Source organism: Vibrio sp. 10N.239.311.G01, from assembly GCF_041465805.1.
GTDB classification, from domain to species: domain Bacteria; phylum Pseudomonadota; class Gammaproteobacteria; order Enterobacterales; family Vibrionaceae; genus Vibrio; species Vibrio crassostreae_C.
In genome coordinates this window covers 57,672-101,218 of record NZ_JBFSRM010000021.1, presented here as the reverse complement: position 1 = coordinate 101,218, position 43,547 = coordinate 57,672, and the positions used below count along the sequence as shown (strand labels likewise).

Genomic DNA, 43,547 nt, shown 5'->3' with positions numbered 1-43,547 from the left:
ATATTCATCAACGAGTGCCCACACAGATTGATAGGTTTAAATTGTTAAAGAGCTTTACTTGTTGAGCCTTCCTTTTAGTAAGGAGCCTCTCGAAGTGGACGGCCATTCTAGCGGATTAGATTCCAGTGTCAAACACTTTTTCCAGCTAATTTTTCAAAGCATCTTAAATGCTTATCACCGTCTTGTTACTCAGTTCAAACCGCTTGGTTATCCTTGGCAACGGAGGCGCATTATAGAGAGAATAATCCTTTGTACAAGGCTAAAAACGAAAAAAAGCCGCCACCGGCGACCGTTCGAACACTATTCACACAAAGCGTTTAAAATAGGTACGATTAAGCCTTAATTTCGGCCAATCGTACCTACCGTTCTTACTTCAACTATTGGTGAGCAATAATGCGGTCGTTGTTTACTAATAGCTGCACTTTCTTATCTGGATTAATTTTTCCTGCCAGTATCGCTTTCGCTAACGGGTTCTCGACACTTTGTTGAATCGCTCTTTTCAAAGGTCGTGCACCATATACTGGATCAAAACCAACTTGAGAAATTAACTTGAGTGCTTTATCCGAAACTTCAAGCTCATAACCATTGTCTTCCATTCTCTTCTTAAGGTGCTCAAGCTGAATAGCGGCTATCGACTGAATGTGCTCTTGACCCAATGGATGGAACACCACGCTTTCATCAACTCGGTTCAAAAACTCAGGACGGAAATGTTTACCTACCACTTCCATCACTTCATTCTTTATTCCTTGGTAGTCGAGCGTATTGAAGTTCTCTTGAATTCTCGAAGAGCCAAGGTTGGATGTCATGATCACTACCGTGTTTCTAAAATCGACTGTACGACCTTGTCCATCAGTTAAGCGTCCATCATCAAGCACCTGCAATAAGATATTGAAAACATCAGGATGCGCTTTCTCTACTTCATCTAGCAAAATCACTGAATAAGGCTTGCGACGCACTGCTTCTGTTAAGTAACCACCTTCTTCATATCCAACGTAACCCGGAGGAGCACCAACCAAACGAGCAACAGAGTGTTTCTCCATAAACTCAGACATGTCGATACGCACCATTGCATCGTCACTATCAAACATGAAGTTCGCGAGTGTTTTACACAACTCCGTTTTACCAACGCCAGTTGGACCAAGGAATAAGAAAGATCCAATCGGCTTGTTTGGATCAGATAAACCTGCACGGCTACGACGAATCGCATTCGATACCACTTCGACTGCTTCCGCTTGGCCAATAACTCGCTTATGTAGAACACCTTCCATTTTAAGAAGCTTCTCTTTCTCGGCTTCTAGCATTTTAGAAACAGGTATGCCTGTTTGCTTCGATAGCACGTCTGCAATTTCTGCATCAGTGACCTTATTACGCAGCAGCGTCATTTCTTGCATTTCAGCTTGAGTCGCAAGATCTAACTGCTTCTCTAATTCTGGGATTCGACCGTATTGCAATTCAGACATTCGGTTAAGATCACCAGCACGTCTCGCAAAATCCATATCCATACGAGCTTGTTCTAGCTCTGACTTGATGTGTTGCGTGCCAGAAAGCGCGGCTTTCTCTGCATTCCACACTTCTTCAAGCTCTGCGAAATCTCGTTCTTTGTCAGAAAGCTCTTCTTGTAATGTTCGAAGGCGTTTTTCACTGGCTTCATCATTTTCATTGGTAAGAGCTTGCTGCTCGATCTTCAATTGAATGATTTTACGCTCGAGCTTATCTAGCGACTCAGGTTTTGAGTCGATCTGCATACGGATACTCGAAGCCGCTTCATCAATCAGATCAATCGCTTTATCCGGCAGTTGACGATCAGAAACGTATCGATGAGATAGTGTTGCTGCAGCCACGATTGCTGGGTCGGTAATTTCTACATGATGATGAAGTTCATAGCGCTCTTTCAAACCACGAAGAATCGCCACCGTGTCTTCAACCGTTGGTTCATCGACAAGCACTTTTTGGAAGCGGCGCTCTAACGCTGGATCTTTCTCTATGTATTGACGGTATTCATCAAGAGTCGTTGCGCCAACACAGTGGAGTTCACCACGAGCCAACGCTGGTTTTAGCATGTTACCGGCATCCATAGAGCCTTCACCTTTACCAGCGCCGACCATAGTATGAATTTCATCGATGAAGAGAATGATATTGCCCTCTTCTTTAGACAATTCATTGAGGACTGACTTCAAACGCTCTTCAAACTCACCACGATATTTAGCGCCAGCTACCAAAGCACCCATGTCTAATGAAAGTACGCGTCGGCCTCTTAAACCTTCTGGCACTTCATTGTTAATAATGCGCTGAGCCAAACCTTCAACGATAGCTGTCTTACCAACACCAGGTTCACCGATAATGACTGGGTTGTTCTTAGTACGACGCTGAAGTACTTGGATAGTACGGCGGATTTCGTCATCTCGGCCAATTACCGGATCCAGCTTGCCTTGCTCCGCTCTTTCAGTCAGATCGATGGTGAACTTCTCTAACGCTTGGCGTCGGTCTTCGGCATTTGGGTCATCAACTTTTTGACCGCCACGAACCTGCTCGATAGCTTGAGATAATTTTTGCTCAGTAAGACCTAGCTCTTTAAGCAGGTTACCTAAAGGGCCTTTATCTTCAATTGCGGCAAGTAGGAAGACTTCCGAAGAAATGTATGTGTCTTGACGCTTTTGTGCGACCTTGTCACATAGGTTGAACAAAGTACCCATTGCATTCGACAGTTGAACATCACCACCGATACCACTTACTTTCGGTACACGGTCTAATATTTCGCTTAGCTTTGAACGCAATTGAACCACATCAATATTCAGCATGGTGAGCAATGGACGAATTGCACTACCATCTTGATTAAGCAAAGACACCATTAGGTGCACAGGCTCTATATATTGGTGATCACGACCTAATGCGAGCGACTGAGCATCAGATATCGCAATTTGGAATTTACTAGTGAATCGATCGAGACGCATGCCAACCTTCCTACTCTTAGATATGTTTATCTTATGGTTAGAAGATGGATACGGTAACGCGGATTTTCAAGGGATAAGAATGAAGAATAGAGCTGTTATAAAAATATAAATGAGCTGGATGACTGGTTGCACTAGTTAAAGGTTACTCTAACCAAATAAAAGTAGCTTGGCGTCCAGTAATACCATCACGACGATAAGAATAGAACGCATCGGCATCAGCGAAGGTACATAGATTAGAGTCTGTCACAGAAGTTACACCAACTTTGTTCAGTCGTTGCGTTGCAAGCTGAGACATATTCGCTAGCCATTTGCCTGGTTCAGCTTTGGCTTCAAATGCGAGCTTAGCTTGAGAGTCAAAACTAACGAAAGCTTCCAACACATCATCGCCTACTTCAAAAGCTTGTTTGCCTATTGCAGGACCAAGCCAAGCAATGATCTTATTCTCTGAACCTAAGTTTGAAAACTTTGCGACGGCATTTTCAAGAATGCCACCAGCAAGACCACGCCAACCAGCATGAACTGCAGCAACTTGAGTGCCTTTGGTATCAGTAAGGATTACAGGTAAGCAATCGGCTGTCATCGCAGAACAAACAACATCTTTAGCTGTGGTAAATGCACCGTCAGCATCAAGAATATCTGCCGTAGGGTGTAAAACCGTAACGACATCTGTTGAGTGAGTTTGATGTAGCCATACCGGAGCGGCAGGCATATTAGCGTGTTGCTTGAGCCAGGCTCTGTTGTTTTCAACAAGCGAAGCATCATCCCCAACATGCGTACCTAGGTTTAATCCTTGATACGCACCAGTAGAAAAACCATCAAAACGTGTCGAAGCAAATGCTTTCACGTTTTTTGGTGCATTCCAGTTAGGGATGATCATCGACATGATTAAATGTCGTCTTCCAAGTTTTCGCGCGCATCAACACGTAACGCTTCAGCCATCACGACCATGTCATTTGGCACAGGAGCGTGGAACTCAACTTCTTCACCTGTAATTGGGTGAACAAATTTAAGCATAACAGCGTGCAGTGCTTGGCGATCAAAAGAACGAATCATTGTTGTTAGTTCTTCAGATGCACCTTTTGGAATACGAGCACGACCACCGTATGCAACGTCACCTAGCAGCGGATGCTGAAGGTATGACATGTGAACACGAATTTGGTGAGTACGACCCGTTTCTAGGCGTAGACGAATACGAGTATGCTCGCGGAAGTGCTCAGCAACACGGTAGTGAGTTACCGCTGGCTTTCCTAATTCATTTACATCCATCAAGGTACGCTTAGTTGCATGACGGCTAATGCCTTTCTCTACCACACCACCAGCGGTCATTTTGCCAATTGCAATTGCTTCATATTCACGAGTAATACGACGCTTAGCAAGAGCACGCACAAGACGAGTTTGAGCTGGAACCGTTTTAGCCACAACCATAAGACCTGTTGTGTCTTTATCAAGACGGTGCACAATACCTGCACGAGGCACTTCTGCAATCTGTGGGTAATGGAAAAGCAATGCGTTTAGTATGGTTCCATCCGGTGTGCCTGCGCCTGGGTGTACAACCAGATCGCGAGGCTTATTGATAACCAATAAGTCATCATCTTCGTAGACAATGTTTAGAGGAATATCTTGTGCTTCCCAGCGCTCTTCATCTGCAAGTTCAGCTTGCAAGATGATCTCTTCACCGCCCAAAACCTTAACGCGCGGCTTTGTAATAACTTCGCCATCCACTTGGATTTTGCCGTCAAGAAGCCACTCTTTAATGCGAGAGCGAGAAAAATCGGTAAATAGTTCAGCGACAGCTTGGTCTAAACGTTGACCTAACTGGCTGCTTTTTACTGTGTCTGTTAATGTGATCTGCTGAGCCATATCGAACTTTTTTAAAAACCGTGAGACTAATACCCATTAGTATGGATAAAATAGAATAATTGCATCATTGTATCTGTTACTGGTTAGAAAGTAACGGAAGCTTACGAAATATTTAATTCAAGGAATCGACGCCTGACATGAAACACCTTACTTTATCGGGTCTATTAGCCGTATCACTCTTGGTTGGTTGTTCAAGTAGTGAAGAGATAGTGCCAGATGTACCACCATCGGTTCTCTACTCTGACGCTCAAGAATCACTGCAGAGCGGTAGCTGGCTTTCAGCAATAGAAAAGCTAGAAGCCCTAGACTCACGTTACCCATTCGGCGCCTATTCTGAGCAAGTACAGCTCGATCTGATTTACGCTTACTACAAAAATGATGACTTGGCACTTGGCCTCGCTACCATTTCACGTTTCCTACGTTTGAACCCAACGCATGAGAAACAAGACTGGGTTCTTTACATGCGCGGCTTAACGCACATGGCGCAAGACCGAAACTTCATGCACGATATTTTTAATATCGACCGTAGTGACCGAGATCCTGAACCAGTGAAACTTGCGTTTGCTGACTTCAAGCGACTACTCGAACGTTTCCCTAGTAGCCCTTATGCTGAAGATGCACAAAAACGCATGTTCGCACTTAAGAACCGCCTAGCAGAGTATGACTTAGCCACCGCTGATTTCTACCTACGCCGCGAAGCTTGGATTGCTGCGATCAACAGAACGCAAGAGCTGCAAAAAACTTACCCAGACACCATTGCTGCGCGTAAGTCTTTAGATATCCAGCTAAAAGCTTATCAACAACTCGGCCTAGATGACGCTGTGTTAAGAACAGAAAAGTTGATTGAGTTAAACCCACTACCTTAATCAAACCTCTTACATCTCAATCCTAAAAGCGCGCTAATTTACTAGCGCGCTTTTTTTCATCTACATATCGCAAACTTGATGGATCGCATAATACACGGTATCTTCAAAAGATAACTTTTAACAAAACATCAACATGGAGTGTAGATGTGAGTAGGTTGTTATTATTTATCTGGATATCGCTATTTAGCCACTTATCCTATGCATTAGAACTGTCTCCATTAAGCAATAAGCCTTACATGGGTGACTTGGATGTGCTCAAAACCAAAGGAACGGTTAGAGTGCTAGTGTCTGCCGATCTTGGTTTCTATTACATCGAGGATGGCAAGCCAAAAGGCATCGTGGCAGAAATGCTCTACCACTTTGAGAAAAGCCTTCGTAAGAAACATCCCTATCTCAATGTTCAAATCATCCCCGTGCAACGAGATGATCTACTTCCCTCTTTAGAGTCTGGCTATGGTGATGTCGCTGTCGCTAACCTAACGATCACCGATAAACGATTACGAACCATCGATTTTTCGGATCCGATGATTAAAGATGGTAAAGAACTCATTATCACAGGGAAAAAGGCCGAACCTATCACCGAAATCAAGCAATTGAGTGGCAAAGAGGTGTGGATACGAGCAAGCTCGAGTTACTTCGAGAGTGTACAAAGAGTTAATAAGGAGCTTAACGAGCTAGGTTTACCACCACTGCATGTCCACTTTATCGAGGAGTCATTACAAGACTACGAGCTGATAGAACTGGTTAACCAAGGTTATATACAAGGCACAATTCTGGATAACCATAAAGCCAAGATCTGGATCGATGTAATGGAAAACATTCAAGTCCATAACGACTTACCTTTACGAGAAAATGGTCGTATTGCTTGGGCTTTAAGAAAAGACAGCCCTCAACTGAAGAAAGAGATAAACAAATACGTCAAGACCGCACGAACAGGCACCCTGCTTGGGAATGTCATCTACCAGAAATACATCGACAATACTCGCTGGTTAGGCCGAGCACTCAACCCCAATAAAGTAGACCGAGTAGCTAAACTCTCAGATGTCTTTGAAAAGTATTCGAGCAAGTATGAATTTGATCCTTTAATGATGTCAGCTCAAGGTTTCCAAGAATCAGGACTGGATCAGAGCCGGATTTCTCATCGCGGGGCTATTGGTGTGATGCAGGTATTACCGAGTACCGCCAAAGATAAAAACGTCAACATCAAGAACATCCATAAGGTGGATAACAACATCCATGCGGGTGTGAAGTATATGCGCTTTATCAAAGACCGATATTTTGACGACCCGGCAATATCACCCGACAATCAAATCTACTTTACCTTGGCTTCTTACAACGCTGGTCCTGCTAAGATCAGAAAGATGAGGAGCATTGCCAAGCAGAAAGGTTACAACCCAAACATCTGGTTTAAAAACGTAGAAATCATCACTCGCAAATACGTGAGTAAAGAACCCGTAACCTATGTTGCCAACATCAATCGTTACTTCGTAATCTATAAACAATTACAAGCTATCAATGCTATCCGAGAGGACGGCACAGCGAGATTACTGAACACTAACGACTAGGATCGCCTCCATCCCAGAGCTGGGGAGCCAAAGGTATTAGGTAAAGCTAAAAAACACAAAAGCCGCATAAGAATACTTATGCGGCTTTTGTTTATCTAATTCTGAAGAAGCTTATGTAGCGACCTATATTACAAGACCTATATCACAAAACACTATTGAGTAAATTTCAATCAAGCACTTTCCATAGGCTGTAGGACGCCCCTAAAAACTGATTTAATTTTTAGCGAAGCCTTGCCTCCAAGTTATCGTTTTTCATAAGGATAACAAGCATTTTTCGCCAAAAAGATACTAAGACTTGCGTAAGATCACATTTGATTTTAATGCTTATCCCACCCAACCAAAACAAGATCTAGATCACATTCTTTATTCCTAAAAGTCGTAATCTGAAGTTAACCCATGAGGGATACAACAGAGGAAAACTTCTATGAAAATGAACATCACTGGTAAAAACATCGACATTACCTCTGCAATCCGTGATCACATAGAAAGCAAATTTAAAAAGCTAGATAAATGGCAAGTAGACATCATTGGCTGCCAAGCGAGCTTTAGCGAAGAACCAAACAAGAAGAAGAAATTTGAAGCGGTATTAACCGTACCAAAAGGCCAACTTGTTGCTTCATCAATCCATGACGACCTCTACGTAGCGATCAACGAAGTAGAACAAAAACTAGAGCGTCAACTCAACAAGCTACGCCATAAACCAGAAGCGCGCCGCGCTGAAAAGCCTGAAATCGAAGAGCTAGAAGCTGAAGTAGAATAAGGAAAGAGAACAGATTAAAAAATAGCGCCTCAGGGCGCTATTTTTTTGCTTGACGCTCGTAGCTCGCTTGCTTATTGTGTTTAAACATTCATAAAACAATCACTTTTTATGCACACTCAATCTTTGTTTATTTTTGACTTCTTTTTTCTTCCGTAAATCGGAGGCTAAGTCGTTTTAGAAAAACAAGTCAAAAACGAACAAGAAGCCTCCCACACTAGGGAGGCTTTTTTATAAGGACACATTTATGACTGACCGCTCAATTTCACTGGATGATATCCGCCTTCGTCTTAATGATTTAGACGACGAACTCCTGAAGTTACTTTCAGAGCGTCGCAAGCTAAGTATCGAAGTCGCTAAAAGCAAAGTAGAGACATCAAAACCAGTTCGTGATGCAGTACGAGAACAACAACTATTAGTTAAGCTGATCAACAACGGCAAAGATAAATACGAACTTGATGCGCAGTACATTACCAAGCTGTTTCACACCATCATCGAAGATTCCGTTTTACTACAACAGTCATACTTACAAAACCTAGCGAACCCGCAAAGCCGTAAACCATTGGCTCGCGTTGCATTCTTAGGTTCTAAGGGATCGTATTCTCACCTTGCGAGCCGCGAATACTTCAGCCGCAAGAATATGGAATTGATTGAGCTGAACTGTAATCACTTCAAAGAAGTCGCATCAACAGTAGAGTCTGGCCATGCCGACTACGGTGTCCTGCCGATTGAGAACACCAGTTCAGGGTCAATTAACGAGGTCTACGACCTGTTACAGCATACGACTCTATACATTGTTGGCGAACTTTCTCAACCGATTGAGCACTGCCTTGTTGCTAAAAGTGATATCCGTTTAGAAGACATCAAAACACTCTACTCGCACCCACAACCTCATCAACAATGCAGTGAGTTCTTGAGCCGCCTTAAGGGTGTCAACCTTGAGTCTTGCGCAAGCACCGCTGATGCAATGAAAAAAGTTAAAGAATTGGGTGGTAATGACGTAGCTGCTATTGGTAATGCATCGAGCGGTAAGCTTTATGGACTACAGCCAATCCAGAGCAATATTGCAAACCAAACAGAGAACCACACTCGTTTCATCGTTGTGGCGCGTAAGCCTGTTGAAGTATCGACTCAAATACCAGCGAAAACAACGCTCATCATGTCGACATCTCAAGAGGCGGGTTCTTTGGTAGAAACACTACTGATCCTGCAACGCTTAGGCATCAACATGACTAAGCTAGAATCTCGTCCTATCATGGGTAACCCTTGGGAAGAGATGTTCTATGTCGATTTAGAGGCGCATCTGGATTCAGATAATATGCAACAAGCGATAACGGAACTAACAGCCATTACTCGCCACCTTAAGGTGTTGGGTTGCTACCCAAGTGAGAACATCAAAGCGACTCAAGTTAAGTTGTCATAGCTGAAAGTGAGTATCAGCTTTTAGCTAACATAAGTATTTGGCCTACAGCAGGCCAAATACTTAAATCACCCTCTAGTCGAGTACTATTCTCGCTAAGAAAACTCACCCTAGCATGCCTGAAACACAATTCACTTGTTTCGCACATTCGGCACGCTTACTCTCTCCACTACTTGAGCCTTTCTAACAAAAACTCATTAGTGGCTTTTTTTATCAATAAAGACAAAACCTTACCCCCTTCACAGGAAATCATCGAACTACGTATAATTAATAGCGAGTAAGCATTAAGTAACATAAACTTATGCGCTTAATTTATAAATAGTGTTGTCATTAACTATGAAGCTAAGTACTAAAATCTTACTACTAATAGCCCCTGTGATACTGATCAGTACCGCGGCTTCTAGCTATATTATTTATTCGACGCAAAAAAGCAGTTTCATCAAACGCGAAGACAACGCACTTCAACTGAACATGGAAAAACTAGCCGGATACTTTCGCCAATCTCGTTCGTTCCTCAATAGCTACTCTTACACCTTGACCCAGAGTGATATGGTGAAGCGTTATTTTCTCACTGATCAAAATCTATCTCGCGATCTTGAACTGGTCAGTAATCTTCGAGAAGCCATTCATTTCCTGCAAGATGACGATGAAAGCTATACAGGTTTAGCGCTTCTTAATGGTGATCGAAAACTGCGTTATTACGCGGATAATAGCAATGACTCACGCACTCAGATTGACAGTAAGATATTGGAGTATGTTGACCTGCACTATCAAGACACCTTAGCAACATCGAGTACCAACTATATTCAAAACTCCCAAGGCGAAGGGATGTTGGTTCACTATGACAAGGTAGATAGAAAAGCGATTTTCCCAACCGTTAACAATCAACCCGACGATGTGTTCTTTGTTGTTGTCTCTGTCTCTCTCGACAAATTTAATGCGCTGAGAAAACAGATAGAGTTCGACTACCAAACCAGTTTATTCTTCACATCCATAGCGGTTTCTTTGGAAAATGATGTCACCCACTCAGTCAAGCTTGCTCCAGAACTGTACGCCACGGTCGATCCGGCGCAATTCCTATTAGAAAACAAGCTCGATTCAATTTGGAACAAGCTGAGTTTGTCGTTTGCCCTGTCTGCGTTTGTGACTGTCGCTCTTCTACTCATGCTTCTGTCTCGCACTGTGATTACTCCAATAACGCGGCTCGATCGACAGCTACAGCAAGTCGAAAAAAAACAACGTAAGAACATCGAACGCTTGGGCACTCGTGATGAGCTTGGCCGCCTATCACAGCGTTTTTATGACATGTACCAAGAGTTAGATAACACCTACCAACAGACCAAGCTCTTGGCCGAAAATGATCAGTTAACCCAAATAGCCAATAGGCATCAGTTTCAAACCTTCGTTCAGCAATCGTTGCCAAAACCGAGTTCGAATACCGAAACCTGGGTTCTCTATTTTGACTTGGACAACTTCAAGTTTGTGAACGACAAATACGGACATCAAATCGGCGACTCGATTCTGGTCTCTTTTGCTCAGCGTATTTCAGATATTTGTCGTCACTATAAAGAGGAGTTCGACGCTCATTGTATGCCAGCCCGACTTTCTGGAGACGAGTTCGTTGTCTACATTAACGCTCCTAGTCACCGAGGAAATGTCGCGCATCGATTCTCGAACGATTTGCTCACTCCACTGCAAAAAGGCTTTGTCACCGAATCAGGCAGCTTTCCGATCACGGTCAGTATTGGTATTGCGACCTACCCTAATGATGGCAACTCAATCGAGAAGCTTCTGTCCAACGCGGATACCGCGATGTACCAAGCCAAGCGTGCCGGTAAAAACCAATTTGCTGACTATTCACGGGATTTAGACAAAGCCATTCAGCGCCAAGCAGATATTGAACGTGCGCTTAGAGGTAAGAATTTTGATGATGAATTCAGGCTCGTTTACATGCCCTACATGGATTCCACCGGGACTGATGTTATTGGCGTTGAGGTGTTATTGCGTTGGAATTCAAAGCAACTTGGTTTGGTTCCACCAGATGAGTTCATTCCAATAGCCGAACAAACCGGGCTGTTTGAACATGTTGACCGCTGGGTAATACAGAATGCGTTTGCTTCATTCCATCGACTTCAGGCTCAATTTGATCACTCAATTCAATTGTCGATCAACCTATCTTCTGCTGGCATTGAAACCACTCATCTTGCGGGTTTCATTAAAGAACACGCGGAGTTAAATCGAATTCCACCAAGCCTAATCGATTTTGAAATCACTGAAACCTTTTACTCAAATTCAGAAGGTTTTCCATTGCTGAACGAACTGGCATGCATGGGTTATCGACTGGTGATTGATGACTTTGGTTCCGGTTACACCTCTATCACTCAACTGGTGCAGTATCCAACTCAGAAAATTAAATTGGATAAAGCGTTTTTGGATACCTTAATTGAAACCGATAACCAGAACATCGTAAAACCAGTTATCGGGTTGTGTCATGCTCAGGGGAAAAAGGTCACCGCCGAAGGGATTGAAACTCAAGACATGCACCAGTGGTTACAGGATGCACAGTGCGATATGCTGCAAGGCTATTACTTTGGTAAACCCATGCCACTAGAAGAGTTGAGTGACTGGTACCGACAACATCAACTCAATCTAATCGACAACAAAAAGAATCCGACACATGAAATCTGTAATCATCGCATCGCTGAACCCAGCTAAAATAAACGCCGTTAAAAGTGCGTTCTTATCTGCTTTTCCTGATACTGAATTTGATTTCAAAGGCATCAGCGTCCCTAGTGGTGTCGCCGATCAACCGATGAGCAATGATGAAACCTATCAAGGTGCCGTGAATCGAGTTCACAACGCAACTCAAGCTCAGCCTGATGCAGACTTCTATGTTGGTCTAGAAGCGGGAATAGAAACAAACGTCACCTTTGCCTGGATGGTGATCGAAACGAATGGCCAACGTGGCGAGTCTCGTTCAGCAAGTCTGATGCTGCCACCAGCCGTGCTTGAGAAACTAGAGCATGCAAACGAGTTAGGGGATGTGATGGATGAAGTGTTTGGTACCGACAATATCAAACAGAAAGGTGGTGCCATTGGCCTACTGACACATAACCAATTGTCACGCAGTTCGGTCTATCATCAAGCTTTAATTTTGGCTCTGATCCCATTTGTGAATCCTGAACACTTTCCTATTTAGTATTTGAGGCTTCCTTAAACTTCAAAAGATTCCAAGAACAATCTTCAGAAACAAAAAACGCTAACATCCAGTTAGCGTTTTTTATCGAATTCGTATTCATACTATCGCGTGATAGCTTAATTCCATTATTACTTTAGCAATAGGTCGGCGATCACGATTTTCTCTTGCTCAGATTTGGCCTTTAGCTCATTTGAGCCTCTGGTTATCGTCGCTACGCCTACGCCCAGCATTTGACTCACCTGTCGTTGAGACATATCGCCTTTCATCAGCTCACAGAAGATATTAATTCGAGCAACCAGAGCATCTCGCTCGTCTGGTGTCATCATCATAGTCAACAACAGCTCGTGCTGATCTTTTTCGACAGCCGTCTTTACCAAGTCCATCAGTTGTTGCCAATTATCATATTCAGGTTGTGATGCCATATCTCTACACTTACTTTTAAATTCTGACTTTAAAGAGTCGCTTAACGATTGAAAGCGTTTAACACTTTATACCGAAACACTTGATGCGATCCAATGTAAAAAGGCAGTAAGTGGAAATGGTTCGCACTCACTGCCTTTATTCTTACTCAGTTTCGGGCCAAATGCCGAAGGCTTAGTATTTCGTTTTTGCCTCATGGGGCGCTAAAAACGTCCCTTTCTCACCCAAGATATCTCGATAGTAGGTCTCAAACATCAAGATATTCTGAACGTAGCCACGTGTCTCTTTGAATGGGATCATTTCGATAAATGCAAAGGCATCGAGCTTTTCATCGCTGCGTGAACGCCACTGTTTCACACGGCTAGGTCCAGCATTATAAGCCGCAAACGCAAAGATACGGTTGTCATCATATTGAGCGAGTAAACCATCTAAGTAGTGACTGCCAATCTCAATGTTTTTGCCGACATCATAAAGATCATCGCTGCCCTGATACTTAATCTTATGTTTGTTCGCTGTGTATTGCGCCGTCTTGGGCATAATTTGCATAATGCCACGCGCGCCAACTGGAGAGCGAGCTTCTGAATCCATCGCACTCTCTTGTCTTGCTAAAGACATCAAAGTGATTGGATCGAGATCGTGCTTTTCAGCGTAGAAGTTAAACCACCACTTATGAGCAACAGGGAAGCGCAGCGCAATGTTATCCCACATCTTCGCAGAGATACTCGCTGTTACGGTAAAGTGATTCCAACGCTGTGTCGCAGCGTAAGCGGCAAGCATCTCTTTTTGCTCTTTATCTGCATTGGTCAGTAACCAGCGCCATTCACTTTTCGCTGCCGCAATTTTGTCTCGGTCAATCAGTTCACCAATACGCACCAAAGAGGTGTCGAATGGCTTCACTGTTTCAGCATTGTATTTAAGTGTCGATGTTGGATATTGAACTGGCTTACCTAACTGCTTAGCCGCAGCCACACTGTAGAAATTACGCTGACCCAAGATATCTGACAGTCGCTTATTGCCTTTGTCAGTATCGCCCGTCGCGATTTCAGCTCTGCCCTGCCAATATTGCCAACGAAGCGAAGCCTGATGTTTATCATCCAAGCGCGCTATCCACTCTTTCAAACCCGTCCAATCGGCATGTTGAATTGCTAAGCGAGCACGTCGTTCCAGCAGAACTTGCTTTGATGAACTCGCGAGCATTTTGTCGCGCCACACCATTAACTCTTCAGAGTCGGTGTTGATCAGACGAAACGTTAGGTAATCAGCGAGCTCTTGAGATTTCTCTTTCGAAAACTTCTGAGCCTTGATGACATCATCAAACACCTTTTGAGCACTGCTTGATGATTTCCTTGCTAGCTTCTCGAAAGCAAACTCGGTTTGAGCTTGGTAGAATTCATTCGCTGGATGTTTTTTAGCAAACGCGAGTACATTTTCAGGCTTGTTGTACAACGCCTTCATCTGCTTCGCTTGAGCAATTGACTCATCATGATCCAATTGCTTAATCAGATAGCTCATTAACTTACCGTTACGGCCCTCGAACGCTAGCAGCATTCTATCCAGAATCAGCTCATCAGTTCTTAGCCCAGCTTGATCCCAGCTTTTAAATAAAGGGTCACAAGCGTCATCAACACCACTACCACTCAACCAAAGTTGTTTAGCTCCTTTAAAGGCAAGCTCTTGGTTACCTTGCTCGTAATGCGCTCGATAATAAATACATTGGTATTTTTCACCGACAGGCTCTTTGGTTTGAAACTCAAGGATCGTCTTCCACTGTTTTTGAGAAGCCAATGAATCCAAATAAGGTGCGCGCATTCGATTGGAGAAAGGCAATGCCTTGTTCTCTTCAATGAAAGCATCGACCTCAGCAGGTGTGCGATCACCTAAGCCAATCAGAAAGGCCCGATAATCGGTGTAAGGTGTTAAAGGGTATGTTTGAATTTTGTTACGCAGCGCGGAGTAAGCTTTTAGATCACGGCTGTCTAAAACCTCTTGCGCTTTGTCATAAACGTCACGCTGCATTTCAAGCTCGGATGCATTGCTAGCCATAGCGACCGGAGCCAGTGAAACCGAAGACAAAATTGCCGATGCAGCCACAGCAATTTTCGTATTACCAATGCGGAAAAACATTCGCTCTTTCCTTAGTGCGTGTATGAATACGTGAAGTCTATTTACGCCCGACATCACATCAAATGTAAAGGATTTGAGTGTAAATATTATTAATATTTAACACTTCGCCTCAGAAGCCCATTAAATATAGTTTTAATGACCAATGTGACAATAATAGGTAAGGATTAGTTCAAGAGTGGCTTTTCTGCCCTAGGAGTAACATCTTTGAGGATATTGGTATAAAATAGCAGACAATTTTGAACAATAATTAGGATCGATCGGCAATGGCTGAATACGTATATACCATGTCTCGGGTGAGCAAAACTGTTCCACCTAAGCGTCAAATTCTTAAAGACATTTCTCTTAGCTTTTTTCCTGGCGCTAAAATCGGTGTTTTGGGTCTAAATGGTTCAGGTAAATCTACCCTACTACGTATCATGGCTGGTATTGATACTGATATTGATGGTGAAGCACGTGCACAACAAGGTCTTAAAGTAGGTTATCTACCGCAAGAACCTGTACTAGACGAATCAAAAACGGTTCGTGAAATCGTAGAAGAAGCGGTTTCTGACGTTGCTGACGCACTTAAGCGTATCGATGCAGTTTACGCAGCTTACGCAGAACCAGATGCAGATTTCGATGCACTTGCTAAAGAGCAAGGCGAACTAGAAGCACTGATTCAAGCAAAAGACGGTCACAACTTAGAGACAGCTCTAGAGCGTGCTGCTGATGCACTTCGTCTTCCAGAGTGGGATGCGAAAATTGAATTCCTATCAGGTGGTGAGCGTCGTCGTGTTGCTATCTGTCGTCTACTTCTTGAAAAGCCAGACATGCTGCTTCTTGATGAACCAACCAACCACTTGGATGCAGAATCAGTAGCATGGCTTGAGCACTTCCTTGTTGATTACAGTGGTACTGTTGTGGCGATTACCCACGACCGTTACTTCCTAGACAACGCAGCTGGCTGGATTCTAGAACTTGACCGTGGTGAAGGTATCCCATGGGAAGGTAACTACACGTCTTGGCTAGAGCAAAAAGACGAGCGTCTTAAGCAAGAAAAAGCGGGCGAAAGCGCACGTCAAAAGACAATCGAGAAAGAACTTGAATGGGTTCGTCAAAACCCTAAAGGCCGTCAAGCTAAGTCTAAAGCTCGTATGGCTCGTTTTGAAGAACTGACGACTGGCCAATACCAGAAGCGTAACGAAACTAACGAACTGTTCATCCCGCCAGGTGAGCGTCTAGGTGACAAAGTTCTTGAAGTGAACAACCTAACTAAATCGTTTGGTGATCGCGTTCTTATCGACGACTTATCGTTCAGCATGCCTAAGGGTGCAATCGTCGGTATCGTTGGTGCCAACGGTGCAGGTAAATCAACACTATTCAAGATGCTAAGCGGTGCAGAACAGCCAGATTCAGGTACAGTTGAACTAGGCGAAACCGTTAAGCTTGCTTCTGTTGATCAGTTCCGTGACAGCATGGACGACACTAAGACAGTATTCCAAGAGATCTCTGAAGGCGCTGATATCATTAAGATCAACAACTTCGAAATCCCTGCGCGTGCTTACTGTTCTCGTTTCAACTTTAAAGGCAACGACCAACAGAAGATCATCGGTGAGCTTTCTGGTGGTGAACGTAACCGTGTTCACTTAGCGAAACTGCTAAAAGCGGGCGGTAACGTACTGCTACTCGATGAGCCTACCAACGACCTTGACGTTGAAACGCTACGTGCTCTTGAAGAAGCACTGCTTGAATTCCCGGGCTGTGCAATGGTTATCTCGCATGACCGTTGGTTCCTTGACCGTATTGCGACCCATATCTTAGACTACCGTGATGAAGGTCAAGTTAACTTCTACGAAGGTAACTATACTGAGTACACTGAGTGGCTTAAGCAGACTCTAGGCGCACAAGCGGCAGAGCCGCACCGTATCAAGTACAAGCGTATAGCTAAGTAAATAAGCTTGTATTTTGAACAAAGGCCGCGATAATAGCGGCCTTTGATATATCTGGCTTACGTGTAATGCATCGATATAGAGAGATTACTTATGGTTGAAAGACGTCAATTTTCACGAGTTATTTATCAAGTCCCGACTGAGATCTCACAAGGACAAGTAAAGGTATCAGGCTCAGTGCAAGACTTATCACTCCATGGTTTACTCATTCAATGCAATGAATCAAAACAACTTAGCCATGATGTCCCTGTTCAAGTGAGCTTTAAACTCGAAAACAGTGATATCAATATTCAGTTAGAAGCAACGATAGTCTCTACCATCAATACCTCAATGCGTTTACGCATAGAGCATTTAGATATTGATAGTATCAGCCACCTTAAGCGCCTTGTTGAGCTTAATGTTGGTGACGATGACCTGCTTTATAGAGAGATTGAACACCTTACCGACTTAGGTAAGGAATAATATCTCCATTACCCTTTTTCTATTAGAAGCATTTAGTTAATACAGAACCATGTCTAAAAAAGTGTCCATTACTATTCCCTCTAGTCAGGGGGAACAGACGTTTTACTTCGGTCGAAAAGCCGTACTCTTATGCATGACAACCCTGCTCTCAGTACCGATGTTGATTGGTGGTGCAACCTACATGCACCTTGAGAGTAAAAACAAGCTAGCTGCACAAGCCGGTGATGCACAACAGTTAATTGAAACTCTGATTGTTGAAAAAGAGCAGACCGAGTTCTTATACGCGGAACAAGTTGAAACCAACCACAACCTATCTCAAACCTTAACTGAGAAAGAAGGTACGATTCAATTACTGGGTAAGCGTGTATTCGATGTGGAATCCGTTCTAGGCCTGGCTGATGAAGAGTTACACACCGATGAGGTTTCACTAGAAGACCGTATTGATGCTGCAGCCGTCGATTCCGCGGTAAGAGCTACCATGTTCCGCTTAATTCCTAATGATAGTCCGATGGCTTATCAACGCATCTCGTCTTCATACGGTCGCCGTACTAACCCAATTACAGGCAAACGCCACAACCATACTGGTATCGACCTTACTTGTAAGCGTGGTGAAGATATCTTAGCACCGGCAGATGGTGTGATTGAAACCGTACGCCCAAGCAAGAAAGGCTTTGGTAACTTTATCACCATGCGCCATTCATTTGGCTTCATGAGCTCTTACGCGCATCTGCAAAAATTCAAAGTTCGCAGCGGTCAGTTTGTCAGTAAAGGTGATGTGATTGCGAGCTGTGGTAACTCAGGTAACTCAACTGGGCCACATCTGCATTATGAAGTACGCTTCCTTGGTCGCTCATTGAACCCTCAATACTTGATGGATTGGACACCAGAAAACTTCAATTACGTGTTTGAGAAAGAGAAAAAGGTGAAATGGGGCCCACTCGTTCAGCTGATTGATAACGTGGTTCGCTTGCAGATCAACCTAACTAACGTGCCTTACATCAGTTCAACTATCGACACAGTATCCAGCGATGATAACCGAGTCTCGAACGAGAATAACAAAGAGCCTATCGTGACTAACTAGGTTTGTTCGTTTGGCCCATGATGATCCAAATGCATTTCGCCTACTATAGGCCAGATGCAATATCGGCATTCAACACAAACAAAAAGAGCGACCAAATGGTCGCTCTTTTTTATTTTTCAAACCACACTATTAACCGCGATGAATCGAGTCATGTGCTTGTTTTAACAGGCTTTGGCTCTCTTGTAAAAATTGTTGTGAGTAGTCACCAAACCAATCACTCACTTGGTTGAAGCTCTCAACAAACTTAGCCTTATCTTTGCCATCTAGAATTTCTAACGCTTCTCCGAAACAGCTATGGAAGCGTCGAATCATCTCAATATTCTCATCCGAAGAAAGAATGATATCGCCGTACAAGTTCGGGTCTTGAGCAAACAGACGACCAACCATCGCAATCTCAAGTCGGTAGATTGGCGAGCTTAGTTTCAGAAGTTGATCAATGTTCGGGTTCTCTTTACTCAGGTGCAAGCCGTAAGCAAAAGAGGTGAAGTGACGAAGTGCTTGAATCAAGGTCATGCCGTGATCGTGTTCAGCTGCATCCATCTGGCAAAGGCTCGCGCCCCAAATACCAAATTGATTCAGTAGCCATTGGTAACTTTCAGAACCACGACCATCACTGTAAACAATCACCTGCTTAGCAAGGCTAGGAACATCAGGGCCAAACATTGGGTGCAATCCAACTACTGGGCCTTGATGCATGTTCATCATTGCTTGTAGAGGTTTAGATTTAATTGACGTCAAATCACATAGAATACAATCGCTTGGTAGATTACCTAGCTTCGCAATCACACCTTCCGTTAGGTGAATTGGAACCGTAACAACCACAAGCCCAGCATTATCTAAGATTTCGTCGGCCTTATCCCAATCTTGGCTGCCAAGGATTTTTACTTCGTAGCCAGACAGTTTGAACATACGACCAAACAAGCCACCAAGTTGACCATTACCACCAACGATAACCACTGAACGTAACTCTGGGTTAAGACACTTAAAGCCAGAATCTTTCTCGCTGGCATAAGACTCACGCATAGTACGACGCAAAATATCTTCGATTAACTGTGGTGGAACCCCTATTTTCTCAGCTTCTTGACGACGAGATGCCAGCATCGCAGCTTCACGCTCTGGTACATAAATAGGTAAACCATGTTCACTTTTTACTTCGCCTACTTTCTCTACTAGAGCAAGGCGTTGAGCCAGTAAATCCAACATTTGTTTATCGACAGCATCGATTTGGTCGCGTAATTCGTTCAGTTCAACGGCCATTTTATTCCTTACTAATCTATAAGCCCGTGCCAATCTATAAGCCCACAATCATGCAGGTTCGCTAGCAACAGATCTTAAAATGCCTCATTAGATGAGGCACTTAAATTTAAACTCTGACTAACCTTTCAAGCGGTTCTCTAAGAACGGGACTAATTCCGTATGTGCATGTTTTAATAGTGCCTCAGTTGAATCCCAATTGATACACGCGTCGGTAATAGAAACGCCGTATTTCATCTCATTGAGAGGTATATCCGAAGATTGGTTTCCTTCGTTAATATGGCTTTCAATCATCAGGCCGATAATCGACTTGTTGCCTTCACGAATTTGGTGAATCACATCTTCTGCAACTAAAGGTTGGCGACGGAAATCTTTACGAGAGTTCGCGTGGCTACAGTCGACCATTAGCGCTGCCTCTAAACCAGATTTACCCAGCTCTTGCTCACATTCGTGTACCGATACTGAATCGTAGTTCGTCTGCTTACCGCCACGTAAAATCACGTGACCATTTGGGTTACCTTGCGTTGTTAGTAGTGCAACCTGACCTTCGCGGCTGATACCCATGAAACGGTGGCTAGAAGAAGCCGCCTGCATTGCGTTGATTGCAGTGCCTAGGTTGCCATCGGTGCCGTTTTTAAAACCGATTGGCATTGAAAGACCACTTGCCATCTCACGGTGAGTTTGAGATTCAGTCGTACGTGCGCCGATAGCTGCCCAGCTGAAGGTATCTGCTAGGTATTGCGGGCTGATTGGATCTAATGCTTCAGTCGCCAATGGAATTTCCATCTCAGCGAGTTCAACAAGTAGCTCACGACCAACATGCAGACCATGCTCAATATCGAAAGTGCCGTCTAGATGCGGGTCATTGATCAAACCTTTCCAACCTACAGTGGTACGAGGTTTCTCAAAGTAAACACGCATAACAATATACAGTTGATCGCTAAGTTGCTCAGATAAGGCTTTAAGGCGTTTCGCGTACTCTTTCGCAGCTTCAATGTCATGGATAGAACATGGGCCACATACAACAAGCATGCGATGATCTTTCTTATGAATGATGTTTGCGATAGTTTGACGAGACTCTTGAATGAAACGACGAGCATTATCACTCAAAGGCAGTTTTGCTTTTAACTCCTCAGGAGTAATCAGTACCTGTTCGTCGATGATATTGACATTGCTTAATTCACTTTTCTGCATAACTCAACCTGTATATTTATTTTTACACCCAACATTTCCGTTTGGGTTAACAATCTTTAAAAACACAATAACAGCTAAAAAAACGATTGCAAGTGTAAACAATAAAAAACATTAAGTGTAAATTTTATTTTACACATTAGATTTAACTCACTCTAAGAGATAAATAGGTTTAAACCACGGATCACACATACAAAAAAGGCGATATTTATCATATCGCCTTATCTAAAATTATAATGTGTTTATTTATCACTCACTGCCTAGCATTCGCTTAATCGTCTCTGAGGTCTCTTTCCACCTAGCATCCGAGTGAAGTGTCGACAAATCAAAGCTGTGTTTTTTAAGCAATGAGTTGGCTAAAGGCACCTCTTGAATCGCTAAGCGATCCAGAGCTTCAATTTGTGCATCTCGTTTATTACACATCAACACCATGTCACAACCTGCATTCAAGGCCGCTTTCGCTCTGTCGGCTGGTCCACCCATTATGGCAGCGCCTTCCATCGTTAAATCATCAGAGAACACCAAGCCTTTAAACCCAAGCTGCTGCTTCAATACTTTCTGCAGCCAATACTGTGAACCGCTCGCAGGTTGATCATCATAGTGAGAGAAAACCACGTGAGCTGGCATCATGGCATCCAATATTCCAGCTTCAATTTGCGCCTTGAAGATTGCCATGTCTGTTTCAAAGATGTCGTCTCTAGGGTCATATGGCGTCTCTAAGTGTGAGTCAGCAATCACGCCACCGTGTCCAGGGAAGTGCTTGCCTGTCGTCGCCATGCCAACCGACTTCATGCCTTTGATGAAAGCGCTGCTATGACGAACAATAGTATCAATATCTTCGCCAAACGCTCGGCTACTAATCGCTTTACAGTCATGGCCTTTGTCTAATACTGGCGCAAAGCTCAGATCGATATCGTGGGCAATCAATTCTGCCGCCATCAACCAACCCGCTTGTTCTGCTAACTGTTCGCCATTATTCTTAGTCGCGAATTCTTGAGCAGCTGGGATAATTGAAAAGCCATCGCGGAAGCGCTGAACTCGGCCACCTTCTTGATCGACACCAATCAAAATAGGACGTTTCGCTACCTTGCGAATTTCTTTGTTTAACGCCGATAACTGTTTGCTATCGTGGTAGTTTCGAGCAAATAAGATGAGACCACCAACAGTTGGGTGCTCTAAAATTTCTTTGTCTTCCGCAGTCAGTTCGTAGCCTGCAACATCAACCCACAACGGTCCCATATTTATCCCTTATTAAACCTAATTTCATAAACTTCCCGAGGTTATTCTCTTTAAATTTGCTTTACAATGTTTTTAAACCAATCTGTGGAAGACTTTAAGAATGCAGTGCAAGAGCTTAGGAATGGATCATAAAGAACTGTATATCGGCGTGATGTCAGGGACGAGTATGGACGGTGTTGATACGGCCTTAGTGTCGATTGAAGATACACGTATAATATTGCTTGCTCATGATGAGTTCCCAATGCCTGATGATCTCAAAGCGCGTCTACTTGAAGTCTGTATTGGTCAGAAAACCGATTTGATTGCCATTGGCGAACTCGACCACCAGCTTGGCCATCTGTTTGCTGATGCGGTTCTGCAACTTCTCGAAAAGTCAGGCACACCAGCACCTTCTGTAACTGCGATAGGTAATCATGGTCAAACAGTGTTCCACCAGCCAACAGGCGATTCGCCATTTACCATGCAGTTGGGTGATGCCAACATCATTGCCGCTAAAACACAGATTCAAACGGTTGCCGATTTTCGACGTAAAGACATGGCATTAGGCGGACAAGGTGCGCCATTAGTCCCCGCCTTCCACCATACGATTTTCCACCCGCAAGACAGCTCGGTTGTGGTGTTGAATATTGGTGGTATCTCGAATATTTCAGTGCTGCGCCCTAATCAGCCAACGCTTGGTTATGATACAGGTCCGGGCAATATGTTGATGGACGCTTGGGTTGATAAACACACGGGTGAGAAGTTTGACCGTGATGCGCAATTTGCGCTTAAAGGTCAACTCAATCAAGCTTTACTCGAACAGTTGTTAAATGAGTCTTATCTATCTCAAATGCCACCGAAAAGTACTGGTAGAGAACTATTCAACCTACCTTGGCTAGAGCAACAATTAACAGAATTTAAAGATCTTGCAGTAGAAGATGTTCAGCGCACGCTTTGTGAATACACCGCATTGACGATAGCCAATGAAGTGGAGACTTATCGCTTGGGTAACCAGCCTGCACTGTATGTGTGTGGCGGTGGTACAAGAAACCCATTGTTGATGAAGAGACTGTCTGAATTGCTTCCAAGTTGGGAGGTTGACTCAACCACCAGTAAAGGCGTGGATGCCGATTACATGGAAGCAATGGCCTTTGCGTGGCTTGCTCAGCGTCATGTTCATAAACTGCCAAGCAATTTACCAGAAGTGACTGGCGCAAGCAGAGCGGCCTCTCTAGGCGTTCTCTATCGAGCTGACTAAACAACTTTAGAACCATAATTTTAGAATCACCATTTAAGGATCATTATGAGTAACGACGCTCTCATATCAGCGCTCTCGCACCTCGTTTCGGAGGGGAGAAACCCTGACACTATGGATATTGATCTGCTCACCTCTCTCGAAGTGGTTGAAAAGATTAACCAACAAGACAAACAAGTCCCACTGGCGATTGAAGCGGAACTGCCACAGATCGCGAAAGCGGTCGATAAAATTGCTCATGCCTTTCAAAACGGTGGTCGACTGATTTATATGGGCGCAGGCACCAGTGGTCGATTGGGTGTTTTAGATGCATCAGAATGCCCTCCGACTTTCGGTGTTTCAGACAAAATGGTTATCGGCTTAATCGCTGGCGGACCAGAAGCGATTTTAAAAGCCAAAGAGGGAGCGGAAGATTCGCTGACTCTCGGTATTGAAGACCTGAAAGCCATTCAATTTACAGAAAATGATGTCGTGGTAGGTATTGCAGCGAGCGGGCGCACACCTTACGTGATTGGTGCACTCAATTATGCCAATCAGCTTGGCGCAGTAACGGTTGCATTGTCTTGTAACCCTGATTCTCCAATTGCTGAAATCGCTCAAATCGCAATTAGCCCGGTGGTTGGCCCAGAAGCATTGACTGGTTCAACACGACTCAAATCAGGTACAGCACAAAAGCTGGTGCTTAATATGCTGACCACAGCCAGCATGATTCGCATTGGTAAGAGCTACCAAAATCTGATGGTCGACGTAAAAGCGACCAATGAAAAGTTGGTTGCTCGCGCTGCTCGTATCGTTATCCAAGCAACGGAGTGCGACAAAGCACTGGCAGTGTCGACGCTTAAAGCGACTGATTACGATGTGAAGTTATCGATTTTGATGATTCTAACAGGACTAGATTTAGAATTGGCCAAGGCACAGCTTGATAAGCAAAACGGCTTTTTAAGAAAAGCTGTAGAGAATAACCAGTAACCTAGACTCTGCTGTTGAGTGTTACTCCGGCTACCGACAAAAAGACCAGTACACACGCGGTACTGGTCTTTTTTAGTTTTAATTTTTCATCGCTAGCTTGGGCTTAGTAGTCGTTTGAGAACTCGTCCCAGCCGCGTTGCCATTCCATACGGAAACGTTGAGCGTCTTCCGTACCAGAACACACGCCTTCATACACCTGACCAGATAAACCAATCTGATAAGCATGGTTCGGATTACAATATTCAGTCACACCTAGGTGATAACCTTCTGTGTAACCCGCTTGATCGACTGCGCCAAGCTCAGTCATCTCTGAATACGAACGCTGAGTGTGGCCTTTGATACCATCACGATAGCCAATCTCTTGCCAATTGCCTTCAGCTGCTAAATCTTGAACATTGGCGCTGCATCCTGCAAGGCTAAATGCCACGGCGAATAGTACGATTATTTTTTTCATTTCAATCCTTTATATTGTTACTTCACCACTTTCTGACGAAGCGCTGCCTTTGTGGTGATTCTCCGCTGAACGCCTATCGATGTCCACTTATTGTCTAATGTTCGCCACTTTAGGTTCATTCCGACCACTCAGAATCAATAGTCGCCGTTAAGCCAACTCAAACAACCTCTCTATAGAGCTAATAGGCCTCTCGATAGAAATATCGGCCACTCAGCACAGTGAACAAACCACTAAATCAGTTATAACACCGCTAAATTGGCTATTCGACCACTCACTCTCGTAGCGGAAGTTTCTTCTCATCGACTCCTTTAATATACACCCTGACTTAATTAATACATTCAGGGATAACAAATTATGATGTGGTTTCTTACCTGTGTCGCAGCACTCATTGGTGGCTACTTTATTTACGGTACCTTTATCGAGAAGATTTTCGGTATCAATGAAAAACGCCAAACACCTGCTCACACTAAGCAAGATGGCGTGGACTACGTTCCAATGTCGACACCAAAGGTTTACCTAGTTCAGCTGCTTAACATCGCAGGTGTAGGTCCAATCTTCGGCCCTATCATGGGTGCCCTTTATGGTCCAGCAGCAATGCTTTGGATCGTTCTAGGTTGTATCTTCGCAGGTGCAGTACACGACTACTTCTCAGGTATGTTATCTATCCGTAATGGCGGAGCTTCGGTTCCAACCATCACTGGACGTTACCTAGGCAATGGCGCAAAACACTTTATGAACATCTTTGCCATTGTTCTACTGCTTCTTGTTGGTGTGGTATTCGTATCTGCTCCAGCAGGTATGATCACTAACCTAGTGAACGACCAAACTGATTTCGCGATGTCTGCAACTACGATGGTTGTTATCATCTTTGCTTACTACATCATCGCAACGATTGTCCCTGTCGATAAAATCATTGGTCGCTTCTACCCACTGTTCGGTGCACTGCTTATCTTTATGTCTGTTGGCCTAATCACTGCGATTGGTCTATCTGACGAACACCAAATCATGGGGGGCTTTGAGATCAGCGACATGTTCACCAACATGAACCCGAATGACCTACCACTTTGGCCTGCTCTCTTCATCACTATCGCATGTGGTGCTATCTCTGGCTTCCACGCCACTCAGTCTCCTCTGATGGCGCGTTGTATGGAAAACGAGAAGAACGGTCGCTTCGTATTCTACGGCGCAATGATTGGTGAAGGCATCATCGCTCTAATCTGGTGTGCACTTGCTCTGTCTTTCTTCGGTTCGGTTGAGTCTCTGTCTGACGCAATTGCAAACGGCGGCCCAGGTAACGTAGTATACAGCGCTTCATTTGGTCTACTGGGTGTATTTGGCGGTATCCTTGCTTTCCTTGGCGTGGTTATCCTACCAATCACTTCTGGTGACACAGCGTTCCGTTCAAGCCGTCTTATCCTTGCTGAATACTTCAACATGGAACAGAAAACACTGCGTAACCGTCTACTAATGGCGTTACCACTGTTCGTTATCGGTGGCATCCTGACTCAAGTAGACTTCGGCATCATCTGGCGCTACTTCGGTTTTGCTAACCAATCAACAGCAGTCATGATGCTATGGACAGCTTCGGCTTACCTACTTCGTCACAATAAACTGCACTGGGTAACAACGGTTCCAGCTGTGTTCATGACATCTGTGTGTATCACATTCATCCTGAACAACAGCCAACTGGGCTTTGGTCTACCAATGCAGCTTTCAACCATCATCGGCGTGGTGAGTGCATTCGGAATTGCAGCTTACGTTATCAAAATTTCAAAAGGCAAAGGCGATATCGACCTTGCTGATGAAGAAGAAAAAGAAGCAAAAGGCGTCACCAAAACCGCCTAGTTCTTTCAGACTCTTGATAACAAGAGACACGTCTTCATAGAGAGACAAAAGAACAAGCCAAACACACTTCGCTTGCTCCCGTAATCACCCAGTGATTCGTGGAACCTAAGACTAAAGCCCGTCCTCTGTGATGGGCTTTACTGTATCTCAGTATTGGTACATCAACATTAGTACATCAATATTGGTATCTCCGCCTGACAAGCAATCGCAACTCGATATAACCAATGAAAACACAAGCAAAGCTACCGTTACTACGCAATGAGCTTTACACTTAACCAGCGTCTCAATAGGTGAAAATATGGAACTCATTCTCTCTCTGCTGCAACAAACCTGTGTCTACTTAGTGATTGCTTACATGCTAAGTAAAACTCCATTGATTCTCCCTTTGTTGAGCATCTCATCTCGCTTAAGCCATAAGATCAGCTGCTACGTTCTGTTTTCCCTGTTCTGCATTATGGGTACCTATTTCGGACTGCAGATCAATGATGCCATCGCCAACACGCGTGCGATGGGTGCGGTAATGGGAGGTCTGTTTGGCGGCCCTGTCGTTGGCTTTGCCGTCGGCTTTACTGGTGGAATTCACCGTTACTCATTAGGCGGCTTCACAGACTTGGCTTGTGCGATTTCAACCACAGCAGAAGGCTTGATTGGCGGCCTGTTACACGTTTATCTCGTGAGAAAGAACAAAGCCAGCCAACTGTTTAATCCGTTAGTGGTTTTCTCGGTAACCCTGTTTGCAGAGATCATTCAGATGCTGATTCTGCTGGCGGTCGCAAAACCCTTCGAACAATCCTATGCTCTGGTCTCCGATATTGCGGCGCCAATGATCATCGCTAACTCGGTCGGTGCAGCACTGTTCATGAGCATCATCCAAGACAGAAAAACCATCTTCGAAAAGTACTCGGCTACCTTCTCACGCCGCGCACTGACCATTGCCGAACGTTCGGTGGGTATTTTGCATGGTGGGTTCAATTCCGATAACGCACAAAAAATCGTACGTATCGTTTATGAAGAGACCAACGTAGGGGCGGTAGCGATTACCGACCGAGAGAAAATCCTCGCGTTCGTTGGTATTGGTGATGAACACCATATTCCGAACACCCCGATTTCATCGCAAAGCACGCTCACTTCGATGGAACAGAACGACATCATCTACCTTGATGGCAAAGAGAACCCATACCAATGCTCCTTGTCGCAGGATTGTAAATTGGGTTCTGCGTTGATTATTCCATTGCGCGCGGGTAACGAAGTGGTCGGCACCATCAAGCTCTATGAGCCAAAGCTGAAACTATTCTCAACTATCAATATGTCGATGGGTGAAGGTATCGCTCAACTATTATCGAGCCAGATCCTATTTAGCAACTACCAGCAGCAGCAAACGCTACTGACACAAGCAGAAATCAAACTGCTGCACGCTCAAGTGAACCCGCACTTCTTGTTCAATGCGCTTAATACTATCAGCGCAGTAACACGTCGTGACCCAGATAAAGCTCGAGAGTTGATTCAACACCTGTCTCACTTCTTTAGAAGCAACCTAAAGCAGAACATCAACACCGTGAAGCTCAAAGACGAACTGGCACACGTCAACGCTTACCTGACCATAGAGAAAGCACGCTTTACCGATCGACTAGAAGTGGAATGGGATATCGACCCGCAGTTATATGAATCTCAATTGCCGAGCTTTACCCTGCAACCGCTGGTAGAAAACGCCATCAAACATGGGATATCTAATATGTTGGAAGGCGGTAAAGTAAAGATCTCTAGCGAGGCTTTCGAGGGTGGGTTCAAGTTAACCGTTGAAGACAATGCAGGTAATTATCAGAAGCCATCTCAAGATCATGTAGGATTAGGGATGGAAATTGTTGATAAACGACTCACTAATTTCTTTGGACAAGATTCAGCACTAAAAATAGAATCTCAACCACAGCAATTTACTCGAATGAGCTTTATCATACCTATACTCAAATAATGGTATTTTCGGAGACGGATCGCTCCGAGTTGAAACATTTAGAAGCAGACATTTAAAAGATAAGCGTGAACCAAGCAGGGATAGAACCAAGATGAAGATTGTAGGATGTTAAAGGCACTAGTTATCGATGATGAGCTTTTTGCTCGCGAAGAGCTGATTGAGCTGCTGACCGAAACCGGAGAAGTGGAAATCATAGGCCAAGCGAGTAACGCGATCGAAGGACTGAAACAGATCAACCTACTCAAGCCTGATGTCGTGTATTTGGATATCCAAATGCCGCAGGTTACTGGGATTGAGCTGTTAAGCATGCTTGACCCAGATACCATGCCCTACGTGGTATTCGTCACCGCCTACGACCAATATGCGATTCAAGCCTTTGAAGATAACGCTTTTGATTACCTACTTAAGCCAGTCGAGCCTTGTCGATTAAACAAGAGCGTTTGTCGCCTGAATAAGGTCATCAAACAAAATCAGAAAGCACCAGAACAGAACATCTCAGCGATTGCTCCCTGTCACTTAGAGCAAATCCCATGTATTGGTCATAACCGCATTGTGATCATGGCAAGCCAAACGGTAGAGTGCGCCTATTCCGATATCAGTGGTGTGCATGTTCGTAGCTCATCGCAAACCGCAACCTCGCAACTAACGCTTAAGATCTTGGAAAAAAAGACCGAGTTGATCCGCTGTCATCGACAGTATTTGATCAACATAAAATCGATCCAAGAGATCAAACTGCTAGAAAATGGATTAGCAGAGATCATTACCCTGACTGGCTTTGAAGTCCCGGTGAGTCGTCGTTATTTAAAGACTTTAAAAGAGCAACTCGGTCTCCAGTAACGCGTTAGAATTAGACGCCTTGTTCCAAAGCACGATCAAAAAAGCCAACGTATCAACGTTGGCTTCCTGCTGTTTACAAATCAATAGTGTTTGCAAATCGATAGTGTTACGCATCGATCTTGTCACCAATCAATAGAGATTAGTCGACTTGCTTAATCTGTAGCTCTTTTGGTACTTCAAAGAACATGTTCTCTTCACGACCTTGAATCTCTTCAACGTCAGTCGCACCTAGCTCACGAATACGATCTAGAATTTGGTTTACCAGCTCTTCAGGAGCAGAAGCACCGGCTGTTACACCGATTTTCTTTTTCCCTTCAACCCACTCGGTTTGAATGTCTTCAGGACAGTCAGTTAGGTAGCCTGGTGTGCCTAGTTTCTCAGCTAGCTCTTTTAGACGAGTTGAATTCGATGAGTTCTTAGAACCAACCACTATCACCACATCAACGTCATTCGCCATCTCACGCACAGCGTCTTGACGGTTTTGAGTCGCGTAACAGATGTCGTCTTTACGAGGGCCTTGAATCTCAGGGAATACACGACGTAGCTCTTCGATTACATCAGCGGTTTCATCAACAGATAGCGTCGTTTGGCTCACGTAGTGCAGGTTAGTTGGATCGTTCACCATTAGGTTTTGCACGTCTTCTGGCTTCTCAACCAAGTACATACCACCCGTTTGGCTCGCGTATTGACCCATAGTACCTTCAACTTCAGGGTGACCTGCGTGACCAATCAGTACCACTTCCATATGTTTGCGGCTCGCACGAGCAACCTCCATATGTACTTTAGTTACCAAAGGACACGTTGCATCGAATACCGTTAGCTCGCGCTCTTTCGCTTCTTTACGAACCGCTTGAGACACGCCGTGAGCAGAGAAGATCACGATGTTATCGTCTGGCACTTCGCTAAGTTCTTCGACAAAAATAGCACCGCGTTGTTTTAGCCCCTCAACAACAAAGCGGTTGTGTACCACTTCATGACGAACGTAGATCGGTGGCTGGTACATTTCGAGTGCGCGCTCGACAATGCTGATCGCACGATCAACACCGGCACAAAAGCCACGAGGGTTAGCTAACATTATTTTCATTTCATTGCTCATCATTTACCGCGGTACTAAGGTTGTTTCTATAGAGTTCGCCGTCGCGAGGCTCGCATTCTACAGTGAAGCGCCTAGACAGTGAAGCTCTGGGTGACATCACAGCTGTAAGGTGATGTTAGTCGACAGCTAAGATATTGACGTCAAACGTAACATCTTGGCCTGCAAGTGGGTGATTAAAATCAACCGTCACTGAATCGCCAGCGATCTCAGTGATAATACCTGGGATTTCCATGCCGTCTGGACCAGAAAATGCCATGATAGTGCCCACTTCAACCTCAGAGTCGCCAACAAATTTAGCACGGTCCATGTGGTGGATATGATCTGGATTAGGCATACCAAACGCATCTTCCGCTTTCAGGTCGATAGACTTTTCAGTACCCGCTTCCAGCCCAAGTAAGCACGCTTCAAAGTTCTCGCTTAGGCTGCCATCGCCCATCACGAACTTCGCAGGTTTGCCCATATTTTCGGTGCTATCGGCAACTGAACCATCCTTCATCTTAATCGTAAAATGTAGGGTTACTGCTGAATCATTTTTAATTGCTGCCACGTTACTTTCCTTAGACTTCTTTATTATTTGAGGATGCATTTTGCTTTGCTTCCTTGTTGACTGAAGCATAAAAAAAAGCGCCACCGGAATCAACCGACAGCGCTTAGGGCTATTCTATTCTGTGAGTCATAGACTGACTTTGAAGCAAGCTATTTGCTTTCGTCTTTCTTACGGAAACCATCTAAGATGATCATCGCAGCACCGATACAGATTCCCATATCCGCTAAGTTAAATGCAGGCCAGTGGTAAGTGCCCCAGTAGAAGTCTAAGTAATCGACAACAAAGCCATGTACGACTCGGTCAAACACATTACCTACTGCACCACCAATGATGATCGCATAAGCAATGTTATTCCACTTCTCTGTTGCTGGTAGTTTGCTCATCCAGTACGTCAGCATACCTGTTACCGCAAATGCGATACCCGTAAATAACCAACGCTGCCAACCACTTTGATCACTCAAGAAGCTGAATGCAGCACCGTAGTTATGAACGTACAAAAAGTTAAAGAACGGCAAGACCTCAATACGGTTTGCCCAGCCATAACCCATGTTGTCCATGACAAAGAGTTTGATGCCAATGTCTGCAAGAAAAACCAGCAGAGCTAACCATAACCAACGTACACCAGATTGTTTTAACGAAACTTCACTCATTTCTATTCCTAGTATTTACGAAGCGATTCCTCATTCGCACACTCGGTTTGAGTCGCCATTAAGAATCAGCTTGGTTAAACACATTTCCTATAACTAAAAATAACCCCAGTTGATACTGGGGCTATGATTTTTACAAAAAGTTCAGTCTTTCTCTGAGTCGTTATGCGAACTTACGCACTTCGCCTTCACCATCAACGTTTGATACACAACGGCCACAGATCTTCTCGTGTCCTTCAATTGTGCCTACGTCTGGTGTGTGGTGCCAACAACGGTCACACTTCTCAGCTTCTGTTGCTGCAACTTCAACGAATAGACCAGCAACGTCTGTCGCTTGCGCTGCATCAGACTTCTCGCTCAGTGGCTTAACAACAGCTGCAGAGGTGATAAGTACGAAACGTAGCTCATCTTCTAGCTTGTTGATTTTAGCCGCTAGTGCATCGTCAGCGTATAGAGTAACTTCAGCTTGCAGTGCACCACCGATCGTTTTCTCTTTACGAGCATCTTCAAGAAGCTTGTTCACTGCGCCACGAACAGACTGGATTTCAGTCCAGAATTCGTTGCTTAGCTCTTCGCCTTCTGCAAGACCAAATAGACCTTCGAACCACTCACCTGTGAATACGAACGTGTCGCGCTGCTCTCCAGTTGGTAAAGAGCTTGGCATTTCGTTCCAAATTTCATCTGCAGTGAACGACATGATAGGTGCCATCCAACGAACTAGAGCTTCTACGATGTAGTAAAGCGCCGTTTGACAGCTACGTTGAGCATGGCTGCCCTGCTTCGCTGTGTACTGACGGTCTTTGATTACGTCTAGGTAGAAAGAACCCATTTCGATAGAACAGAACTGCATTAGACGTTGAGTCACACCGTGAGTGTTGTACTCGCCGTATGCTTTAACAATCTCTTCTTGTGCAGCTTGAGCACGGCCAACAGCCCAGCGATCAAGTGCAACCATCTCTTCAGCAGGAACTAGGTCAGTTTCAGGGTTGAAACCGTTCAAGTTCGCTAGGAAGAAACGAGCCGTGTTACGAATACGACGGTAAGCATCCGCTGAACGCTTCAGGATTTCATCAGAAACCGCAACTTCACCCGTGTAGTCTGTAGAAGCAACCCATAGACGCAGGATATCTGCACCTAGCTTGTTGGTTACGTCTTTAGGAGCAACAACGTTACCGATAGATTTAGACATCTTACGGCCGTTACCATCCACTACGAAACCGTGCGTTAGTACTTGCTTGTACGGTGCTTCGTCTTTCATCGCGATAGATGAAATTAGAGAAGACTGGAACCAGCCACGGTGTTGGTCTGAACCTTCAAGGTAAAGATCAGCACTGTGAGTGCGCTCTTCGTTCGGGAAGTTGTACTCTTCACGAGAATCAACAACAGAGAAGTGCGTAACACCTGAGTCGAACCATACGTCTAGCGTATCCATTACTTTTTCGTACTTATCAGCGTCTTCTGCGCCCATAAGTTCAGCAGCGTCTACATCCCACCAAGCTTGAATGCCTTTCTCTTCAACTAGCTTCGCAACTTTTTCAATAAGCGCTGGGCTTTCTGGGTGAAGTTCTGCTGTTTCTTTATGAACAAACAAAGCAATTGGCACACCCCAAGTACGTTGACGAGAGATACACCACTCAGGACGACCTTCAACCATGCCTTCGATACGGCTTTGACCCCATTCAGGCAACCACTCAACACTCTTGATTGACTCTAGTGCTTTAGCACGTAGGCCAGCTTGATCCATAGAGATGAACCATTGTGGTGTTGCGCGGAAGATGATTGGAGTTTTGTGTCTCCAACAGTGTGGGTAGCTGTGCTCGTAAGCGTGGTGATGCAGAAGTGCACCTTTCTCTTTTAGAACTTCTAAAACAGAGTCGTTCGCTTTGAATACGTGCTGACCAGCAAATAGCTCTGTATCTGGCAGGTAAACGCCGTTAGAACCAACTGGGTTAGCGATTTCTAGGTTGTACTTTTTACCAACCACGAAATCTTCTTGACCGTGACCAGGCGCAGTGTGAACCACACCAGTACCTGAATCTGTTGTTACGTGATCGCCAAGAACTGCAGGAACAGTAAAGTCGTAGAACGGGTGGTTGAACTGAGAAAGCTCAAGATCAGCACCTGTAGCAAAACCAAGGTTGTGGAAGTGCTCGATACCTGCACGATCCATTACGTCTTTTGCTAGTTCAGAAGCAACAACGATACGTTGAGCAGGCTGGTCGCCATTCGCTTCAACTTGGATAAGCACGTATTCAAGATCATCACGTAGACATACTGCGCGGTTAGCAGGCAGAGTCCATGGTGTTGTTGTCCAGATAACGATAGAAATTTCGCCTTGACCCGCATGACCTTCAGCTAGAGTAAATTTCTCTAGAAGCGCCGCTTCGTCAGCTGCTGTAAATTTCACATCGATAGATGGAGAAACTTTATCTTTGTATTCAACTTCAGCTTCAGCCAGAGCAGAACCACAATCAGTACACCAGTGAACGGGTTTGAAACCTTTAAGAAGGTGACCTTTGTCTGCGATTTTGCCAAGAGAACGAATGATGTTCGCTTCTGTGCCAAAATCCATAGTGCGATAAGGTTTGTCCCACTCGCCCATGATGCCAAGACGTTTGAAGCTCTCTTTCTGACCTTCAACTTGACCCGCAGCGTACTTTCGACACTCTTCGCGGAATTCAGCCGCCGAAATCTTCTGACCAGGCTTACCTTTCTTCTTCTCAACCATTAGCTCGATTGGAAGACCGTGACAGTCCCAACCAGGGATGTACGGTGCATCAAAACCAGAAAGGGTCTTAGATTTGATAATAATGTCTTTAAGAATCTTATTCAGCGCGTGGCCAATGTGAATATCGCCGTTCGCGTATGGAGGGCCATCATGCAGTACGAAAGATTTTTTACCTTTCTTTGCCTTACGGATTTCGCCGTAAAGATCTTCTTTGTACCAACGCTTCAGCATTTCTGGCTCACGATTTGCCAGATTGCCGCGCATTGGGAACCCTGTTTCTGGTAAGTTCAGGGTATCTTTATAATCACTCATCGATTCTTAATTCCGTTATATTGGGCGAAGTTAGACATTATGTTAATCGGTGGAATCATCCGATTAATTCTTTAGCTGAAGCAGCCACACCCTTGCGGCTTCAGCATCCAATTCTATTTGATTCTTTAGTGCGTCGAACGATTCAAATTTTATCTCGTCGCGCAGTTTGTGCAAAAGTCGTACTTCTAACTGTTTACCATATAAATTGGCTTTAAAGTCAAAAAAATGCACTTCCAATTGCTGCCTTACCCCATTAACTGTTGGTCGTTGTCCAATATTAGCAACGCCACCGACAGGAACACCGTCGATATCCAAAGCTTCAACAACATACACTCCCGATACAGGAGAAACACAACGCTTTAATGGAATATTAGCGGTAGGGAAACCGATAGTTCTCCCTAGTTTTCGACCATGGGACACTCGACCACTAATACTGTAATCACGTCCTAACATGGTAGCACTTGCAGCCAAGTCATCGACCGCTAATGCATTTCGTATCTCAGTACTGCTTACTCGTAATTGGTTTAAGCAATAGCTTTGGGTGCTGACCACCTCAAAACCGTACTTCTCGCCCGCCTCTTTGAGCATAGCGAAATTACCGGTACGACCTTTACCAAAGCAAAAATCGTCACCAACCACCAAGAACTTCACACCAAGCTTATCAACCAAAAGATCCTTAATGAATGCTTCCGCGGATAAACTTGCAAAATACTGATTAAAATTAACACACAATAAGCGACTGATATCTAGCTTACTCAGTTGCACGTATTTGTCTCGTAAACGAGTTAAACGTGCTGGCGCTCTATCTCGGGCAAACAGCTCCATAGGCTGCGGTTCAAACGTCATAACAACAGAAGGTAGCCCTAATGCTGCAGCTTGTTTAGAAACCTGACTCAAAACCTCTTGATGTCCTAAATGAACACCATCGAAGTTACCTATGGTTAATACACAGCCATGATGCTGCGCTTTAATATTGTGTATACCTCGGATCAGTTCCATTATGATCAGCTAAAACCTGTTATTTGCATCATTTATTGTGTGAAACCGACGGATTATATACTAATCAGTATTAATCTGTCGCTGCTTTTAAATGTTTTACTCGGATACCTAAAATCAGTACCGAAACAATATAAACAAAGCCACCAAGTCCAATCAAGCCAGTTAATGTCAGCGCTCTCTGGCTAAAGCTCCATTCAAGCCAATGTTGCATATTATCCAGCTGCCATAAAATAGCCGCTACCATCACCACACCTGAGATAATTAATTTGGCACTGAACAACAAGGTTGTCTTAGTTAATTGATACACACCCGCAAGGTGCAATCCTCGATATAACAAGGCCATATTCACAAAGGCAGACAGTGCCGTCGCAATCGCCAAACCCACATAGCCATAAAAATAAGCAAAGATCGCGTTAAACACCATATTGGTCACCATAGCGATAATGCCGTACTTAACCGGTGTTTTGGTATCTTGGCGAGAGTAATAGCCCGGAGCTAAAACTTTAATCAGCATGAAATTAAGCAAGCCTGATGCGTAAGCTACCAATGACATCGATGCTTGCTGTACATCGTGTGGAGAGAACTCACCACGCATAAATAGCACCATCAACATGGGTTTAGCTAAAACGATAAGACCTAACATCGCAGGAATACCAAGCAGCAACACCATGCGCACACCCCAATCCATGGTATGCGCGAACCCTTCCCCTTGAGCATCTACGTGTTTACGAGACAAAGCAGGAAGAATCACAGTCGCAATCGCGATACCGAATAAACCGAGAGGAAATTCAAGCAGTCGGTCTGAGTAGTACAACCAACTGATAGAGCCTGTTGCGAGGAAGCTGGCAATAAAGGTATCAAACAATAAGTTGATTTGGCTGACCGATACACCGAACAGAGCAGGGATCATTAATGTGCGGATCTTAACCACACCCGGGTCTCTCCATCCCCACTTCGGCTTAACCAACACACCCGCTTTGATCAAGAAAGGCATTTGGAAAAGGAATTGGACTAAGCCACCAAGAAACACACCAATAGCCAAACCAATTTCTGGTTGTTCTAAATTAGGTGAGATAAACCATGCAGCGCCTATGATCATCACGTTCAAGAACACAGGAGTAAAAGAAGAGACCGCAAATTTACCTAATGTATTAAGAATGGCACCAGATAAAGCGACGAAGGTGATAAACCATAAATAAGGAAAGGTAATCTTGAGCATAAAGCTCGCTAGCTCAAATTTGGGTGCTGATGGGCCATCATTTAGCCAGTCGATAAACCAACCCGCACCAAACATCGCGGTGATCACGCCAGAGCCCAATACCCCGATGACGGTGACAATAGAAACTAAAACCCCGAGCGTCCCCGACACCTTAGCAATTAAATCTCGTGTCTTATCTTTATCACCTGCGGCGTGATATTCCGTTAATACAGGAACAAACGCTTGAGAAAACGCACCTTCTGCAAAAAGTCGACGTAAGAAATTAGGAATTTTATTAGCGAAGAAAAATACGTCGGCACTCGCTCCTGCCCCCATCAAATTTGCTACTACTACATCACGTACTAGCCCCAATACACGGGAAACAAAAGTCATTGCGCTGACAATCAGGCCTGACTTTAATAGTCGTTTACTCACAGAAACCTCTGACACTGGTTGATTACTTTCAAGCGAGGATAAATACTATCCTGTCCTAAGAAGCATATTTATTAGCATTGGTCTAAAAATGCTGTTAGAATCCCCGCCATCTTAACCGCGATGACCTTTCCATACCAAAGTTTGTTTGGCTACGATTGGTTTTTGCACAAATCATTTGACAATTAAGCGCTAATGAGGGATAGTCCTCGCCCTTAAATTGTCACCGAACTAAGTTTTTGGGAGTTAGACCCTTGGCAAACAGTAAATCTGCTAAGAAGCGCGCTATCCAAGCTGAGAAACGTCGCCAGCACAATGCTAGCCGTCGTTCTATGATGCGCACTTACATGAAAAAGACTATCGCAGCTATCGCAGCTGGTGATAAAGAAGCTGCAACTGCTGCTCTTGTAGAAGTTACACCACTTCTTGACCGTATGGCGACTAAAGGCCTTATTCATAAGAATAAAGCTGCACGTCATAAGTCTCGTTTCGCTGCTGCAATCAAAGCTCTTTAATAGAAATTTGATTACAACGCAAAACGAAAAAAACCGGCCTAGGCCGGTTTTTTTATATCTAAATTTTGAGTAACGCTTTTATTTTACGTGCTAACAGCCGTTTTTCTGACCGATAAACAATTTAAGCAGATAGATAAAACAAACAATCAGAAAAATAAATAGAGAAGCAAATTGGTACGTAGATAGGTAGATAGGTAAACACTAACGTTCAATGTGAAATGCTAACACTTCCTTGTGTCATTCTATCGCTGATAAGAAATCCCCCTCCCACCAGCAATAAGCTACTTGCAGTAAATACCATGCAGTAGGTTAATCATCGCTTTTACTTCTTCACTACTCAATGTGTAATACACAGTTTGAGCTTCTTTGCGAGTTTCGACCAAACCATCTCTTCTCAACCAAGCAAGATGTTGAGATAAAGCAGACTGACTCAGTTCCAACTTGCCACACAACTCCCCAACCGACAGTTCAGTGCCATGTAATAGGCACAAAATCTGTAAGCGACGCTCGTTAGCCATGGCTTTGAGTAGAATCACAGCTTGTGCTGAGTTCTTCTCCATCTCTTTTAAGTTCATAGTTTGGCTCCCTACAACCTTTACGCCAACTACGGGCTATCAGTATTTCCGGCATATTGCGGAGTTATGATAATCGATATCAATTCATTAACAAACTATCTCACTCGAACAATTTGCTAAAATCTGCGTCACATACGTTTTTTACTGCTGGATGTTGGATCATCCTCTCAGCAAATATGACGTAGTACTCCTCTTTTAACTCTTCAATACCGCCTAATAGTTGCAGTGATGTGTCGTCTTCCACTTCAGACATATAAATCGTCGGTGCTAAAAATATTACGTCATGATGGTAACGAGCAAAAGCCTTCATCAATGCGGCATCATCAAACTCACCTAAAATATCTGGCTTAAGCCCTTGTCTATCAAACCATTGCAGCACTTTACGACCCATTGAGGTTCGGCTGCCAGGGATCAAAAGCTTTCTTTGCTCCAATACAGCAGGGAAATTAACCCCTTCAACCTGACCTGAACTAAAAAAGCTCATTCCACTCTCACCCAGCTTTTTACTGAACAGGCCCGGGCTTTGACTAGAGTCCACCGGACAGTCAGACAAAATCATATCGAGCTTATGTTGAGAGAGTTGCTCAAGTAGCATTTCATGGGTCGATTCAAAACAGCGCAAGTGAATGCTGTTATCTGGAGGGATGGTCGACATCAGTATCTTACTGACGAGTCTTTTAGAGAGCGCATCCGCGACGCCAACATCAAACAGAATATTGGAGTGCTGGCTGTAATTCACGATGTCCAGCATCTCGTAACTCAGGCCAAACATACGATCGGCATATTTAAAGACCAGTTGCCCAAGCTCTGTAGGCTCAACACTTCGGCCATTACGCTTGGTCAACTTGCCATCCATGCGTTCTTCTAAGGCTTTTATCTGCCCCGTTACCGTTTGTGGTGTTAGGAATAGGGCTTCTGCAGCTTTAGTAACAGAGCCTTGCTTGCAAACCATCCAGAAGTAATACAGATGGTTGTAGTTGAGATGCGACATAGATGTGCCGTAATAAAAGAGTAGATACCCTTTTATATCAAATATGACACCGCCACTCAACAAACTCGGAAAAACCTAACCAAACATAGATTTACCACTTATTTTTTCGAAGTGTCTGATTTCATAATGTAATATTTCATCGATTATTTTCAATTTTTTTCTAACTTTTAAGATCTATATCACCTATAGAATTTCCATTAAAAAACAATTTAAAACAACAACTTAAAACAACCACATTAGCAATTGGAATATTTAAAGAGTAAATCATCACAAAAAAGTCGCACCTAAACCAAAATGTAATATTACTGAAATATTTCCCCTCTAACATCACGCTCAGATTAAACAAACAGACCAAACACAGACTTAAACGGTCCAATGGAGAAAACATTATGAACCAAGCTACTACTGCAGCAGCGCCTATCTCGAGCACTACTCGTTGGCTACGCTGGGCTAACTTGGCATTCATGCTTTACCTACTATTACTTTCAGTTTCAATGGTTGGTACAGGCTTCAAATGGGCAACAGGCGAGCAAGCAAAGGTTCTTTTCGAATTTGCTTCACACCCAGTTGCAGGCTTAATGATTGGTTTAGTAGCAACAGCGCTTATTCAATCATCAAGTACAGTTACTTCAATTATCGTTGGCCTTGTGGCAGGTGGTTTACCTGTTGAGCTAGCAATTCCTATGATCATGGGTGCTAACATTGGTACTACGGTAACCAATACGCTAGTTAGCCTTGGTCACGTTCGTTGTAAAGAAGAGTTCAAACGTGCATTCGCAAGTGCGACAATCCACGACTTCTTTAACCTATTAGCCGTTGCTATCTTCCTACCACTAGAGATGGCGTTTGGAATTCTAGAGAAAATTTCTCACTGGTTAGTATCACCGATGTTAGCAACAGGTGATATGAGCATGGGTGGTCTTAACTTCATCAAGCCAATCACTAAGCCTGTTGTAAGTGCGATTAAAGAACCACTATCAACGTTTGGCGACACTGTTGGAGGCATCATGCTTATCGCTCTAGGTATCGCAACTATCTTCGTAGCTATTACTGTAATGGGTAAGCTGATGAAGAGCCTAATGGTTGGTCGTGCTCGTGAGATTCTAAAGAACGCAATCGGTCGTGGTCCAATCCACGGTATCGCTTCTGGCTCTATCGTGACTATCCTTGTTCAGTCTTCTTCTACGACAACAAGCTTGATGGTTCCACTAGTAGGTTCAGGTGTTCTTAAAGTACGTGACGTTTACCCATTCACTCTGGGTGCAAACATCGGTACATGTATTACGGCTCTACTTGCAGCTACAGCAGTGTCTGGTGAGTTCGCAGTATTCGCACTACAAATTGCTCTAGTACACTTGGTGTTCAACATCATGTCAACGGTATTCATCTTCGGTATCCCGTTCCTACGTGAACTTCCAGTTAAAGCGGCAGACATGATTTCAGACATGGCTGTGAAGAACAAAGCTGTAGTGGCTGGTTACCTTGTTGCGGTATTCCTTGTACTGCCTGGTAGCGTGTTAGCTCTTACCGCTTAATAGCAAAATAAACATCGCTTATAGCAAAGCCCGCTACCTCCTAGGTTGCGGGCTTTTTCTTTTTAAGAGTAGATACGGGATTCGTGTAAGCGAGTATCGAAGAGAAAGAGCCAATGCGCGTTGAGAGTATACGAGTAACATAAAGCATCACACAGCATATGATTTCTCTGCTCTTCGAATCTCGATTACTCGTCACTGTAACTTAGATACAAAAAAGGCTGCACAGAGGCAGCCTTTCAATCAAACAAAGCGAGTGAGATTAAACCGAGAATGGGTACTTAATCGCTTCGTGGCATTCGTAACCTTCAACCCAGAAGTCATCCATCGTTACCCATGTTTCCAAATCTTCTAGAGACTTAATCTGAGGATTGATATGGAATGTTGGGCCAGCTAACGGCTCACGCTTTAACTGGATATCACGCATAGGTGCAAGTTGATCTTCGTAAATATGAGCATTTACTAGCTTATGGTAAGCCACGCCAGCTTTCTTACCCGTGATTTGCGCCATGATAGCTAGGAAGACATACACTTGAACCATGTTGAAGTTCAGGCCTAGGGGTACATCGCAAGAGCGCTGAGTGCTGTTTAGGTACAGAGTATCACCAAGTAGTGAGAAGTGATGGCTGTACATACACGGACGCAAACATCCCATGTGGAACTCACCTGGGTTGTAGAAGTTTAAGATCTCGCCGCGGTCATCAATACCGTTAGTTAGATCATCAACAATCTTCTTCAGTTGGTCGATATGACCGCCGTCAGGTTTTGCCCATGCACGTCCTTGAACGCCATAAACACGGCCCATGTCATCTTCACCCTTGCGGTAAGGGTTATTCAGCCATGCTTCATTCAGGTTAGAATTCGCATCCCAAGTTTTAGTCCCTAGCTTACGAAAATCTTCAGCATTGTCGTAACCACGGATATAGCCAAGCAGCTCAGCAACTGCGGCTTTCCAAAAACTCTTACGCGTTGTTACCAGTGGGAATTGGTTATTACCAACATCATATTCAAGGTCAGCATTGATCACGGTTAGGCAACGCTTGCCCGTGCGTTCATTTTCAATCCAAGTACCGTCATCAACGATACGCTGACAGAGATCTAAATACTGTTTCACACCAATTCCTTACTTCGTTTGTTGTGGTAATTCGTCTTTGTAGTGACCACGCTTGTATGCCCACACCATCATCAGCACACCGATGATAACCATTGGCAGTGACAAAATTTGTCCCATAGAGATAAATCCACCGAACAAACCTAGGTGAGCATCAGGTTCACGTACGTATTCTACTAAGAAGCGGAATGTACCATATCCAGCTAGGAATAACCCTGATACAGAACCAAGAGGACGCGGCTTTTTGATAAACCAGTTCAAGATGAAGAACAGCACGATACCTTCAAGCGCCATCTCGTAAAGTTGAGATGGGTGACGAGGAAGTGGACCACCGTTAGGGAACACAATCGCCCATGGCACATCAGTCACACGGCCCCAAAGCTCGCTGTTCATGAAGTTACCTAGACGGCCCATACCTAAACCAAATGGGACGAGTGGTGCAATCATGTCTGCCACGCCAAAGAAGGTGCGACCATTCTTTTTCGCATACCAGAACATTGCGGTGATAACACCCAGCAAGCCACCGTGGAAAGACATACCGCCAGTCCATACCTTAAATAGGTACAGTGGGTCTGCTAGGAAAAGGTCAAAGTTGTAGAAAAGTACGTAGCCAATACGACCACCCAACACTACACCTAGAAAGCCAGCAAACAGTAAGTCTGATACTTGCTCTCGAGTCCAACCACTACCCGGTTGATCAGCTCGGCGATTTGCTAACCAAAGAGCAAACATAAAACCGACAAGGTACATTAGGCCGTACCAACGAACTGAGATTGGTCCTAGTTCAATAAGAACAGGATCGATATTTGGGAATTCGATAAAACCCTGAGACATACTTGGCTCTCTATCTAAATTGATTAACGGTTAGCTCAATGACTAACAGAAAAGACACTACAGCAGCATTGTGGCTGCTATAAACATTAAAAATACCGCAAAGAATTTCTTCAGCACAGGGGTTGGCAATTGAGTGGCCAGTTTCGCACCCACTCGAGTGGTCAAAACTGAGGTACAAGATATCGCGATCAAAGCCGGTAGATAAACATAACCCAAGCTATACGCAGGAAGATCATCGACAGAAGATCCATGCCAAATAAAACCTAGCATTCCCGAAATCGCGATAACACAACCGCATACCGAAGATGAGCCGACGGCTTTACGCATTTCCACACCGTGATGGTTAAGGAAAGGTACCGATAAAGACCCACCGCCAATGCCCGCTAAGCTTGATACCAAACCAAT

General features: G+C 44.2%; 36 protein-coding genes and 1 other annotated feature (1 of these 37 only partly in view). Of the genes, 16 read left to right on the top strand and 20 right to left on the bottom strand.

What is annotated here, in order from left to right:
- Positions 1-377: 377 nt before the first annotated feature.
- The 3 genes from clpB to rluD form a co-directional block, all read right to left on the bottom strand.
- The gene (gene clpB / locus AB6D06_RS16485) at positions 378-2,951 is read right to left on the bottom strand and encodes an ATP-dependent chaperone ClpB (RefSeq protein ID WP_065584733.1); all 2,574 of its coding nucleotides are present in this window, start codon (positions 2,949-2,951) and stop codon (positions 378-380) included.
- A 142-nt stretch (positions 2,952-3,093) separates the two neighbouring features.
- Positions 3,094-3,834: a peptidoglycan editing factor PgeF gene (gene pgeF, locus AB6D06_RS16480; protein ID WP_065584732.1), complete on the bottom strand. Its 741-nt coding sequence runs from the start codon at positions 3,832-3,834 to the stop codon at positions 3,094-3,096.
- Between the two features lie 2 nt (positions 3,835-3,836).
- A complete protein-coding gene (gene rluD, locus AB6D06_RS16475) occupies positions 3,837-4,811 on the bottom strand; it encodes a 23S rRNA pseudouridine(1911/1915/1917) synthase RluD (RefSeq protein ID WP_017059364.1) in 975 nt (324 codons plus the stop codon).
- A gap of 137 nt (positions 4,812-4,948) precedes the next feature.
- Between rluD and AB6D06_RS16470 the strand changes: the two genes are divergently transcribed.
- The 6 genes from AB6D06_RS16470 (at position 4,949) to yjjX (ending at position 12,618) form a co-directional block, all read left to right on the top strand.
- Positions 4,949-5,677, top strand: coding sequence for an outer membrane protein assembly factor BamD (locus tag AB6D06_RS16470; RefSeq protein ID WP_017059363.1), 729 nt, complete (start codon positions 4,949-4,951; stop codon positions 5,675-5,677).
- Positions 5,678-5,823: 146 nt separating this feature from the next.
- A complete protein-coding gene (locus AB6D06_RS16465; RefSeq protein ID WP_372111064.1) occupies positions 5,824-7,242 on the top strand; it encodes a transporter substrate-binding domain-containing protein in 1,419 nt (472 codons plus the stop codon).
- 424 nt (positions 7,243-7,666) lie between these two features.
- Complete coding sequence (hpf, locus tag AB6D06_RS16460; RefSeq protein ID WP_004735034.1) at positions 7,667-8,002, top strand: ribosome hibernation-promoting factor, HPF/YfiA family; 336 nt, start codon at positions 7,667-7,669, stop codon at positions 8,000-8,002.
- Between the two features lie 110 nt (positions 8,003-8,112).
- Positions 8,113-8,234 (top strand) — a sequence feature (Phe leader region).
- A 12-nt stretch (positions 8,235-8,246) separates the two neighbouring features.
- Positions 8,247-9,422 (top strand): prephenate dehydratase, encoded by a 1,176-nt coding sequence (gene pheA / locus AB6D06_RS16455; protein WP_017059361.1) that lies wholly within the window; start codon positions 8,247-8,249, stop codon positions 9,420-9,422.
- A gap of 333 nt (positions 9,423-9,755) precedes the next feature.
- A complete protein-coding gene (locus AB6D06_RS16450) occupies positions 9,756-12,134 on the top strand; it encodes a putative bifunctional diguanylate cyclase/phosphodiesterase (protein ID WP_372111061.1) in 2,379 nt (792 codons plus the stop codon).
- Positions 12,097-12,618: an inosine/xanthosine triphosphatase gene (gene yjjX / locus AB6D06_RS16445; protein WP_017059359.1), complete on the top strand. Its 522-nt coding sequence runs from the start codon at positions 12,097-12,099 to the stop codon at positions 12,616-12,618. Before AB6D06_RS16450 ends, yjjX begins: the two co-directional genes overlap by 38 nt.
- A gap of 128 nt (positions 12,619-12,746) precedes the next feature.
- On the opposite strand, the gene trpR is transcribed toward yjjX, so the two are convergent.
- On the bottom strand, positions 12,747-13,040 hold the full coding sequence (gene trpR, locus AB6D06_RS16440) for a trp operon repressor (protein ID WP_102394033.1): 294 nt from the start codon (positions 13,038-13,040) through the stop codon (positions 12,747-12,749).
- 172 nt (positions 13,041-13,212) lie between these two features.
- Positions 13,213-15,162: a murein transglycosylase gene (gene sltY, locus AB6D06_RS16435; RefSeq protein WP_102321444.1), complete on the bottom strand. Its 1,950-nt coding sequence runs from the start codon at positions 15,160-15,162 to the stop codon at positions 13,213-13,215.
- A gap of 263 nt (positions 15,163-15,425) precedes the next feature.
- On the opposite strand from sltY, the gene ettA reads away from it, so the two are divergent.
- The 3 genes from ettA to AB6D06_RS16420 all read left to right on the top strand — a co-directional run bounded on the left by ettA (position 15,426) and on the right by AB6D06_RS16420 (position 18,633).
- Positions 15,426-17,093: an energy-dependent translational throttle protein EttA gene (ettA, locus tag AB6D06_RS16430; protein WP_017056147.1), complete on the top strand. Its 1,668-nt coding sequence runs from the start codon at positions 15,426-15,428 to the stop codon at positions 17,091-17,093.
- A 90-nt stretch (positions 17,094-17,183) separates the two neighbouring features.
- Complete coding sequence (locus AB6D06_RS16425) at positions 17,184-17,552, top strand: PilZ domain-containing protein (protein ID WP_017059356.1); 369 nt, start codon at positions 17,184-17,186, stop codon at positions 17,550-17,552.
- Between the two features lie 49 nt (positions 17,553-17,601).
- Complete coding sequence (locus tag AB6D06_RS16420; RefSeq protein ID WP_372100381.1) at positions 17,602-18,633, top strand: M23 family metallopeptidase; 1,032 nt, start codon at positions 17,602-17,604, stop codon at positions 18,631-18,633.
- A 129-nt stretch (positions 18,634-18,762) separates the two neighbouring features.
- Here the strand turns inward: AB6D06_RS16420 and tyrA are convergent, their stop codons facing one another.
- The 3 genes from tyrA to nagZ all read right to left on the bottom strand — a co-directional run bounded on the left by tyrA (position 18,763) and on the right by nagZ (position 22,317).
- Complete coding sequence (gene tyrA / locus AB6D06_RS16415; protein ID WP_017056144.1) at positions 18,763-19,890, bottom strand: bifunctional chorismate mutase/prephenate dehydrogenase; 1,128 nt, start codon at positions 19,888-19,890, stop codon at positions 18,763-18,765.
- A gap of 117 nt (positions 19,891-20,007) precedes the next feature.
- Positions 20,008-21,081, bottom strand: coding sequence for a 3-deoxy-7-phosphoheptulonate synthase (locus tag AB6D06_RS16410; protein ID WP_017059354.1), 1,074 nt, complete (start codon positions 21,079-21,081; stop codon positions 20,008-20,010).
- Between the two features lie 246 nt (positions 21,082-21,327).
- On the bottom strand, positions 21,328-22,317 hold the full coding sequence (gene nagZ, locus AB6D06_RS16405) for a beta-N-acetylhexosaminidase (protein ID WP_372111054.1): 990 nt from the start codon (positions 22,315-22,317) through the stop codon (positions 21,328-21,330).
- 121 nt (positions 22,318-22,438) lie between these two features.
- Between nagZ and AB6D06_RS16400 the strand changes: the two genes are divergently transcribed.
- Together AB6D06_RS16400 and murQ are read left to right on the top strand one after the other, a co-directional pair.
- Positions 22,439-23,554, top strand: a complete 1,116-nt coding sequence (locus AB6D06_RS16400; protein WP_017066925.1) for an anhydro-N-acetylmuramic acid kinase — start codon at positions 22,439-22,441, stop codon at positions 23,552-23,554.
- A 45-nt stretch (positions 23,555-23,599) separates the two neighbouring features.
- Positions 23,600-24,520 carry an N-acetylmuramic acid 6-phosphate etherase gene (gene murQ, locus AB6D06_RS16395; protein ID WP_032547377.1) on the top strand — a complete coding sequence of 307 codons (921 nt, stop codon included), beginning with the start codon at positions 23,600-23,602 and terminating at the stop codon, positions 24,518-24,520.
- A 103-nt stretch (positions 24,521-24,623) separates the two neighbouring features.
- Here murQ and AB6D06_RS16390 read toward each other — a convergent pair whose 3' ends face one another.
- Positions 24,624-24,974, bottom strand: coding sequence for a DUF2799 domain-containing protein (locus AB6D06_RS16390; RefSeq protein WP_065584724.1), 351 nt, complete (start codon positions 24,972-24,974; stop codon positions 24,624-24,626).
- 354 nt (positions 24,975-25,328) lie between these two features.
- Here AB6D06_RS16390 and AB6D06_RS16385 point away from each other — a divergent pair, with 354 nt between their 5' ends.
- The 3 genes from AB6D06_RS16385 to btsR all read left to right on the top strand — a co-directional run bounded on the left by AB6D06_RS16385 (position 25,329) and on the right by btsR (position 29,625).
- Positions 25,329-26,819 (top strand): carbon starvation protein A, encoded by a 1,491-nt coding sequence (locus AB6D06_RS16385; RefSeq protein ID WP_372074523.1) that lies wholly within the window; start codon positions 25,329-25,331, stop codon positions 26,817-26,819.
- Between the two features lie 298 nt (positions 26,820-27,117).
- On the top strand, positions 27,118-28,788 hold the full coding sequence (locus AB6D06_RS16380; protein WP_017080271.1) for a sensor histidine kinase: 1,671 nt from the start codon (positions 27,118-27,120) through the stop codon (positions 28,786-28,788).
- A 105-nt stretch (positions 28,789-28,893) separates the two neighbouring features.
- A complete protein-coding gene (btsR, locus tag AB6D06_RS16375) occupies positions 28,894-29,625 on the top strand; it encodes a two-component system response regulator BtsR (RefSeq protein ID WP_372100377.1) in 732 nt (243 codons plus the stop codon).
- Positions 29,626-29,764: 139 nt separating this feature from the next.
- Here the strand turns inward: btsR and ispH are convergent, their stop codons facing one another.
- From ispH to murJ, 6 genes are all read right to left on the bottom strand, one after another.
- Complete coding sequence (gene ispH, locus AB6D06_RS16370) at positions 29,765-30,721, bottom strand: 4-hydroxy-3-methylbut-2-enyl diphosphate reductase (protein ID WP_029235913.1); 957 nt, start codon at positions 30,719-30,721, stop codon at positions 29,765-29,767.
- 115 nt (positions 30,722-30,836) lie between these two features.
- A complete protein-coding gene (gene fkpB / locus AB6D06_RS16365) occupies positions 30,837-31,268 on the bottom strand; it encodes an FKBP-type peptidyl-prolyl cis-trans isomerase (protein ID WP_004739519.1) in 432 nt (143 codons plus the stop codon).
- A 149-nt stretch (positions 31,269-31,417) separates the two neighbouring features.
- A complete protein-coding gene (gene lspA, locus AB6D06_RS16360) occupies positions 31,418-31,918 on the bottom strand; it encodes a signal peptidase II (RefSeq protein ID WP_004739521.1) in 501 nt (166 codons plus the stop codon).
- Positions 31,919-32,078: 160 nt separating this feature from the next.
- Positions 32,079-34,955, bottom strand: coding sequence for an isoleucine--tRNA ligase (gene ileS, locus AB6D06_RS16355; protein ID WP_017067613.1), 2,877 nt, complete (start codon positions 34,953-34,955; stop codon positions 32,079-32,081).
- 63 nt (positions 34,956-35,018) lie between these two features.
- Complete coding sequence (gene ribF, locus AB6D06_RS16350; protein ID WP_017062867.1) at positions 35,019-35,954, bottom strand: bifunctional riboflavin kinase/FAD synthetase; 936 nt, start codon at positions 35,952-35,954, stop codon at positions 35,019-35,021.
- Between the two features lie 70 nt (positions 35,955-36,024).
- A complete protein-coding gene (gene murJ / locus AB6D06_RS16345; RefSeq protein WP_032545655.1) occupies positions 36,025-37,587 on the bottom strand; it encodes a murein biosynthesis integral membrane protein MurJ in 1,563 nt (520 codons plus the stop codon).
- 251 nt (positions 37,588-37,838) lie between these two features.
- On the opposite strand from murJ, the gene rpsT reads away from it, so the two are divergent.
- Positions 37,839-38,099, top strand: coding sequence for a 30S ribosomal protein S20 (gene rpsT / locus AB6D06_RS16340; protein ID WP_004739529.1), 261 nt, complete (start codon positions 37,839-37,841; stop codon positions 38,097-38,099).
- A gap of 281 nt (positions 38,100-38,380) precedes the next feature.
- Here the strand turns inward: rpsT and AB6D06_RS16335 are convergent, their stop codons facing one another.
- Entirely contained in the window at positions 38,381-38,674 is a 294-nt protein-coding gene (locus tag AB6D06_RS16335; RefSeq protein WP_004735028.1) for a metalloregulator ArsR/SmtB family transcription factor, read from the bottom strand.
- A 100-nt stretch (positions 38,675-38,774) separates the two neighbouring features.
- On the bottom strand, positions 38,775-39,665 hold the full coding sequence (gene nhaR, locus AB6D06_RS16330) for a transcriptional activator NhaR (RefSeq protein ID WP_017059341.1): 891 nt from the start codon (positions 39,663-39,665) through the stop codon (positions 38,775-38,777).
- 389 nt (positions 39,666-40,054) lie between these two features.
- Between nhaR and AB6D06_RS16325 the strand changes: the two genes are divergently transcribed.
- Positions 40,055-41,200, top strand: coding sequence for a Na/Pi symporter (locus AB6D06_RS16325; RefSeq protein ID WP_017059340.1), 1,146 nt, complete (start codon positions 40,055-40,057; stop codon positions 41,198-41,200).
- Positions 41,201-41,459: 259 nt separating this feature from the next.
- Here AB6D06_RS16325 and AB6D06_RS16320 read toward each other — a convergent pair whose 3' ends face one another.
- The 3 genes in view from AB6D06_RS16320 to AB6D06_RS16310 are tightly spaced (at most 57 nt apart) and all read right to left on the bottom strand, a layout consistent with a single transcriptional unit that may run on beyond the window.
- The gene (locus tag AB6D06_RS16320; protein WP_017059339.1) at positions 41,460-42,311 is read right to left on the bottom strand and encodes a thymidylate synthase; all 852 of its coding nucleotides are present in this window, start codon (positions 42,309-42,311) and stop codon (positions 41,460-41,462) included.
- A gap of 9 nt (positions 42,312-42,320) precedes the next feature.
- Entirely contained in the window at positions 42,321-43,142 is an 822-nt protein-coding gene (gene lgt / locus AB6D06_RS16315; RefSeq protein WP_017059338.1) for a prolipoprotein diacylglyceryl transferase, read from the bottom strand.
- A 57-nt stretch (positions 43,143-43,199) separates the two neighbouring features.
- On the bottom strand, positions 43,200-43,547 hold the final stretch of the coding sequence (locus AB6D06_RS16310) for a sulfite exporter TauE/SafE family protein (RefSeq protein ID WP_017059337.1). The gene runs 444 nt beyond the window's last position; only the last 348 of its 792 coding nucleotides appear in the window; its start codon lies beyond the right edge, outside the window; it ends in the stop codon at positions 43,200-43,202.

Excerpts from the sequence above, each read along its gene's own strand:
- AB6D06_RS16325 (WP_017059340.1), top strand. The coding sequence starts at position 40,055 with ATGAACCAAGCTACTACTGCAGCAGCGCCTATCTCGAGCACTACTCGT.
- ribF (WP_017062867.1), bottom strand. The coding sequence starts at position 35,954 with ATGGAACTGATCCGAGGTATACACAATATTAAAGCGCAGCATCATGGC.
- nhaR (WP_017059341.1), bottom strand. The coding sequence starts at position 39,665 with ATGTCGCATCTCAACTACAACCATCTGTATTACTTCTGGATGGTTTGC.
- AB6D06_RS16400 (WP_017066925.1), top strand. The coding sequence starts at position 22,439 with ATGGATCATAAAGAACTGTATATCGGCGTGATGTCAGGGACGAGTATG.
- rluD (WP_017059364.1), bottom strand. The coding sequence starts at position 4,811 with ATGGCTCAGCAGATCACATTAACAGACACAGTAAAAAGCAGCCAGTTA.
- AB6D06_RS16470 (WP_017059363.1), top strand. The coding sequence starts at position 4,949 with ATGAAACACCTTACTTTATCGGGTCTATTAGCCGTATCACTCTTGGTT.
- sltY (WP_102321444.1), bottom strand. The coding sequence starts at position 15,162 with ATGTTTTTCCGCATTGGTAATACGAAAATTGCTGTGGCTGCATCGGCA.
- AB6D06_RS16380 (WP_017080271.1), top strand. The coding sequence starts at position 27,118 with ATGGAACTCATTCTCTCTCTGCTGCAACAAACCTGTGTCTACTTAGTG.
- AB6D06_RS16410 (WP_017059354.1), bottom strand. The coding sequence starts at position 21,081 with ATGCAGAAAAGTGAATTAAGCAATGTCAATATCATCGACGAACAGGTA.
- ettA (WP_017056147.1), top strand. The coding sequence starts at position 15,426 with ATGGCTGAATACGTATATACCATGTCTCGGGTGAGCAAAACTGTTCCA.
- pheA (WP_017059361.1), top strand. The coding sequence starts at position 8,247 with ATGACTGACCGCTCAATTTCACTGGATGATATCCGCCTTCGTCTTAAT.
- AB6D06_RS16420 (WP_372100381.1), top strand. The coding sequence starts at position 17,602 with ATGTCTAAAAAAGTGTCCATTACTATTCCCTCTAGTCAGGGGGAACAG.
- lspA (WP_004739521.1), bottom strand. The coding sequence starts at position 31,918 with ATGAGTGAAGTTTCGTTAAAACAATCTGGTGTACGTTGGTTATGGTTA.
- ispH (WP_029235913.1), bottom strand. The coding sequence starts at position 30,721 with ATGAGCAATGAAATGAAAATAATGTTAGCTAACCCTCGTGGCTTTTGT.
- yjjX (WP_017059359.1), top strand. The coding sequence starts at position 12,097 with ATGAAATCTGTAATCATCGCATCGCTGAACCCAGCTAAAATAAACGCC.
- nagZ (WP_372111054.1), bottom strand. The coding sequence starts at position 22,317 with ATGGGACCGTTGTGGGTTGATGTTGCAGGCTACGAACTGACTGCGGAA.
- AB6D06_RS16385 (WP_372074523.1), top strand. The coding sequence starts at position 25,329 with ATGATGTGGTTTCTTACCTGTGTCGCAGCACTCATTGGTGGCTACTTT.
- clpB (WP_065584733.1), bottom strand. The coding sequence starts at position 2,951 with ATGCGTCTCGATCGATTCACTAGTAAATTCCAAATTGCGATATCTGAT.
- murQ (WP_032547377.1), top strand. The coding sequence starts at position 23,600 with ATGAGTAACGACGCTCTCATATCAGCGCTCTCGCACCTCGTTTCGGAG.
- hpf (WP_004735034.1), top strand. The coding sequence starts at position 7,667 with ATGAAAATGAACATCACTGGTAAAAACATCGACATTACCTCTGCAATC.
- tyrA (WP_017056144.1), bottom strand. The coding sequence starts at position 19,890 with ATGGCCGTTGAACTGAACGAATTACGCGACCAAATCGATGCTGTCGAT.
- AB6D06_RS16450 (WP_372111061.1), top strand. The coding sequence starts at position 9,756 with ATGAAGCTAAGTACTAAAATCTTACTACTAATAGCCCCTGTGATACTG.
- trpR (WP_102394033.1), bottom strand. The coding sequence starts at position 13,040 with ATGGCATCACAACCTGAATATGATAATTGGCAACAACTGATGGACTTG.
- AB6D06_RS16425 (WP_017059356.1), top strand. The coding sequence starts at position 17,184 with ATGGTTGAAAGACGTCAATTTTCACGAGTTATTTATCAAGTCCCGACT.
- btsR (WP_372100377.1), top strand. The coding sequence starts at position 28,894 with ATGTTAAAGGCACTAGTTATCGATGATGAGCTTTTTGCTCGCGAAGAG.
- AB6D06_RS16390 (WP_065584724.1), bottom strand. The coding sequence starts at position 24,974 with ATGAAAAAAATAATCGTACTATTCGCCGTGGCATTTAGCCTTGCAGGA.
- AB6D06_RS16335 (WP_004735028.1), bottom strand. The coding sequence starts at position 38,674 with ATGAACTTAAAAGAGATGGAGAAGAACTCAGCACAAGCTGTGATTCTA.
- ileS (WP_017067613.1), bottom strand. The coding sequence starts at position 34,955 with ATGAGTGATTATAAAGATACCCTGAACTTACCAGAAACAGGGTTCCCA.
- lgt (WP_017059338.1), bottom strand. The coding sequence starts at position 43,142 with ATGTCTCAGGGTTTTATCGAATTCCCAAATATCGATCCTGTTCTTATT.
- pgeF (WP_065584732.1), bottom strand. The coding sequence starts at position 3,834 with ATGTCGATGATCATCCCTAACTGGAATGCACCAAAAAACGTGAAAGCA.